The organism is Micromonospora globbae (assembly GCF_003610785.1).
GTDB lineage: Bacteria > Actinomycetota > Actinomycetes > Mycobacteriales > Micromonosporaceae > Micromonospora > Micromonospora globbae.
On record NZ_RAQQ01000008.1, the window covers coordinates 228,788 to 286,458 of the forward strand.

General features: G+C 73.2%; 51 protein-coding genes and 1 riboswitch (2 of these 52 running past the window's edge). Of the genes, 25 read left to right on the plus strand and 26 right to left on the minus strand.

What is annotated here, in order from left to right:
* Positions 1-410, plus strand: partial view of an NAD(+)/NADH kinase gene (locus D7I43_RS13635; RefSeq protein WP_120328843.1) — the 3' end only. It extends 520 nt beyond the left edge of the window; 410 of the gene's 930 nt are visible here — the last part of the coding sequence; its start codon lies off the left edge, out of view; it ends in the stop codon at positions 408-410.
* Between the two features lie 59 nt (positions 411-469).
* Here the strand turns inward: D7I43_RS13635 and D7I43_RS34090 are convergent, their stop codons facing one another.
* The 3 genes from D7I43_RS34090 to glgC all read right to left on the minus strand — a co-directional run bounded on the left by D7I43_RS34090 (position 470) and on the right by glgC (position 4,079).
* Complete coding sequence (locus D7I43_RS34090) at positions 470-979, minus strand: DapH/DapD/GlmU-related protein (protein ID WP_120328844.1); 510 nt, start codon at positions 977-979, stop codon at positions 470-472.
* Positions 980-1,124: 145 nt separating this feature from the next.
* Positions 1,125-2,768 (minus strand): phosphoglucomutase (alpha-D-glucose-1,6-bisphosphate-dependent), encoded by a 1,644-nt coding sequence (gene pgm / locus D7I43_RS13645; RefSeq protein WP_120328845.1) that lies wholly within the window; start codon positions 2,766-2,768, stop codon positions 1,125-1,127.
* 78 nt (positions 2,769-2,846) lie between these two features.
* The gene (gene glgC / locus D7I43_RS13650) at positions 2,847-4,079 is read right to left on the minus strand and encodes a glucose-1-phosphate adenylyltransferase (RefSeq protein ID WP_120328846.1); all 1,233 of its coding nucleotides are present in this window, start codon (positions 4,077-4,079) and stop codon (positions 2,847-2,849) included.
* A gap of 70 nt (positions 4,080-4,149) precedes the next feature.
* On the opposite strand from glgC, the gene glgA reads away from it, so the two are divergent.
* The 3 genes from glgA to glgB all read left to right on the plus strand — a co-directional run bounded on the left by glgA (position 4,150) and on the right by glgB (position 9,770).
* A complete protein-coding gene (gene glgA, locus D7I43_RS13655; RefSeq protein WP_120328847.1) occupies positions 4,150-5,370 on the plus strand; it encodes a glycogen synthase in 1,221 nt (406 codons plus the stop codon).
* A 195-nt stretch (positions 5,371-5,565) separates the two neighbouring features.
* Positions 5,566-7,662 carry an alpha-1,4-glucan--maltose-1-phosphate maltosyltransferase gene (locus tag D7I43_RS13660; RefSeq protein WP_120328848.1) on the plus strand — a complete coding sequence of 699 codons (2,097 nt, stop codon included), beginning with the start codon at positions 5,566-5,568 and terminating at the stop codon, positions 7,660-7,662.
* Positions 7,650-9,770: a 1,4-alpha-glucan branching protein GlgB gene (glgB, locus tag D7I43_RS13665; RefSeq protein ID WP_120328849.1), complete on the plus strand. Its 2,121-nt coding sequence runs from the start codon at positions 7,650-7,652 to the stop codon at positions 9,768-9,770. The genes D7I43_RS13660 and glgB overlap by 13 nt, the downstream gene beginning before the upstream one ends.
* A 58-nt stretch (positions 9,771-9,828) precedes the next feature.
* Here glgB and D7I43_RS13670 read toward each other — a convergent pair whose 3' ends face one another.
* Positions 9,829-10,869: an App1 family protein gene (locus D7I43_RS13670; protein WP_120328908.1), complete on the minus strand. Its 1,041-nt coding sequence runs from the start codon at positions 10,867-10,869 to the stop codon at positions 9,829-9,831.
* A 128-nt stretch (positions 10,870-10,997) separates the two neighbouring features.
* Between D7I43_RS13670 and D7I43_RS13675 the strand changes: the two genes are divergently transcribed.
* From D7I43_RS13675 to D7I43_RS13690, 4 genes are all read left to right on the plus strand, one after another.
* Positions 10,998-12,623 carry a hypothetical protein gene (locus D7I43_RS13675; RefSeq protein WP_420870201.1) on the plus strand — a complete coding sequence of 542 codons (1,626 nt, stop codon included), beginning with the start codon at positions 10,998-11,000 and terminating at the stop codon, positions 12,621-12,623.
* A gap of 9 nt (positions 12,624-12,632) precedes the next feature.
* Entirely contained in the window at positions 12,633-13,430 is a 798-nt protein-coding gene (gene yaaA, locus D7I43_RS13680; protein ID WP_120328851.1) for a peroxide stress protein YaaA, read from the plus strand.
* A 112-nt stretch (positions 13,431-13,542) separates the two neighbouring features.
* Complete coding sequence (locus D7I43_RS13685; protein WP_120328852.1) at positions 13,543-14,223, plus strand: hypothetical protein; 681 nt, start codon at positions 13,543-13,545, stop codon at positions 14,221-14,223.
* An 88-nt stretch (positions 14,224-14,311) separates the two neighbouring features.
* The gene (locus D7I43_RS13690) at positions 14,312-15,262 is read left to right on the plus strand and encodes a TAXI family TRAP transporter solute-binding subunit (protein WP_420870202.1); all 951 of its coding nucleotides are present in this window, start codon (positions 14,312-14,314) and stop codon (positions 15,260-15,262) included.
* A gap of 33 nt (positions 15,263-15,295) precedes the next feature.
* On the opposite strand, the gene D7I43_RS13695 is transcribed toward D7I43_RS13690, so the two are convergent.
* The 3 genes from D7I43_RS13695 to D7I43_RS13705 form a co-directional block, all read right to left on the minus strand.
* Positions 15,296-16,729: a sensor histidine kinase gene (locus D7I43_RS13695; RefSeq protein WP_120328853.1), complete on the minus strand. Its 1,434-nt coding sequence runs from the start codon at positions 16,727-16,729 to the stop codon at positions 15,296-15,298.
* A gap of 9 nt (positions 16,730-16,738) precedes the next feature.
* On the minus strand, positions 16,739-17,395 hold the full coding sequence (locus tag D7I43_RS13700; protein WP_120328854.1) for a response regulator transcription factor: 657 nt from the start codon (positions 17,393-17,395) through the stop codon (positions 16,739-16,741).
* 134 nt (positions 17,396-17,529) lie between these two features.
* Positions 17,530-17,841, minus strand: a complete 312-nt coding sequence (locus D7I43_RS13705) for a hypothetical protein (RefSeq protein ID WP_120328855.1) — start codon at positions 17,839-17,841, stop codon at positions 17,530-17,532.
* 135 nt (positions 17,842-17,976) lie between these two features.
* Here D7I43_RS13705 and D7I43_RS13710 point away from each other — a divergent pair, with 135 nt between their 5' ends.
* Both D7I43_RS13710 and D7I43_RS13715 read left to right on the plus strand, forming a co-directional pair.
* Complete coding sequence (locus D7I43_RS13710; protein ID WP_120328856.1) at positions 17,977-18,315, plus strand: DUF952 domain-containing protein; 339 nt, start codon at positions 17,977-17,979, stop codon at positions 18,313-18,315.
* Positions 18,316-18,367: 52 nt separating this feature from the next.
* A complete protein-coding gene (locus D7I43_RS13715; protein WP_120328857.1) occupies positions 18,368-18,907 on the plus strand; it encodes an acyltransferase in 540 nt (179 codons plus the stop codon).
* Between the two features lie 61 nt (positions 18,908-18,968).
* Here the strand turns inward: D7I43_RS13715 and D7I43_RS13720 are convergent, their stop codons facing one another.
* The 4 genes from D7I43_RS13720 to D7I43_RS13735 all read right to left on the minus strand — a co-directional run bounded on the left by D7I43_RS13720 (position 18,969) and on the right by D7I43_RS13735 (position 25,247).
* Positions 18,969-20,726, minus strand: coding sequence for a CDP-glycerol glycerophosphotransferase family protein (locus tag D7I43_RS13720; RefSeq protein ID WP_192902145.1), 1,758 nt, complete (start codon positions 20,724-20,726; stop codon positions 18,969-18,971).
* Positions 20,727-20,876: 150 nt separating this feature from the next.
* Positions 20,877-22,958 carry a DUF6077 domain-containing protein gene (locus tag D7I43_RS13725; protein ID WP_147427248.1) on the minus strand — a complete coding sequence of 694 codons (2,082 nt, stop codon included), beginning with the start codon at positions 22,956-22,958 and terminating at the stop codon, positions 20,877-20,879.
* Positions 22,959-23,184: 226 nt separating this feature from the next.
* The gene (locus D7I43_RS13730) at positions 23,185-24,150 is read right to left on the minus strand and encodes a Gfo/Idh/MocA family protein (protein WP_120328860.1); all 966 of its coding nucleotides are present in this window, start codon (positions 24,148-24,150) and stop codon (positions 23,185-23,187) included.
* Complete coding sequence (locus D7I43_RS13735) at positions 24,147-25,247, minus strand: DegT/DnrJ/EryC1/StrS family aminotransferase (RefSeq protein WP_120328861.1); 1,101 nt, start codon at positions 25,245-25,247, stop codon at positions 24,147-24,149. Before D7I43_RS13735 ends, D7I43_RS13730 begins: the two co-directional genes overlap by 4 nt.
* Before the next feature lie 231 nt (positions 25,248-25,478).
* On the opposite strand from D7I43_RS13735, the gene D7I43_RS13740 reads away from it, so the two are divergent.
* Positions 25,479-26,621 (plus strand): lysylphosphatidylglycerol synthase domain-containing protein, encoded by a 1,143-nt coding sequence (locus D7I43_RS13740; RefSeq protein WP_240032944.1) that lies wholly within the window; start codon positions 25,479-25,481, stop codon positions 26,619-26,621.
* A 75-nt stretch (positions 26,622-26,696) separates the two neighbouring features.
* On the opposite strand, the gene D7I43_RS13745 is transcribed toward D7I43_RS13740, so the two are convergent.
* From D7I43_RS13745 to D7I43_RS13760, 4 genes are read right to left on the minus strand one after another with little or no spacing between them, the layout of a single operon-like run.
* Positions 26,697-27,881, minus strand: a complete 1,185-nt coding sequence (locus D7I43_RS13745) for a glycosyltransferase family 4 protein (protein ID WP_120328862.1) — start codon at positions 27,879-27,881, stop codon at positions 26,697-26,699.
* A gap of 13 nt (positions 27,882-27,894) precedes the next feature.
* Entirely contained in the window at positions 27,895-28,362 is a 468-nt protein-coding gene (locus D7I43_RS13750) for an acyltransferase (protein ID WP_120328863.1), read from the minus strand.
* On the minus strand, positions 28,359-29,291 hold the full coding sequence (locus tag D7I43_RS13755) for an NAD-dependent epimerase/dehydratase family protein (RefSeq protein WP_120328864.1): 933 nt from the start codon (positions 29,289-29,291) through the stop codon (positions 28,359-28,361). Before D7I43_RS13755 ends, D7I43_RS13750 begins: the two co-directional genes overlap by 4 nt.
* 29 nt (positions 29,292-29,320) lie before the next feature.
* Positions 29,321-30,460, minus strand: coding sequence for a DegT/DnrJ/EryC1/StrS family aminotransferase (locus D7I43_RS13760; RefSeq protein ID WP_120328865.1), 1,140 nt, complete (start codon positions 30,458-30,460; stop codon positions 29,321-29,323).
* Positions 30,461-30,578: 118 nt separating this feature from the next.
* Here D7I43_RS13760 and lhgO point away from each other — a divergent pair, with 118 nt between their 5' ends.
* Positions 30,579-31,775 carry an L-2-hydroxyglutarate oxidase gene (gene lhgO, locus D7I43_RS13765; RefSeq protein ID WP_120328866.1) on the plus strand — a complete coding sequence of 399 codons (1,197 nt, stop codon included), beginning with the start codon at positions 30,579-30,581 and terminating at the stop codon, positions 31,773-31,775.
* A 67-nt stretch (positions 31,776-31,842) separates the two neighbouring features.
* Here the strand turns inward: lhgO and D7I43_RS13770 are convergent, their stop codons facing one another.
* Positions 31,843-32,448, minus strand: coding sequence for a TetR/AcrR family transcriptional regulator (locus D7I43_RS13770; protein WP_120328911.1), 606 nt, complete (start codon positions 32,446-32,448; stop codon positions 31,843-31,845).
* A gap of 217 nt (positions 32,449-32,665) precedes the next feature.
* Between D7I43_RS13770 and D7I43_RS13775 the strand changes: the two genes are divergently transcribed.
* The 4 genes from D7I43_RS13775 to D7I43_RS13790 all read left to right on the plus strand — a co-directional run bounded on the left by D7I43_RS13775 (position 32,666) and on the right by D7I43_RS13790 (position 37,733).
* Positions 32,666-33,562, plus strand: a complete 897-nt coding sequence (locus D7I43_RS13775; RefSeq protein WP_120328867.1) for an ABC transporter permease — start codon at positions 32,666-32,668, stop codon at positions 33,560-33,562.
* Between the two features lie 28 nt (positions 33,563-33,590).
* Positions 33,591-34,373 (plus strand): ABC transporter ATP-binding protein, encoded by a 783-nt coding sequence (locus tag D7I43_RS13780; protein WP_120328912.1) that lies wholly within the window; start codon positions 33,591-33,593, stop codon positions 34,371-34,373.
* A 144-nt stretch (positions 34,374-34,517) separates the two neighbouring features.
* The gene (gene ispD / locus D7I43_RS13785) at positions 34,518-36,029 is read left to right on the plus strand and encodes a 2-C-methyl-D-erythritol 4-phosphate cytidylyltransferase (protein ID WP_120328868.1); all 1,512 of its coding nucleotides are present in this window, start codon (positions 34,518-34,520) and stop codon (positions 36,027-36,029) included.
* Between the two features lie 27 nt (positions 36,030-36,056).
* Positions 36,057-37,733, plus strand: a complete 1,677-nt coding sequence (locus D7I43_RS13790; RefSeq protein WP_120328869.1) for a CDP-glycerol glycerophosphotransferase family protein — start codon at positions 36,057-36,059, stop codon at positions 37,731-37,733.
* On the opposite strand, the gene D7I43_RS13795 is transcribed toward D7I43_RS13790, so the two are convergent.
* The 5 genes from D7I43_RS13795 to D7I43_RS13815 form a co-directional block, all read right to left on the minus strand.
* Positions 37,724-38,458, minus strand: coding sequence for an alpha/beta fold hydrolase (locus D7I43_RS13795; protein WP_120328870.1), 735 nt, complete (start codon positions 38,456-38,458; stop codon positions 37,724-37,726). The two genes, D7I43_RS13790 and D7I43_RS13795, sit on opposite strands and share 10 nt — an antisense overlap.
* A gap of 207 nt (positions 38,459-38,665) precedes the next feature.
* Positions 38,666-39,514, minus strand: a complete 849-nt coding sequence (locus D7I43_RS13800) for a C39 family peptidase (RefSeq protein ID WP_120328871.1) — start codon at positions 39,512-39,514, stop codon at positions 38,666-38,668.
* 229 nt (positions 39,515-39,743) lie between these two features.
* A riboswitch (cyclic di-AMP (ydaO/yuaA leader) is annotated at positions 39,744-39,886 on the minus strand.
* Between the two features lie 567 nt (positions 39,887-40,453).
* Positions 40,454-41,230, minus strand: a complete 777-nt coding sequence (locus D7I43_RS13805; RefSeq protein ID WP_120328872.1) for a hypothetical protein — start codon at positions 41,228-41,230, stop codon at positions 40,454-40,456.
* A gap of 145 nt (positions 41,231-41,375) precedes the next feature.
* Positions 41,376-41,870: a hypothetical protein gene (locus D7I43_RS13810; protein ID WP_120328873.1), complete on the minus strand. Its 495-nt coding sequence runs from the start codon at positions 41,868-41,870 to the stop codon at positions 41,376-41,378.
* A 91-nt stretch (positions 41,871-41,961) separates the two neighbouring features.
* Positions 41,962-43,191 carry an acyltransferase family protein gene (locus tag D7I43_RS13815; RefSeq protein WP_120328874.1) on the minus strand — a complete coding sequence of 410 codons (1,230 nt, stop codon included), beginning with the start codon at positions 43,189-43,191 and terminating at the stop codon, positions 41,962-41,964.
* Positions 43,192-43,496: 305 nt separating this feature from the next.
* On the opposite strand from D7I43_RS13815, the gene D7I43_RS13820 reads away from it, so the two are divergent.
* The 4 genes from D7I43_RS13820 (at position 43,497) to pseI (ending at position 47,606) form a co-directional block, all read left to right on the plus strand.
* Complete coding sequence (locus D7I43_RS13820; RefSeq protein WP_120328875.1) at positions 43,497-44,822, plus strand: polysaccharide pyruvyl transferase family protein; 1,326 nt, start codon at positions 43,497-43,499, stop codon at positions 44,820-44,822.
* Positions 44,823-44,911: 89 nt separating this feature from the next.
* Positions 44,912-46,063 (plus strand): glycosyltransferase family 2 protein, encoded by a 1,152-nt coding sequence (locus D7I43_RS13825; protein WP_120328876.1) that lies wholly within the window; start codon positions 44,912-44,914, stop codon positions 46,061-46,063.
* Positions 46,060-46,563 (plus strand): GNAT family N-acetyltransferase, encoded by a 504-nt coding sequence (locus D7I43_RS13830; RefSeq protein WP_120328913.1) that lies wholly within the window; start codon positions 46,060-46,062, stop codon positions 46,561-46,563. The genes D7I43_RS13825 and D7I43_RS13830 overlap by 4 nt, the downstream gene beginning before the upstream one ends.
* Positions 46,560-47,606 carry a pseudaminic acid synthase gene (gene pseI / locus D7I43_RS13835; RefSeq protein WP_120328877.1) on the plus strand — a complete coding sequence of 349 codons (1,047 nt, stop codon included), beginning with the start codon at positions 46,560-46,562 and terminating at the stop codon, positions 47,604-47,606. The genes D7I43_RS13830 and pseI overlap by 4 nt, the downstream gene beginning before the upstream one ends.
* 129 nt (positions 47,607-47,735) lie before the next feature.
* On the opposite strand, the gene D7I43_RS13840 is transcribed toward pseI, so the two are convergent.
* From D7I43_RS13840 to D7I43_RS13860, 5 genes are read right to left on the minus strand one after another with little or no spacing between them, the layout of a single operon-like run.
* Positions 47,736-48,974 (minus strand): acyl-CoA reductase, encoded by a 1,239-nt coding sequence (locus D7I43_RS13840; RefSeq protein WP_420870203.1) that lies wholly within the window; start codon positions 48,972-48,974, stop codon positions 47,736-47,738.
* An 8-nt stretch (positions 48,975-48,982) separates the two neighbouring features.
* The gene (locus D7I43_RS13845; RefSeq protein ID WP_120328879.1) at positions 48,983-50,032 is read right to left on the minus strand and encodes a LuxE/PaaK family acyltransferase; all 1,050 of its coding nucleotides are present in this window, start codon (positions 50,030-50,032) and stop codon (positions 48,983-48,985) included.
* On the minus strand, positions 50,026-51,420 hold the full coding sequence (locus D7I43_RS13850; protein ID WP_120328880.1) for an AMP-binding protein: 1,395 nt from the start codon (positions 51,418-51,420) through the stop codon (positions 50,026-50,028). Before D7I43_RS13850 ends, D7I43_RS13845 begins: the two co-directional genes overlap by 7 nt.
* Positions 51,417-52,169 (minus strand): SDR family NAD(P)-dependent oxidoreductase, encoded by a 753-nt coding sequence (locus D7I43_RS13855; protein ID WP_120328881.1) that lies wholly within the window; start codon positions 52,167-52,169, stop codon positions 51,417-51,419. Before D7I43_RS13855 ends, D7I43_RS13850 begins: the two co-directional genes overlap by 4 nt.
* Entirely contained in the window at positions 52,150-52,392 is a 243-nt protein-coding gene (locus tag D7I43_RS13860) for an acyl carrier protein (protein WP_120328882.1), read from the minus strand. Before D7I43_RS13860 ends, D7I43_RS13855 begins: the two co-directional genes overlap by 20 nt.
* Positions 52,393-52,636: 244 nt before the next feature.
* Between D7I43_RS13860 and pseB the strand changes: the two genes are divergently transcribed.
* The 5 genes in view from pseB to D7I43_RS13885 are tightly spaced (at most 16 nt apart) and all read left to right on the plus strand, a layout consistent with a single transcriptional unit that may run on beyond the window.
* Positions 52,637-53,617 (plus strand): UDP-N-acetylglucosamine 4,6-dehydratase (inverting), encoded by a 981-nt coding sequence (gene pseB / locus D7I43_RS13865; RefSeq protein WP_120328883.1) that lies wholly within the window; start codon positions 52,637-52,639, stop codon positions 53,615-53,617.
* A 5-nt stretch (positions 53,618-53,622) separates the two neighbouring features.
* Complete coding sequence (locus D7I43_RS13870; protein WP_120328884.1) at positions 53,623-54,771, plus strand: DegT/DnrJ/EryC1/StrS family aminotransferase; 1,149 nt, start codon at positions 53,623-53,625, stop codon at positions 54,769-54,771.
* Positions 54,772-54,781: 10 nt separating this feature from the next.
* On the plus strand, positions 54,782-55,618 hold the full coding sequence (locus D7I43_RS13875) for a hypothetical protein (RefSeq protein ID WP_120328885.1): 837 nt from the start codon (positions 54,782-54,784) through the stop codon (positions 55,616-55,618).
* Positions 55,615-57,441 (plus strand): class I SAM-dependent methyltransferase, encoded by a 1,827-nt coding sequence (locus tag D7I43_RS13880; RefSeq protein WP_120328886.1) that lies wholly within the window; start codon positions 55,615-55,617, stop codon positions 57,439-57,441. Before D7I43_RS13875 ends, D7I43_RS13880 begins: the two co-directional genes overlap by 4 nt.
* Before the next feature lie 16 nt (positions 57,442-57,457).
* Positions 57,458-57,671 carry the beginning of a cytidylyltransferase domain-containing protein gene (locus D7I43_RS13885; protein ID WP_120328914.1) on the plus strand. It continues 518 nt past the right edge of the window, so 214 of the gene's 732 nt are visible here — the first part of the coding sequence; the start codon lies at positions 57,458-57,460; the stop codon falls past the right edge of the window.

Consider the following 57,671-nt stretch of genomic DNA (forward strand, 5'->3'; position numbering starts at 1 on the left):
CCCCGACCGGTTCGACCGCGTACAGCTACGCCGCGGGCGGGCCGCTGATCTCCCCCGCGACGCAGGCGGTGGTCGTCACCCCGTCGGCTCCCATGGCCGGGATCAGCCGCTCGGTGGTGCTCTCCCCCGACGAGACGATCCGGCTGGAGCTGACGCACGACTCCGGGCCCGTGGCGGTCGAGGTGGACGGCCAGGTGATCCGCGAGGCGTCCACCGAGGGCGCGATCGACATCCGCTTCCGCCGGGAGGCGGGGCTCGTGGTCCGGCTCGACCCGCGCCGCTACCAGGAACGCAACCAGCTGAAGCTGAGCCTCATGGACCTGCCGCTGCTGCCTGAGCAGCTCCGCGAACTGCTCCCCCCGACCCTCCGGGAACAGCTCAACCGCCGCGAACTCCCCCCGCCGCGCTGAATGCCGGCCGGGCCGGGCCCGCGCGCCGGCCGCGTGATCCGACGACCCGTTCGCGCCGCTCAGGGCACCGTCACGCCATAGATCTTCTTGATCGCCTCGGCCTTCGCCTGAGCCGGCAGGTGCCCCACGCGCAACGACTTGGCCTGCAACCGTTCCAGGTAGTCGTCCGTGCTGCGGATGGGCCGGGCAGGCACCCCGGCGGCGACGGTGTTGTCCGGGATGTCGCGGGCCACCACCGACCCGGCCCCGATCACGCAGCGGTTCCCGATGGTGACGCCCGGCAGGATGATCGACCGGATCCCGATGTAGACGTCGTCACCGACGACGATCGGCGCCGTCCACTCCAGGTCGGGATGCTCCTTGCGGAGGATCAGGGTCCCGCCGTCGTGCGTCACGAACTGCACCCCGGCGGTGATGTACACGTTGTCACCGAGGGTGATCAGCCAGGGTTCGGAGCCGAACATCCACCGGCTGATGCCGTAGAACCTGACCCGGCCCGTGAGGTTGACACCGATGGACCGCGCGAAGGCCTCGGGGTCGCGGGCACCGACCCACCGGTCACGGATCATGCCGGCGACGGTTCGAAGGCGGCTGGGCACGTGCTCTCCCTGGCGTGCGGTGGTCGGACGGTCGCCGCTCCACCCTGCTCACACTCAGGGTCAATCTGCGGCTACCGTCCGCAACGATCCGTCGTCCCGCCGGTGACGCCCACCGTCAGCCGCCGGCCAGCACTCCGTCGACCAGCGCCTTGGCCTCCTCCTGGATCCGGGCCAGGTGCTCGGGCCCCTGGAACGACTCGGCGTAGATCTTGTAGACGTCCTCGGTCCCCGACGGGCGGGCCGCGAACCAGCCGGACTTGGTGACGACCTTGAGGCCGCCGATCGCCGCGCCGTTGCCGGGTGCCGTGGTCAGTGTCGCGACGATCGGCTCCCCGGCCAGCTCGGTGGCGGTCACCTGCTCCGGCGAGAGCCTGCCGAGCACGGCCTTCTCCTCGCGTGTCGCGGGCGCGTCGATGCGGGCGTACGCGGGGGCGCCGAAGCGCTCGGCCAGCTCCGTCCAGTGCTCGCTCGGGGTCCGGCCCGTCGTCGCGATGATCTCCGAGGCGAGCAGGCAGAGCAGGATGCCGTCCTTGTCGGTGGTCCACGTGCGCCCGTCACGGCGCAGGAACGACGCGCCGGCGCTCTCCTCGCCGCCGAAGCCCACCGCGCCGTCGAGCAGCCCCGGCACGAACCACTTGAAGCCGACCGGCACCTCCAGCAGCGGGCGGCCGAGGTCGGCGGCGACCCGGTCGATCATCGACGAGGAGACGAGGGTCTTGCCGACCGCCGCGGCCGGCCCCCACTGGGAGCGGGTGCGGAACAGGTGACCGATCGCCACGGCCAGGTAGTGGTTGGGGTTCATGAGCCCGCCGTCGGGCGTCACGATGCCGTGCCGGTCGGCGTCGGCGTCGTTGCCGGTGGAGACCTGGTAGTCGGCCCGGGCGGCGATGAGCGACGCCATGGCGTTCGGCGAGGAGCAGTCCATCCGGATCTTGCCGTCGCCGTCGAGGGTCATGAACCGCCACGTCGGGTCGACGGTCGGGTTGATCACCGTGAGGTCGAGGCGGTGCCGCTCGGCGATCTCGCCCCAGTAGGCGACGCTCGCCCCGCCGAGCGGGTCGGCCCCGATGCGCACCCCGGCCGCGCGGATCGCGTCGACGTCGATCGCCGCCGGCAGGTCGTCGACGTAGCGGCCGAGGAAGTCGTACGTCCCGGTGGTGTCGGCGGCGCGGGCCCGCGCGTACGGGACGCGCCGGACCTCGGCGAGCCCTCCGGCGAGGATCGCGTTGGCCCGGTCCTGGATCCACCGGGTGACGTCGGTGTCGGCCGGGCCGCCGTGGGTCGGGTTGTACTTGAACCCGCCGTCGTCGGGCGGGTTGTGCGACGGGGTGATCACGATGCCGTCGGCGAGGCCGCTGGTGCGGCCCCGGTTGTGGGTGAGGATGGCGTGCGAGACCGCCGGCGTGGGCGTGTAGCCGTCCCGGCTGTCCAGCAGCACGGTCACGTCGTTGGCGGCGAGCACCTCGAGCGCGTCGACGGCGGCCGGCGTGGACAGGGCGTGCGTGTCCCGGCCCAGGAAGAGCGGGCCGTCGATCCCGTGCTCCCGGCGGTAGTCGCAGAGCGCCTGGGTGACCGCCACGATGTGGTCGGAGTTGAACGCGCGGCGCAGACTCGACCCCCGGTGGCCGGAGGTGCCGAAGGAGACCTGCTGCGCCGGATCCGCGGGATCGGGGTGCTCGGCGTAGTAGGCGGTCACCAGCCGGGGCACGTCGACCAGGTCGGCGGGCTCGGCCGGCTTTCCGGCACGGGGGTGGGTCACTGCGGCAACCTCCTCGCGGACGGGCGGACGCCGCTTCCTTCCCGGCGGCGCGCGGGGTCATGCGTACGGCGACCGACGTCACGGCTCGACGCGCTGGCCCTTGCCGATCACCACTACCCCATTGTCGGAGACAACATAGCGCTGCCGGTCCTTCTCCAGGTCGACTCCGATCTCGGCGCCCTCGGGGACGTACACGTTCTTGTCGAGGATCGCCCGGCGGACCACCGCGTGCCGGCCGATCTCCACCCCCTCCATGAGCACCGCCCCGTCGACGTGCGCCCACGAGTGCACCTTGACCTTGGGCGAGACGACCGAGTTCTCGACGAGCGAGCCGGAGATCACCGCGCCGGGCGACACCATCGAGCCGACCGCCCGGCCGACCCGCTCGCCCCACTGGTGCACGAACTTCGCCGGCGGGTACGGCGGCTGCTCGGTGTAGATCGGCCACTCGAAGTTGTAGAGGTTGAACACCGGGTGCACGTTGATGAGGTCCATGTGCGCGTCGTAGAACGAGTCGAGCGTCCCCACGTCGCGCCAGTAGCCGCGGTCGCGGTCGGTGCTGCCGGGCACCTCGTTGTCCTTGAAGTCGTAGACGTTGGCGTCGCCGCGCTCGACCAGCATCGGGATGATGCTGCCGCCCATGTCGTGCTTGCTGGACTTGTCCTCCGCGTCGCGCTCCACGGCCTCGCACAGCGCCTTGGTGGTGAAGACGTAGTTGCCCATGGAGGCGTAGATCTGGTCGGGGGCGTCGGGCAGCCCCACCGCGTCGGTGGGCTTCTCGCGGAACGCCCGGATCCGCCGGCCGTCCTCGCCCACCTCGATCACACCGAACTGGTCGGCCGTCGACAGCGGCTGCCGGATCCCGGCGACCGTCACGCCGGCGCCGGAGGCGATGTGCTCCTCCACCATCTGCCGCGGGTCCATCCGGTAGATGTGGTCCGCGCCGAAGACGATCACGTAGTCGGGTTGCTCGTCGTTGATCAGGTTGAAGCTCTGGTAGATGGCGTCGGCCGAGCCGGCGAACCACCACGGGCCGCGACGCTGCTGCGCCGGGACCGGGGTGACGTAGTTGCCGAGCAGCGTGGACATCCGCCAGGTCTTGGTGATGTGCCGGTCCAGCGAGTGGGACTTGTACTGGGTCAGCACCACGATCTTGAGGTAGCCGGCGTTGGCCAGGTTGGAGAGGACGAAATCGACCATGCGGTACATCCCGCCGAACGGGACGGCCGGCTTGGCCCGGTCCGCGGTCAGCGGCATCAGGCGCTTGCCCTCTCCGCCGGCCAGGACGATCGCGAGCACCTTGGCAGCCATGGTCAGACGCTAACCAGCCGCGTACGACTTCACCACTCGTACGGCCCGACTTCTGCACTAGGGTGCGAGGATGACCGACTCCACCCCGGCCGGACAGTCCCTGCGCGTCGATCTGCTGACCCGCGAGTACCCGCCGGAGGTCTACGGTGGCGCGGGCGTGCACGTCGAGTACCTGGCCCGGGAGCTGCGTCACCTCGCCGACGTCCGGGTGCACTGCTTCGGCCTGCCGCGCACCGAGCCGGGCGTCACCGCGTACGCCGAGCCGCCGGGCCTGGCCGGGGCGAACGCCGCGCTGCGCACGATGGGCGTCGACCTGGAGATGGCGGCGGGCTGCGCCGGCACGGACGTGGTGCACAGCCACACCTGGTACGCGAACCTGGCCGGGCACACGGCGAAGCTGCTGCACGGGGTTCCGCACGTGGTGACCGCGCACAGCCTGGAGCCGCTGCGGCCGTGGAAGGCCGAGCAGCTCGGCGGCGGCTACGCGCTCTCCTCCTGGTGCGAGCGGGTCGCCGTGGAGGCGGCCGACGCGGTCATCGCGGTCAGCGAGGGGATGCGGCGCGACGTGTTGACCGCGTACCCGGACGTCGACCCGGACCGCGTGCGGGTGGTCTACAACGGCATCGACACGAAGCAGTACGCCCCGGATCCGGGCACGGACGTGCTCGACCGGCTCGGTGTCGACCCGGCGCTGCCCAGCGTGGTCTACGTCGGCCGGATCACCCGACAGAAGGGGCTGCCGTACCTGCTGCGGGCGGCGCGGGAGCTGCCCGCCGACACCCAGCTCGTGCTGCTCGCCGGCGCGCCGGACACCGCCGAGATCGCCGCCGAGGTCGAGGGGCTGGTCGCCGAGCTGCGCGCGAACCGCTCCGGGGTGGTGTGGGTGGCCGAGATGCTGCCCAAGCACGAGGTGATCCAGGTCCTGACGCACGCCACGCTGTTCGTCTGCCCGTCGGTCTACGAGCCGATGGGCATCGTGAACCTGGAGGCGATGGCGTGCGAGACGGCCGTGGTCGCCACGGCCACCGGCGGGATCCCCGAGGTGGTGGCCGACGGCGAGACGGGGTTGCTGGTCCCCATCGAGCAGGCCGCCGACGGGTCGGGCCGGCCGCTGGACCCGGGGCGCTTCGTGGCCGACCTGGCGGCGCGCATGAACGAGCTGCTGGCCGACCCGGATCGCATCGCGAAGTTCGGCCGGGCGGGCCGGCAGCGGGCCGTCGAGCACTTCTCGTGGGACGCGATCGCGGCGCGGACGCTGGAGGTCTACCGGTCGGTGGGCGCGGCCGGCTGACCGGCCTCAGCTCTCCGGCGTGATCGGCGTCAGCCGGGGAAGTACGTGCGGTAGCGGGAGCCGCCGCGGGTGAGCAACCGGTAGCCACACACGGCCGCGTGGGATCGTGTCAGGCGGCGGCGCCGCTGCCGCAGCGAACGGCTGATCAGACGACTGAGCCGAGCGCGAAGCGATCTCGGGCAGTAGGTTGGCGGGGTGACTGGACGGTTCCCCATCGAAGACGTCTCCCCCGTCGTCTCGTGCGGTCGCTATCCGGCCAAGGCGGTGGTCGGCGAACTGGTGCCGGTGGCGGCCCGCGCCTACCGCGAGGGGCACGACGCGCTGGGCTGCAACGTGGTCTGGCGCGGCCCGGACGGCGCCACGAGGCCCTTCACCCGCATGCGGCCCGGTGAGCCCGGCCAGGACCGGTGGCACGCGACCATCCGGCCGGACGCGGTGGGCACCTGGACCTTCCACGTCGAGGCGTTCGCCGACCCGTACCTCACCTGGCAGAACGCGGTGACCAAGAAGGTCGCCGCCGGGCAGGGCCCGGCGGAGCTGGCCAACGACCTCGCCGAGGGGGCCCGCGTGCTGGACGCCGCGGCCGACGGGGTCCCCGCCGGCGAGCGGGAACGGGTGGTCCGGGCCGCCGCGGCGCTGCGCGACCCGGACCGCGAGCTGTCGCAGCGGGTCGCGCCGGCGCTGGACCTGGCGGACCTGCTCTGGGCGTACCCGGTGCGGGAGCTGGTCACCGTCGGCGACGAGTACCGGCTCTGGGTGGACCGCGAGCGGGCCCTCTTCTCCGCCTGGTACGAGTTCTTCCCGCGCTCGGAGGGCGCGATCCCGGCCACCGTCGACTCCCCCGCCCAGTCCGGCACGTTCGCCACCGCGACGGAACGCCTCCCCGGCGTCGCCGCCATGGGCTTCGACGTGCTCTACCTGCCGCCCATCCACCCGATCGGCCGGGTCAACCGCAAGGGCCGCAACAACGCGCTCACCGCCGGGCCGGACGACGTGGGCTCGCCGTGGGCGATCGGCGCCGCGGAGGGCGGCCACGACGCCATCCACCCCGACCTGGGTACGGCGGAGGACTTCCGGGACTTCGTCGCCGCCGCCGCCGAGCAGGGCCTGGAGGTGGCCATGGACCTGGCGTTGCAGTGCGCGCCGGACCACCCCTGGGTCACCGAGCACCCGGAGTGGTTCACCACCCGCGCCGACGGCACCATCGCGTACGCGGAGAACCCGCCGAAGAAGTACCAGGACATCTACCCGCTGAACTTCGACAACGACCCGGAGGGGATCCGCGCCGAGATCCTGCGGGTGGTGCGGCACTGGGTCGGCGAGGGCATCCGGATCTTCCGGGTGGACAACCCGCACACCAAGCCGTTCGACTTCTGGCACTGGTTGATCTGGGAGGTCAAGCGCGTCGAACCGGACGTGCTGTTCCTCGCCGAGGCGTTCACCCGGCCGGCGATCATGCACGGCCTCGGGAAGATCGGGTTCACCCAGTCGTACACGTACTTCACCTGGCGCACGACGGCCGCCGAGATGCGGGAGTACTGCGAGGAGCTGGTCGCGGCGGCCGACTACATGCGGCCGAACTTCTGGCCGAACACGCCGGACATCCTGCACGAGACGTTGCAGCACGGCGGGCCGCCCATGTTCAAGATCCGTGCGGTGCTCGCCGCGCTCCTCTCCCCCTCCTGGGGCATGTACGCCGGCTACGAGCTGTTCGAGCACGTGGCCCGCCCCGGGGCCGAGGAGTACCTGGACAACGAGAAGTACGAGCTGCGCCCGCGCGACTGGGCCGGCGCGGAGGCCCAGGGCCGCTCGCTGGCCCCCTTCATCGCCACCCTGAACCGGGTACGCCGGGAGAACCCCGCCCTGCGCCGGCTACGCAACCTGCGCTTCCACGACATCGACAACCCGGCCCTGCTGTGCTGGTCCAAACGCGACCCCGACACCGGCAACACGGTCATCGTCATCTGCTCGTTCGACCCGCGCGAGGTGCAGTGGGGCAACACGACGCTGGACATGCCGGCGCTCGGGTTCGACTGGCACGACCGGTTCACCGTCCACGACGAGCTGACCGGCGCCACCTACGACTGGGGGCAGCGCAACGCCGTCCGGCTCGACCCGTACCTGCAGCCCGCGCACGTGCTCACCGTGCGCCGCCCCGTCCCGCCGGACACCCCGGCCGCCACCCCGACCGGCCCGGCCGCGCTCACCACCGAGGCCGTCCCCGACGACCTCTCCGGCGGCACCGCACCGACCACTCCCGCCCAGAAGGACGACCTGGAATGGACGAGCTGATCGCCGGCCACGCCCACGACCCGCACGCCGTGCTCGGCGCGCACCCCGCGCGGGGACGCACCACCATCCGTACGCTGCTCCGGGGCGCCGGCGACGTCGCCGTGCTGGTCGACGGCGACCGGCACCCGATGAAACGGGTGCACGACGCCGGGATCTTCGAGACGAGCGTGCCGGGCACCGTGCTCGACTACCGGGTGGAGGTCGACGGCACCGTCCACGACGACCCGTACCGCTACCCGCCCACCATCGGGGAGCTGGACCTGCACCTGATCGGCGAGGGGCGGCACGAGCGGCTCTGGGAGGCGCTCGGCGCCCGGGTCTTCGACGAGGGCGTGGCGTTCGCCGTGTGGGCGCCGAACGCGCGCGGCGTCCGGGTGGTGGGCGACTTCACCGGCTGGGCGCCGGACGACGGCTGGCCGATGCGCTCGCTCGGTTCCAGCGGCGTGTGGGAGGTCTTCGTGCCGGGTGTGCCGGCCGGCGCGCGGTACAAGTACCGGATCCTCGGCGCGGACGGCAACTGGCGGGACAAGGCGGACCCGCTCGCCGCGTACGCCGAGGTGCCGCCGGCCACCGCGTCGGTGGTGCACCGGTCGACGTACGACTGGGGCGACGCGGCCTGGCTGGAGCGGCGGGCGAGGCGGCAGGCGCACCAGGAGCCGATGAGCGTGTACGAGGTGCACCTCGGCTCGTGGCGGCCCGGGCTCGGCTACCGGGAGCTGGCCGAGGAGCTGACCGCGTACGTCACCGGGCTGGGCTTCACCCACGTGGAGTTCCTGCCGGTGATGGAGCACCCGTTCGGCGGCTCGTGGGGCTACCAGGTCACCGGCTACTACGCCCCCACCTCCCGCTTCGGCGACCCCGACGACTTCCGGCACCTGGTGGACCGGCTGCACCAGGCCGGGATCGGCGTGCTCCTCGACTGGGTGCCGGCGCACTTCCCCCGCGACGAGTGGGCCCTCGCCCGCTTCGACGGCACGCCGCTCTACGAGCACCCCGACCCGCGCCGCGGCGAGCACCCCGACTGGGGCACGTACGTCTTCGACTTCGGCCGCCGCGAGGTGCGCAACTTCCTCGTGGCGAACGCGCTCTACTGGCTGGAGGAGTTCCACGTCGACGGCCTGCGCGTCGACGCGGTGGCCTCGATGCTCTACCTGGACTACTCCCGGGCCGAGGGGCAGTGGGCGCCCAACCAGTACGGCGGCCGGGAGAACCTGGAGGCCATCGCGTTCCTCCAGGAGGTCAACGCCACCGTCTACAAGCACCACCCGGGCGTCGTGATGGTCGCCGAGGAGTCGACGGCCTGGCCGGGGGTGACCCGCCCGACCTCCGCCGGCGGGCTCGGCTTCGGGTTCAAGTGGAACATGGGCTGGATGCACGACACCCTGCTCTACACGTCGAAGGACCCGATCTACCGGCAGCACCATCACCACCAGCTCACCTTCTCCCTCGCGTACGCCTGGAGCGAGAACTACGTGCTGCCGATCAGCCACGACGAGGTGGTGCACGGCAAGGGCTCGCTCGTCGGCAAGATGCCCGGCGACACGTGGCAGAAGCTCGCGAACGTCCGCGCGCTGCTCGCGTACATGTGGGCCCACCCGGGCAAGCAGTTGCTCTTCATGGGCGGCGAGCTGGGCGACGACCGGGAGTGGAGCGAGGAGCGCGGCCTCGACTGGTACCTGCTGCACGACCCGGCGCGGGCCGGCGTGCAGCGCCTCGTCGGCGACCTGAACCGCGTCTACCGGGACACCCCGGCGCTGTGGGCGCAGGACACCGACCCGGCCGGCTTCCGCTGGATCGCCGGCGACGACGTCGCCAACAACACCGTCTCGTTCATCCGGATCGCCCCGGACGGCTCGGTGCTGGTCTGCGTGGCCAACTTCTCCGCCGTGCCGCTGCACGACTACCGGGTCGGCCTGCCGGCCGCCGGAACGTGGCGCGAGGTGCTCAACACCGACGCCGGCGTCTACGGCGGCTCCGGGGTCGGCAACCTGGGCGAGGTGCGCGCCGAGGACGTGCCGTGGCACGGCCTGCCGGCGTCCGCCGCCCTCCAGGTGCCCCCGCTCGGCGTCCTCTGGCTGCGCCCGGACGACCAGGCCCCGCGCGGGTGATCCGAGCCGGGAACGATGCTCTGGGACAAGCACCTGACCGCCGGATCACGCCCGTACGTCAGACCAGGTCCGCCTCGCGGAGCAGCTTCCACAGGCCGGCGCCGTCCGGCGCGGAGAACCACTTCTGCCCCACCGGCCCCTCCACCGAGCGCCCCGGTGGGGCCGGCAGGCCGCCGGCGAGCACCGCCTGCGTGGGCGAGAGGCGGCGGATCGCCACGCCGGCCACGTTCTCGGGGTGCGCCGCGGCGAACTCGCGGTAGATCTCCTGGTCGTGCTGGCCGTCGTCGCCGACGAGCAGCCACCGCACGCCGGGGAACTCCCGGGCCAGCCGGGCCAGCGTGGCCCGCTTGTGCTCCCGCCCGCTGCGGAACCAACGGTCCGCCGTCGGCCCCCAGTCGGTGAGCAGCAGCGGACCGGCCGGGTAGAGGTGCCGGGACAGGAACCGGGTCAGCGTCGGCGCGACGTTCCACGCGCCGGTGGACAGGTAGAAGACGGGTGCACCCGGGTGCGCGGTGACCAGCCGCTCGTAGAGGACCGCCATGCCGGGCACCGCCGCGCGGGCGTGCTCGTCGAGGACGAACGTGTTCCAGGCGGCGAGCAGGGGCCGGGGCAGCGCCGTCACCATCACCGTGTCGTCGATGTCGGAGAGGATGCCGAACCGGACGGCCGGGTCGAGGATGCGGACGGGCGCCTCGACCGGCTCGGCGTCCGGCATGCTCAGCCGCACCGCGCCCCAGCCCGGCGGCAGGTCCGCCTCGACCAGCGTGTCGACGAACCCGCTGCGGTCGGTGCGGGCCTCGTGCCGCACCCCGCCCGCCTCGACGGTCACCGCCACGTGCTTGGCGGGAAGGGTGGTGAAACTGCGCCAGCCGCGCACCTTCTCCAGCCGGGCCCGCTGGCGGGTGTCCGGGCGGCCGAGCAGCACCCGGCACAGCACCCGCACCCAGCCCGGGGCGCCGTAGCCCGTGTAGGCGACGATGTTGGTCCGCCAGCCCGTCCGCCGCAGGCGACGCTCCACGAACTGGTGCACGGCATCCTCGATCCGCGCCGCCCGGTGCAGGCGCGGGACGGCCAGCTGGCCGGCGGGTGTCGGTGGCACGCTGCCACCCTGCCACACCGGCGCGGACTCGGCCACGCGAGACGATCTCCGCCCGCCCGGTCTGGCGCGAACCACCCCCACCCGCCCCCGGGCTCGTGAAACACTCCGGTCGGGACGACGACGGGGGCGTGGTCGTGTCGACACCAGTGCAGCAGCGTGGGCGGTGGCGCCCACGGCTCGACCGGCCGGCGCTGGTCGCGCTGCTGCTCGGGCTGGTCGGGATCGCGTACCGGCTGGTCCTCACGCTGCTCACGGTGCCCGTGTCGAACAGCGACGAGGCGACGTTCGGGCTGGTCTCCCTGCACATCGCGCAGGGCCGGCACCATCCGGTGTTCCTCTACGGGCAGCGCTACATGGGCACGCTCGAGTCGTACCTGGCCGCGCCGCTCGTCGCGCTGGCCGGGCCGAGCTGGCCGGTGCTGCGGCTGCCGATGCTCGTCCTCTACGCGGTCTTCCTCTACCTGATCCACCGGCTCAGCCGCCGGATCGGCTCGCCCTGGTTCGCCACCCTCGTGGTGGGTCTGCTGGCGCTCGGGCCGGAGCGGGTGGTCCGGGACCAGCTCACCGTGGTCGGCGGCCGGCCCGAGGTCAAACCGGCGGTGCTGCTGATGCTGCTGATCGCCGTGGGGCTGGCGGCCGGCACGATCCGCCGTCGCCGGCTGGCCGTCGGGCTGTTCGGGCTGCTCGCCGGGCTGGCGCTCTGGTCGGACTGGCTGATCGTGCCGTACCTCGCGGTGGCCGGGCTGCTCCTGGTCTACGCCGCCCGGAGAGAGCTGCTCGGCTGGGCCGGGGCGCTGCTGCTGGCCGGCTTCGCCGTCGGGGTCGCCCCCATGATCCGGGACAACCTCGTGGCGCCGCCCGGCGAGGACTCGCTGTCGGTGTTCCGGGAGATCAGCACGCGGGCGGGTCCCGCGCCGCCCTGGTCGCAGCGGCTGGACGGCGGGCTGCTGGAGGGGATCCCGCTCGCCGGCGGCCTCTGCCCGATCGGCGGCTGCGCCACCTGGCAACGGTCGTTCGGGGTGATCTACCCGCTCCTGCTGGTGGCCGCGGCGGTGCTCGCGCTGGTCGCGTACCGTCGCGCCGCGGGCCGGCCGCCCGCGGACCGGGTCCGGCCGGTCACGCACCTCGCGCTGGTCGCCGGCGCGGTGCTCACCCTCCTGTCGTACGTCCGCAGTCCGCTCGCCGCCACCGACCCGCTCGGCAACGCGCGGTACCTGTCGGTGCTCCAGATCTCGCTGCCGGCGGCGCTCTGGCCGCTCTGGCTGGCGGCCGTGGCGGGCTGGCGCGGCACGGCGGGGGCGCTCGGCCGGATCGCCGGCGCGGCCGCCGCGGCGCTGCTGGCCGCGCTGGCCGCGGCCAGCCTCGCGATCACCGTGCTCTTCGTCGCCACCGGCGTGCCGGCCTCCCGGATCGAGGAGCGCGAGGCCCGCCGGCTGGCGAGCGCGCTGCGCGCCGACGGGCCCCGCGAGGTGTACGCGGACTACTGGGTGTGCAACCGGCTGATCTTCAACACGGCCGAGGACGTGGTCTGCGGGGTGGTCGACGGCAACCTCATGCCGGGGCAGAACCGGTACCTGCCGTACTGGCGCCAGGTGGGCCGGGCCGCGCGTCCCGGCTACGTGGTGGAGGCCGGTTCGGCGGCCGAGCACCGGCTGCGGTGGCTGCTCGGTGACCGCCTCGGGACGACCCCGGTACGCGACGTCGGGGACTACCGCGTCTACCACCCGGAGGAGCCGGTGCGGCCCTGGCGGTAGATTCCCCCGGTGCTCATCCTGCTGCCGCCCTCCGAGGGGAAGGTCGACGCCGGAACCGGGCGGCGGCTGGACCTGACGCGCCTCTCGCTGCCGGCGCTGAACCCGGCCCGCGAGGAGGTGCTCGCCGCGCTGGTCGCGCTCTGCGGCGGGCCGGACGAGGCCGCGGCCCGGGCCGCGCTCGGGCTCAGCGAGGGCCAGCGCGACGAACTGCGGCGCAACGCGCGCCTGCCCCTGGCCGCCACCGCGCCGGCCGCCCGGGTCTACACCGGCGTGCTCTACGAGGCGCTGGACCTCGCCACCCTCCCGCCGCCGGCGGTGCGGGCCGCCCGCCGGTCGATCCTCGTCAGCTCCGGCCTGTGGGGCGCCGTACGCCTCACCGACCGGATCCCGCCGTACCGCTGCCCCATCGGGGCGAAGCTGCCCGGCCCGGGGGCGCTGGGCGCGTACTGGCGGCGGGTGCTGGGCCCGGTCCTCGCCGCGGAGGCCGGCGAGCGGCCGGTGCTCGACCTGCGCTCCGGCGCGTACGCCGCCACCTGGACGCCCCGTGGTGAGCTGGCGGGCCGGACGGTGACCGTGCGCGTGCTGCACGAACGCGAGGTCGACGGCGCGCCGGTCCGCTCCGTGGTCAGCCACTTCAACAAGGCGACCAAGGGGCGGCTGGTCCGCGACCTGCTGCTCGCGGGCGCCCGCCCGCGGACCGTCGACGAGCTGGTCACCGCGCTGCGCGACCTCGCGTACACGGTGGAGGAGCAGCCGGCGCAGGCCGGACGGCCACGCCAGGTCGACGTCGTGGTCACGCAGCTCTGACTCACCGTCGGACCCGCCGCAAGATTTCCTCAAGGCTGGGCCCGACCGGTTCCGCGTGCCGGGGCGCACCGGTCACGGTAGGAGTACCCCGACCGGCAAGGGAGTATCTCCGTTGGCCCGCGAACCCGCTCTGCTCGACCGACCCGCCCGTCCGTCGACGCCGCCACCGCTGGACTGGCTGACCCTCGCCGACGCGTTCGAGGCGGCCTGCCTGCTGCGGTGCATGCCGACGCCGGCCGGCTCGCGCGCGCCGCGGCCGGCGGGATCGCACCCGGCGACGGTGGTCGAGTTCAACCGGGAGGACGCGGCGCAGCGGATGCGGCAGCTGCTGGAGCGGCTGGACGTCCCGGTCGAGTACGAGATGGCCGTCGGCGGCCTGCGCCGCCACTACGAACTGCACCGGCTCCGGGTGCCGGCCGGGCACCGGCAGCGCTACGCCTGGCTCATCGAGGCCGGTTGGTGGCAGGGACGCCGGGAGCTGCTGTCCGCGCCGGTGCCCGGGGCGTCCACCCCCCGCCGGGTCTGGGTGCCGCGGATGGCCGCGGCGGCGTGGCGTTCCGCGCTGCTCGCGGGTGGGCGGCACGTCCGCCGGCACATCCTCGGCGTACGGCTCACCGACCGCGACCTCGCCGCGGTGCTGATCCGCGGCGCCTCCCTGCTGGGCGTCACGGCCGAGCTGCGGCCGGGCACCGGCTGCTTCCTGGTCTGCGTGGCCGACGGGGAGGACCGCCGCCGCATCCTCCGGCACACCACGCTCACCCCCGCCCCCGCCCCTGCGGCCGATTCGGCCTGACGACCGGCGCGGCGCACCTGGTCCGAACGGGCGGCATCGCCGTCGGGCGGTGGCCGCGGGCTTGCGCGATGGGAATCCCGGGCGCAGAGTGCTGCCCGTGACTCGTACCTGGCCCGGGCGCGCCGCCGCGCTGCTGGCGCTGCTGCTGACCGCGACCGTCGGCCTCGCCGGTTGCCGCGACACGCCCGGCGAACCGGTGACGATCCGGATCGCGACCGGCAGCCCGACGGCCGTCTACCACGCGTTCGGGGAGTCGCTGGCCGCCATCCTGAACCGCGAGCTGCCCGGCGTGCGGGCGAGCGTGGTGGTCACCGCCGCCTCGGCGGAGAACGTCCGGCTCGTCGCCTCCGGCGAGGCCGAGCTCGGCTTCACCCAGGCCGACATCCTGCCGACGGACCCGGGCCCGGATCCCCGGGTGGCCGCGATCGCCCGCGTGTACGACGACCAGCTGCACCTGGTCGCGTCCGGCGGCGGGCCGGTCCGCACGGTGGCCGACCTGCGGGGCCGGCGGGTGTCGGTCGGTGCGGCCGGCTCCGGTACGGAGATCACCGCCAACCGCCTGCTCGACGTGGCCGGGTTGGGCGGCGACGGGGTGCAACGGGCCCGGCTCAACCTCGACGAGTCGGTGGCCGCGCTGCGGTCCGGGCGGATCGACGCCTTCTTCTTCTCCGGCGGGCTGCCGGTGCGGGCCATCGCCGACCTCGCCAGCGGCAGCCCCACCCGGGTCCTCGACCTCGGCGACCTGATCGAGCCGCTGCGGGAACGCTACGGGGAGGTCTACGTCTCCCGGGACATCCCACGGTCGGTGTACGGGGTGGACCCGGTCACCACGGTCGCCGACCCGAACTTCCTCGTCGTCCGCGCGGACCTGCCGGAGCCGCTGGTACGGAACGTGACCCGGCTGCTCATGGAACGCCGGTCCGAACTGGCCGCGGCGCACCCGGCGGCCGGACGGATGAGCCCCCGGTCGGCGATCAACACCTCGCTGCTGCCGCTGCACCCGGGCGCGGTGGCCTGGTACCGCTCCGCGAAACCCTGACCGGCGTGGCCGTCCCGCCCCGCCGCGGGAGCGTCAGCCCGCGGCGGCGGGCAGCCCCTGCGGCGCCGCGTCCGCCGCGGCGCCCTCCGGTGGCCCGCCCTCGGGGCCCGGGAACCAGAGGCCGGCGACCAGACCCCGCGGCTCGCCGGTCCGCATGGTGAGCCGCCCGTCGGACGCGTCGACCAGCACGGCGACGATGGTCAGGCCCAGCCCCGCGCCGTCCATGTTCTGCACGTCCGGCGCCCGCCAGAACCGCTCGGTGGCCTGACCGAGCTGGCTCTCCGTCATCCCCGGACCGGTGTCCCGCACCTCCAGCGCCACTCCCCCGTCGCGGACCGCCACGGTCACCGTCACCTCACCGCCGGCCCCGCTGAACTTCACGGCGTTGTCGATGAGGGCGTCGAGGGCCTGGTCCACGGCGGTCGGCACCGTCCGGGCGTACGCCGGCCCGCCGGGCGCCACCAGACCGAGCGTGATCGACCGGTGCCGGGCCAGCGGCTGCCAGGCAGCCACCCGGGAGGCGGCCACCTCCGCCGCGTCGACGACGACCCGCTCGTTCTCCTGGCGCTCGGCGCGGGCGAGCGTGAGCAGCGCGTCGAGCAGCAACGCCAGCCGGTCGGTCTCCTCCAGCGCCAACCGGTGCTCGGCACGCCCCTCCGGGTCGGTGAGGCTCGGCCCCAGCTCCTCCACCCGCAGCCGCAGGGCGGTCAGCGGGTTGCGCAACTGGTGACTGGCGTGGGCCACGAAGGCGCGCTGGCGGTCCATCACGTCCGACACCGCGTCGGCCATCGTGTTGAAGCTCGCCACCAGCCGGCGCAGCTCCGGCGGGCCGAGATGGTGCTGCACCCGGGCGCTCCGGTCCCCCTCGGTGATCTCGTGGGTGACCGCGTCCAGCTCGAAGACGGGGCGCAGCACCCAGCCGGCCAGCCCGAACGCGGTGAGGACGCAGGCCAGTACGGCGAGCAGGCCGATGCCGGCGAGCAGCAGCCACCACGCGGTGACGGCGCGGCGCACCGAGGCCACGGGGCTGACCGTGACGACGGCCCCGAGCACCTCGCCACCGTCGTTGATCGGTACGGCGACCACCACCGGCCCGTCCACCCAGGGCCAGACCGACTCCGGGCCGCTGACCTGCTGCCCGGCGAGGGCGGCCTCCAACGCCGTGGCGGTGCCGGCGGCGGGCCGCCAGCTCGCCGAGGCCACCACGTCCCCGCGGTCGCGGTCCACCACGGCCGCCCCGATGCGGTACAGCTCGTCGTAGCTGCGCAGCTCACTCTCCAGCGGGCCGGTGCTGCCGCCGCGGAGCGCGGGCCCGGCCAGGGACGCGAACCGGGTGGCGTCGGCGAGCCGGTCGGCGCGTACCCGGTCGGTCTCCCGGGTGGCCAGGGTGATGGCCAGCGGGGTCTCCAGGGCGATGAGGACCAGCACCATCAGCAGCAGGTAGCTGATCACCAGCCGACGACGCACCCAGGCACCTCACTCGCACCGCAGGCGGTAGCCGATCCCGCGTACCGTCTCGACGAGCCGCGCGTCGCCGAGCTTGCCGCGCAGCGACCCCACGTGCACCTCGACGGTGTGCCGGTCCGTCCAGGTGGTGCCCCAGGCGTCGAGCAGGATGCGGTCGCGGGGCACCGCCACGCCGGGCTGGCGGGCCAGCGAGAGCAGGACGTCGAACTCCTTGCGGGTGAGCGTCACCTCCCGGCCGTCGACGGTCACGGTGCGTGCCGCCACGTCGATGCGGACGGCGCCGGCCTCGATGAGGTTCCGCTCGGGCACCGCCTGCGCCGTGCGGCGCAGCACCGCCTCGATCCGGGCCTGCAGCTCCACCATCGAGAACGGCTTCACCACGTAGTCGTCGGCGCCGAGCCGCAGCCCGAGCACCCGATCGCGCTCCTCACCCCGGGCGGTGACCGCGATAATCCCCAGCTGGCTGCTGCGCCGGCGCAGCTCCCGGCACAGGTCGGTGCCGTCGCCGTCGGGCAGGGTGAGATCGAGCAGCACCAGGTCGCACGGCGCGGCGGAGAGCGCGGCGGCGACCGTGGCCGCGTGCTCGACCTCGTATCCGCGTCGGGTGAGCGCGGACGACAGGGCGGCGGCCACCCGACGGTCGTCCTCGACCAGCAGGATGCGCACCGGTGCCCCCCATCCCTCGAACGATCGTCCGGGGGAATCGTGGCAGACGCCGGTCGCGGGCGGGAGAGCCGACCCGGCAGCCCACCTGGACCGCGCGGCCCCCTCCGGCGGGGCGGGCGGCGCCTCGGCCGGGGTCAGAGGCCGAAGACGTCGTCCGAGACGGCGTCGCGCACCCCGTCGACGAAGCCGCGGAAGCCCGGGTCGTGGTGGCTGGCCGGGACACTCGTGACGTTCTCCCCGGTGGCCTGGGTGACCGCGTCGAGCAGGGGCGGGTAGTCCAGCTCCGCGTCGCCGCGCGTGTCGTCGTCCGCCTCGGCCAGGTTGATCACGTACTGCACGTCGTCGGAGGGGGTGTCGGGATCCTCGGCCCACTCGCCGCCGGCCTGGTAGCACTCGTCGTACAGCGCCCGCTGGCTGTCGGTCCAGTCGTCGTCGTAGTCCCGCATCGCCCATCCCTCCGCGACGGCTCCACCCTCCGAGCATGCCGGCCCGGGACGCGGGACCGGGCCGGTACCGGCGAAACCGCGGGGCACCCGCACGGGTGACGCGCTCGCGGGGGCCGGCGCGCGTACGCTGCACAGGTGATCTACAAACTGCTGCCGACGACCGAGTGGGACGACGCCCGGGCCGCCGGGCAGTTCACCGGCACGGCGGTGGACCACCAGGACGGGTTCATCCACTTCTCCGCCACCGACCAGGTGGTGGAGACGGCCCGCCGGCACTTCGCCGGGGCCACCGGGCTCACCCTGCTCACCGTGGATCCGGCCCGCCTCGGTGACCGGCTGCGCTGGGAGCCCTCGCGCGGCGGCGCGCTCTTCCCCCACCTGTACGGCCCGCTGCCGGTGGCCGCCGTGGTGGCGGCGCAGGCGCTGCCCGCGGACGTGCCCGCCCCCGACGCGGTGGCGGCGCTGCTCGGTTGAGGGCTCGCTATGCTACGCCGAGCCCGCGCCCTGCGATCGATGCGAGTTGAGGATGACTGACAACACTTCCCCGTCCCCCAGCGTCTTCGTTCACCCCACGGCGGACGTCGAGGAGGGTGCCCAGGTCGGTGAGGGCACCAAGGTCTGGCACCTGGCCCACGTCCGGTCGTCGGCGCGGGTGGGCGCCGGCTGCGTCATCGGGCGCAACGTGTACGTCGACGCCAACGTGACCGTCGGCGACCGCGTCAAGATCCAGAACAACGTCTCGGTCTACCAGGGCGTGACCCTGGAGGACGAGGTGTTCGTGGGCCCCAGCGCCGTCTTCACCAACGACTTCCGACCGCGGGCGCAGAACCCCGACTGGACGATCACGCCGACCGTGGTGCGGCGCGGCGCCTCGATCGGCGCGAACGCCACCCTGGTCTGCGGGATCGAGGTCGGCGAGTACGCCATGATCGCGGCCGGTTCGGTGGTGACCCGGGACGTGGCGCCGTACCAGCTGGTGGCCGGCAACCCGGCCCGGCCGAAGGGCTGGGTCGACGAGAAGGGCGAGGTCATCTCGCGGGACGTGGCGAACCCGCCGCAGCGGTAGGCCCGCGCGACGACGAACGGCGGTGGACGGATCCCTCCGTCCACCGCCGTCTCGTACGGATTCAGCCGCAGAGCCGGCCGATCTCCTCCTGGAAACGGTCCATCGGGTTCGCGTCGGCCGGGCCCAGCAGGTAGGTCTTCAACTCCCGGCGCGCCTCGGTCATCGGATCGTCGCCGGCGCGGGTCACGGCCACGATCTTCTCGAGCTCGCCGCAGTCCGGAGACAGCAGGTACGCCGCCCGCGAGGTCGGGTACTGCCGGCGGAAGTCGTCCTCCGGCAGGCCACCGGGGTTCGCCACCACGTACGGCCGCTCGCTCTGGACGAAGTCCGAGACCACGCTGGACACGTCGCTGATCAGCAGGTCCGTCTGGTTGAAGCAGTCGAACAGCGCGGGGGTCCGGCCGGTGACCACCAGGTGGTGGGTCCCGTCGAGCGACCTCGCGTCGGTGTCGCCACCGGCCGCCCCGACCATGTCCACCACCCGGTCGTGCGCCGCCTTCGCCTGCTTCGACCGCGAGCCGGTCAACGGGTGCGGCTTGTAGATGAGCCGTACCCCGGGATGGACGGCCAGCAGCCCCTTGACGATTCGCGGGCCCATGAGGACCAGCGAGGTGTGGTAGGGATCGTCGTCCAGCCAACCCTCCCAGGTGGGCGCGTAGAGCACGGTGAACGGCCGGTCGACCGACTCCGCACCGAAGGTGTGCACGCCGGCGAGCTGCGGGCGTCCGATCTCGACGATGTCGGCGTCGAGCACGCCCACACCGGCACGGGCGTACCGCTCCCGGCCGGCGCGACCGGCGACCCACACCTCGTCGTACACCTTGCTGTAGGGGTTGACGCTCGCGGCCTTGTCGCTGTCGCCGTGGCCGACGAAGACGTGCTTCATGCCCGGCTCGCGGAGCATGTGGATGTTCGCGCCGACGTTCGCGGCGTAGAGCGCGGCACGGATGCTGCCGAACTCCAGGTTCATGAAGTCCACACTGGCCGGTACGCAGATCACCGGAAGGCGGGTGTCGGCGAGTTCGAGGAAGGCCTCCCGGCTCCGCATCAGCACCACCGACCGCTGGCGGAGCGCCTCCGTCGGAGCGAGCCACATGTTGGCCTGGTAGACGTCCTTGGCCGGGCCAGCGAAGTAGAGCGCCACCTCGGGGCGGTACGCGTCCAACCAGCGCTGCACAGCGGGCATCAGCGGCCCCGGCCCGCTACCGCGCCCGCGCAGCCAGGTGACGGCGACGATGGCGCCGACCACCGCCGCGACGGCAACCGCCGCGAGACCCGCGACGACGACCGGGGTCGCCGAGTCCAGTGTCGCCGCCACCACCGCGGCGGGCGCCAGCGCGATGTTGACGAGGGCCAGTTGCTCCCCGGCGAGCCACGCCGCCCAGCGCGGCGGGCGGGGAGCGAAGGTGATCGGCCCGAGGTCGATGTTGCGCACCAGCGCCGAGACGGGGTTGCGCCGCTCGATCATGGTGTTGAGTGCTCCGGCGAAGACCGTGATCACCCAGACCGCGCCCGGCAGCAGCAGGATGAGGCTCAGCTCACCCGCGCTCGGCCGGACCGTGGCCACGACCAGCAGGACGGTGGCGAGGTCACGCGCCAACTGCCGGTAGTCGCCACGCAGGCCAACCTTCTTCAAGAGGACGTGCGTGGCGGGCGACCAGCGGGCAATCGCGTACTCGCCGGCGAGCACGGCCACCCCGGCGACGGCGAAGACGGCGGCCCAGCCGAGCGCACCGGCGGCGAGCAGCACCAGGTAGCCCAGCAGCAGCAGCGCGCCACGGGCGGCGACTCCCGCCGGTCCCATCAACTTGCCGAACAAGGAAGACGCTCCCATCGGGTGGGGCCCCGGGCGCAGCCCGGGGTTCTGGGGTCTATCGCACCGCGGCGTCCGGTTTCCGTCAGAACGACCGGCGTCACGGACCTTAACTCCATTCAACACACCCGCGACGGCCGGGTACCGCCGGAGCCGTCAGGCGGCACGGCGGTAGCAGGTCACCGCCCCCGGTGCCTTGCGCGACGCGAACTCCTCCAGGCCCAGCTCAGGGGCCAGGTCGCGGGCCCGCCGGTTGCCGTTGTAGACACAGACGGTGCCGACGTCCAACCGCTGCATCGCCGCGGCCAGCTCCGACACCGGCGCGATCTCGTCGGCGCCGTCGGCGTACGCGGCCAGCTTGAGCCGGTCCTGGGCGAACTGGGAGTTCATGTCGTAGTCGACCAGGTAGCCGTTACGCGCCATGACCACCCGCACCTCGGTCGTGACGATCGGCATGGTGCGCATCAGCGTGGACGGAGCGAGCAGCAGACCCGGTGGACGGTCGTCGAGGTTCCACATCCAGAAGGCAATCTTCTGCCGCTGCTGGGGCAGCTTCCAGGTCGGCCGCTCGTGGACCTCCACGAAGCTGCGCGGGGACCACATCGGCGTCCCGGCTACCGCGAAGACACCCACCAGCACCGCGGCGGTCGCGGCGCCGACCGCCGCGCGCACGCCGGCCACCCGGGTCAGCGGCGGGAGGTCGATCGTGCAGAGCAGGCCGACCAGGGCCGGCAGCGGCAGGAACCAGGGCACCCGCCAGAGCACGGCCGTCAATCCCGACGCCGCACTGAGCGCCTCGAGCACACCCGGGACCAGCAGCACGCTCATCGTGGCGGTCCCGCAGGCCACGAACAGCGCGGGTGTGCCGCGACGGACCAGGAACGGCCCGAACCAGATCGCGAGTCCGCAGATCACCCCGAGGACCCCGATCAGGAGCGTCCGCCGGTAGGTGCCCTCCGCGTCGAAGAACTGGGCGCCGGCGATCACCGAGGTCATCGGGCCCAGGGCGAGCCGGGTGACGATCACCGAACCGATCGGGTACGCCATGACGGCGACACCCGCGACGAGGGCGTCACGCCAGCGGCCGACGAGGAGCATGCCGAGCCCGGCCGCCCCCACCAGGAGCGGCAGGATCATCACCGAGGTCGACGTGAGGCCGGTCGCCACGATCGAGAGCGCGACGATCGCCGCGAGGTCCCGCCGCGAGCGGCTGTCGAACCACCGGGTGAGGTAGACCCACATCAGCGGGACCACCGCCGACACGAACATCCCCTTGCCCTCGTGCAGGCGGGGGAGGTGGAAGGTGCCGAGGGCGGCGTCGTCGCCGCACACGAAGGCGAGGAAGGCGAGCGCGACGACGAACGCCAGCACCGGCCGACGCGGCGCCCAGCGCTGGATGAGCCGCCACAACGACAGCACGGCCAGCACGGCGAGGACCGGAAGCAGCACGTACCAGGTGGCCGAGGCGGCGTGCATGCCGAACACCCGGCCGAGGGCACCGGCCAGCACCTCGATCGACGCGATCGGCGGCTGCGATGACAGCGGCGGGGCGACCTGCTCGGTGAAGAGGAAGTCGCGCAGCGGCACGATGTCCCGCTCGGCCACCCAGACCGACTTGCCCACGTAGAACACGTCGTCCGGAGTGTTGCGGGCGATGAAGAGCGAGGCGACACCGACGAGCCCTGAGACGACCAGGGCGAACGCGGACTGCCAGGTCCCCTGCGCGGGGACGCCGCTGCCGGCGCCCGAGGAGGAGAGCCACGCGCGGCGGGTCAGCAGGACCGCGCCGAGGGCCGCGACCAGCCCGGCGAGCGCCGGAACCCACCAGGAGAGCCCGTCCAGGCCGGCGGTCAGGGCGGCCACCGCACCGGCCGCGACGGTCGGCAGCAGCCAGCGTCGATCCAGCGCCGCCCCTGCCGTGGGGCCGACCGGTCCGTCACCGCCGTCGGCCGACACGGACGCCCGGCGGCGCCGCCAGAGCCGCACCACGACGAGCCCGGCGACGAGCACACAGCAGACCAGCCAGACCAGGAAGGTCACCGACGGCCGGAGATCGAACAGGAATGCCGCGTGGTAGAGCACGGTCCAGAGCGCGAAGGCGTAGACCGCGGCGTCGGTGAGCAGCGCGGGGAGGAGAGCGACGAGCGAGGCGAGCAGCCCCCTCGTCACCCGCTCGCCCTCGCCGGACCGCACCGGCACATCGTTCCGCTCGGGCACGAGGGAATCCACTTTCGGCACGGCACATCCTTGGACTGGGTGACGGACGAGGTGGTGGGACGAGCGCCGGGCGAAGTGCCCCGCGGCTGTCCGGGCGGCAGCCTACCCGACGCTCGGCGTCACCCGTACCGCCGTGGACCGGACGACACCCGACGATCGGCGCCATCGGGCACAGGCGATGCGGGGCGGGCGGAATCGCCCGGCGTCCGGATGTTCCGGACACCAGGCGAAACGCGTCCGTACCCGGTCAGGCGGGCGTGTCCTCGAAGAGCCGGCCGACGGCCCGGTGCGCCGGCAGGATCCGCTGCCGCTCCAGGTCGGCGTCGGCGGTGCCGGCGAGGATGTCGAGGAAGTGGTCGAGCTGGGCGGCCAGCGGCTCGCGGTTCGTGAGCAGCTCCGGCACCTCGATGATGCTCTGCTGCCGGTAGCCGCGGCCGTCCGGCGTGGCGGCGTCCAGGGACACGTGCCGGTAGATGGTCACGTCCTTGCGAATCAGATCGGCCTCGATGAGCCGGTCGACCTCGCTGATCACCAGCGTCCGCACCTTGCGCTGACCGATGCGGCTCGCGGAGACGTTCGCCACGGCGCCGTTGCCGAAGCTCAGCAACGTCTCGGCCACGTCCTCCGCCTCGGCCAACGAGTCCGGGTGGAAGTGGCCGAGCGTCCCCCGCACCGCCGCCGGCTCCTCGCCGCCGAACGCCTGGATCGCCAGGTCGACGTCGTGGATGAGCAGGTCCCACGCGACGCCGGTGCGGATCCGCGGCGCGTACGGCGAGTGCCGGGTGGCGGTCAGGTGCACCGGGCGGTCGATCAGGGCGAGAGCCGTCAGCACGGCCGGGTTGAACCGCTCCAGCAGACCGCAGAGCAGCGGCAGGCCGGCCTTCTCGGCGGTGGCGACGATGTCCTCGGTCTCGGCGAGGCTGCCGCAGACCGGCTTCTCGATGAGCAGCGGCTTGTCGGCGGCGAGGACCTGGTGGGCGAGACCGTGGTGGAACTCGGTGGGCGCCGCGATCACCACGGCGTCGACGTCGGAGAGGTCGTCGACGTTCGGCGCCCAGCTGGCGCCGTACCGCTCCGCCATCTGCTCGCCGACCGGCCGTCGGGGCTCGATCACGCGGGCCAGCTCGGCCCGCTCGGACTGGGCGATCACACGGGCGTGCAGGGAGCCCATCACCCCGGTGCCGACCAGGGCGAAACGCAGCTTCGCGGTCACGCGCCCACCGCCGCGCGGACGGCCTCGACGATCTGGTCGAGCTCGCTGTCGGTCAGGTGGTGGTGCACCGGCAGGGAGACGCACTGCCGCACCACCCGCTCGGTCACCGGAGCCGGGTCGGCCACGACGCGCGGGTGGTCGCGGTAGCAGTCGTAGTCGTAGACCGTCTTCGGGTAGTAGATGCCGCAGCCCACGCCCCGCTCGGTCAGCCGGGCGATCACCTCGTCCCGGGTCACCGGGGCCTCGTCCGTGACGAGCACCGTGTACTGGTGCCAGACGTGCGACCGGCCCGGCAGCTCGGTCGGCAGGCGCAGCCCGGGCACGTCGGCGAGGCCGGCGGAGAGCCGGGCCGCGTTGTCCTTGCGGCGCTTCACGTTCTCGCCGTACGCGGCGATCTGCGGAATGCCGAGCGCGGCCTGCAGGTCGGTGAGGCGATAGTTGTGGCCGGCCACCTCGTACTGGTAGCGCTGGCGCATGCCCTGGTTGCGCAGCACCCGCAGCCGGTCGGCGAGGGTCGCGTCGTTGGTGGTGATCATGCCGCCCTCACCGGTGGTGAGGTTCTTGGTGGCGTACAGCGAGAAGGTGCCGAGGCCGAAGCTGCCGGCGCCGCGCCCGGAGATCGTCGCGCCGAGTGACTGCGCGGTGTCCTCCACGAGGCCGAGCCCGTGCCGCTCGGCGAGGGGGGCGATGCTGTCCATGTCGGCGGGCTGGCCGTACAGGTGGACCGGCATCAGCACCTTGGTACGCGGGCCGATCGCGGCGGCCAGCGCCTCGGGGTCGACGCAGAAGTCGTCCTCGCGGATGTCGGCGAACCGTGCGGTGGCACCCGCCTCGAGGATCGCGTTCAGCGTGGCGACGAAGGTGAACGGGCTGGTCACGACCTCGTCGCCGGGCTGAAGGTCGAGCACCTGGAGGGCGGCCACGAGGGCCGTGGTGCCGTTGTTGACCGCGACCGCGTGCTCGACGCCGACCAGATCGGCGAACTCGCGCTCCAGCCGGGCCACCATCGGCCCCTGCGCGATGACGCCCGAGCGGATCACCTCCACCGCCAGTCTCTCGGCCGCCTCGTCCAGCTTGACGACGGAAATCGGGATCACAACAGCTCTCCTTGGGGTATGGGGCAGCGTGCAGACGGTAGCAGCGCGAGCGACGTCCGGCACACCTGGACCACTCTGCCGGGGGCTCCACCGGCGGCCGGGCCCGGGGCGCCACTGGTGGCCGGCGCGCCGGCCGCCCCGTCTCGTGGCGGGCGCCTCTCTGCGCTACTCTCGGCGAATTGTGCAGGCGACCCCCGGGCGTCTCGGGGCGAGGCAAGGGACAGGACGGCCGTGGCAGAGACCGCGACGCAGGTCGAGACGGTAACCGCATCGCCCACCGGGGCAGGCGCCACGAAGGGTCGCTCCCGATGGCTCTCGCTGGGCGTCCGCGTCGTGGTGGTCGTGGCGATCGCCGCCGGCATGGTCTGGAGCGTGGTCAGCCAGTGGCCGCAGGTACGCGAGACCTGGCTGGGCCTCGCCTGGCCGTCCGTGGTACTGGCCGTGCTCGCCGTGCTCGCCGGCATGTTCGCCAACTCGATGGCCTGGCGGGCCGCGGCGGAGGACCTCGAGCACCGCGTCTCCGTGACGGCCGCCCTGCGGATCTGCATGGTGGGCCAGCTCGGCAAGTACATCCCGGGCAGCGTCTGGGCGTACGTGCTGCAGATGGAGCTGGGCCGGCGGGCCGGCCTGCCGCGGGCCCGGGCGTTCCTGGCCACCCTGGTCGCGCTCGGTCTGGGTGTCGTGGCGGCGCTCGGCGTCGGGCTGCTCAGCCTGCCCTCACTGCTCGACGCCACCGCCGACTCCGGCGCCGAGTACGCCGAGCCGGTCCGGGTCGCGCTCTACATCGTCGCGGTCCTGTTCCCGATCGCGTTGATCTGCGCCGTTCCGCCCGTGCTGACCCGGCTCATCCAGATCGCGCTGAAGGTTCTGCGCCGCGCTCCGCTGCAGCATCAGCTCACCCTCCCCGGCGTGCTGCGGGTGGTGGGCTGGAGCGCGCTCGGCTACGCGCTCTTCGGCGTGCACCTGTGGCTGCTGGCCAACGCCCAGGCCGCACCGGGTTTCGGCGGTCTGCTGCGCAGCATCGGGTCGTTCGCCATCGCGATGACCGTGGGCATGTTCGCGTTCCTCTCCCCCTCCGGTCTCGGCGTCCGCGAGGCGGTGCTGGTGGCGACCATGGCCCCCTTCCTCACCGGGGCCGGCGGGATCGGCGCGGCCACCGGCATCGCGCTCGCCTCGCGACTGATCTTCACGGTGGCCGACCTGCTCGCCGCGGGCATCGCCACGCTGTCCAGTGTGCGGCAGCTGCGCAGGACCACCGGGACACGGGCGGTTCCGGCCGCCGGGGACGAGCCGGGCTCGGCGACGGCCGGTGCGGAGCTTCCGTCGCCGCGGTCGGGTGCCGACGCGCCGGCCGCCCCGCTGTCCGCCCCCTGAGCCGCCTCCGGCACCGAACGTCGAACGGCGCTGCCTCCCGACCCGGGTCGGGAGGCAGCGCCGTCTCGTGTCACGTCAGCGGCGGGACGCCGCCATCTCGGTGAGCACCTCCAGGTGCCGCTGGAGCACCCGGTCCAGGCTGAACCGTTCCCGGATGAGGGCCTGACCGTTGAGGCCGATCTGCTTGGCGAGGCCGGGTTCGGTGAGGGCGGAGATCAGGCGCTTGGCCAACCCCGCGACGTCGCCCGGCTGGCTGAGCAGGACGTTCTCGCCGTCGCGCAGCGCGATCCCGGGGAAGTTGTCGGCTCGCGCCGGCGCGACGACCGGCACGCCGGCGGCCATCGCCTCGAGGGTCGCGGTGCCCAGGCCCAGCCCCTGCTCGTGCGACTCGACGGTGGCGGCGGCGAGGTAGTCCGGAATCTCGCTCTTGGCCACCTTGCCGGCGGCGATGACGGCGTGCTCGACGCCGAGGGACCGCGCCCGCTCGGCGAACAGGTTGTAGTAGACCTGCCCGCAGATCAGGAGCTTGGCGTCGGGCACGGCGGCCAGCACCTCGGGCAGCGCCTCGACGAGGGCGACCCGGTCCCGCAGCGGGATGACGTGTCCCACCGACAGGATCACCGGGGAGTTCCCCAGTTCGTGGCGGTCGCGGATCCGCTGGCCGTCGCCGCCGAGCACCCAGTCGGGGTCCACGCCCACGGGGATCGGCACCAGTCCCGAGTACGCGCCGTGGTACCGGGACTCGATGTACTCCTGCATGAGCACGTCCATGACCACGAGGCGCGGCTTGGACCGCCACATGAACGGCTTGACCATCGCGGCGTCGAGGCCCCGGAACACCTTCGCGTACCGGGCCCTCGGGTTCTCCAGCCGGGTGTGGATGGACAGCAGGACCGGCACCCCGCGCTTGCGCGCGTACAGCGAGGTCGCCCAGGTCAGGTCGAAGAACTGCCCGTGCTGGTGGATGACGTCCGGCCGGAAGTCGTCGAGCAGCCGGCGCACGCGGCGTAGCAGGCTCGGCCGGCTCGTGAACGAGATGTCGAAGCTCACGGCGAGCCGCGTCTGCGGCAGCATGAACGCCGGCAGCCGCACGATCCGCAGCCCGTCGCGCTCCTCGATCTCGGGGGCGTCCTGATAGGCGGCGGTGAGCACCAGCACCTCGTGGCCCTCGGCGGCGTACCCCCGGGCGAGCGACTCGGACAGGTGCGAGCTGCCTCCCGCGCGCGGCGGGAAGAAGTTGTTGACGACTGCGATACGCACGGGAGGGGATCTCCTAGCTCTCCGCTACGGGCACGAACCGGACATCGCTACCGTCCAGCTCTACTGTGGAGACGACCCGGGCCGGGACCCCCGTCACGACCGTCCCGGGCGGCACGTCTCTGGTCACCACGGCGCCCGCGCCGATGACGGCACCGTCACCGATCGTGACGCCCATCATGATGGTCGCGTTCGCCCCGACGAAGACACGGTCGCCGATCACGACCGGCGCCCGGTCCACCGAACCATAGGCGCGCCCGGACACGCAACGCCGCGCGGTCGAGTGCGTGTAGATCTGCGCCCCGCAGCTGATGTCGCAACCCGCGCCGATCGTCAGTCCGCCGGAACCGTCGATGACGGTGAACGCGCCGATCCACGTCCCGGGGCCGATCACCGGCTCGCCGATGATCCAGGCGTGGGGGTTGTAGGGGTTGGCCGGGAGCCCGTGCGACGACGGACTCCCGGCGTCCGACGGCTGGGTCACGCCACCTCGGTCTTGATCAGGTCGGTCATCCCGTCCTCGACGGCGATGGTCGGCTCCCAGCCGAGGACCTCACGGGCCCGGGTGATGTCCGCCGCGCGGCGGCTCACGAGCACCTCGCGCGGGTTGAACTGCGGCTCGACGTCGACGCCGACGGCCTTGATGAGGATCTCGGCCAGGGTGGCGATCGAGGTGTCGATGCCGGTGCCGATGTTGATCGGCACGTTCCCCTGCTCGGCCTCCATCGCCATGACCACGGCACGCGCGATGTCGTGGACGTGGATGAAGTCCATCGACTGCTCGCCCTTGCCGTCGATCACCGGCGGCTCACCGTTCTTCAGCCGCTTCACGAAGTGGTTGATCACGGAGGTGTAGTAGGCGGTCGGCTTCTGGCCCGGGCCGTACACGTTGAAGAAGCGCAGCGCGATCCAGTTCAGGCCCTTGCTGCGCTGGTAGAACCCGAGCAGGTCCTCACCGGCGCGCTTCGAGATGCAGTACGGCGTCAACGGGTCGAGCCGGTCGTCCTCGTGCATCGGCAGCTTCTTCGGGTCGCCGTACACCGAGGCCGACGACGCGAACACCAGTCGCTTGACGCCGTGGTCGGCGGCGGCGGCGAACACGTTGTGGTTGCCGACCATGTTGATGTCGATCGACTCGTACGGGTCCGCCTGGCTCTTGTTGATCGAGACCGCCGCGAGGTGGATGACGTACTCGCAGCCCTTCATGGCCGCGTGGACGGCGCCGCCGTAGCGGACGTCCTGGTCGATCAGTTCCACGTCACCGGTCGCCACGAGCTCGTTGATCCGATCCCGGTCACCGCGGAACATGTTGTCGAAGATGCGGACCTTGTAGCCCTTCTCCAACAGCATCGGCACCACGTGCAGGCCGATGAAGCCGGCACCTCCGGTGATGAAGACGGTCTGCTTCGACATGGCGGGAGCCTGTCCTTCCTGTGGGGGGATCAGCGGCCGGTGGCCGCGGAGTCGACGACGTCGATCAGCGTGCTGGCCACGGTCTCGACCTGCTCGTCGGTGAGGTTGGCGTGCATGGGGATGGCCAGGTGCCGGGCGAACAGGTCCGCCGAGACCGGGCACGGCGTGGTCTGGCCGTAGAGCGGCTGGAGGTGCGAAGCGTACGTGCCGAAGGTGCACTGCACGCCCCGCTGGCGCAGCGCCATGGCGACGGCGCCCCGGTCGAGCGACGGGGCGAGCGTCACGACGTACGACTGCCAGGGGTGCTCGCGGTCGGGCGCCTCGTACGGCGTGGTGATCAGCTCGTGGTCCTTGAGCAGCTCGCCGTAGCGGGCGGCGATACGGCGCTTCGTGGACAGCAGCTCGGGCAGCCGGTCGAGCTGAGCCAGCATGATCGCTGCCGAGATGTCGGAGAGCCGGTAGTTGTAGCCCAGCTCGGTGAAGCTCGGGATCGGCAGGTGCGACAGCTCGGCGCGGGTCAGCGCACCCTCGACGCCGTACGTGTGCAGCTTGCGGGCGTGCGCCGCGAGGTCCTCACGGTCCGTGACGTAGGCCCCACCCTCGCCCGCGGTGATGCCCTTCCGGCCGTGGAAGCTGAACGTCGCGACGTCGGCGAGGCTGCCCGCCGGGCGGCCCTTGTAGGTGGCGCCGGCCGAGCAGGCGGCGTCCTCCACCAGGAAGAGGCCGTGCTTGTCAGCGATCGCCCGCAGCTCGTCGTAGTCGGCGGGCTGCCCGAAGGCGTCCACCGCGATGATGCCGACGGTCCGCGGGGTGATGGCGGCCTCGACGGCCGCCGGGTCGACCGTCCAGGTGTCCGGGCGCACGTCGGCGAAGACCGGCGTCGCGCCGGCCCACATCACCGAGTGGCCGGTGGCCGGGAAGGTGTAGTCGGCGACCACCACCTCGTCCCCGGGCTTGACACCGAGCGTGAGAAGCGCCAGGTGCAGGGCGGAGCCGCAGTTGCTCGTGGCGAGGGCGTGGCGGGTGCCGGTGGCGGCGGCGAAACGCTCCTCGAAACGCCGACAGGTGGGACCGGCACCGGCGAGCCAGCCGGAGGCGAACACCTCGGCGATGGCCGCGAGTTCCGGCTCCCCGACCGTGGGTTGACCGAGCGCGATGACCTCAGACAATGTGACTCCCCGAGAGATGGACCCGGAGCAGTCTAGGGCACCCTCCGCGATGGTGCCTCGGTCGGGCGCGCGGGTGACTTGGCTACGATCGGTCGCGGCGTCGGGCAGGGGAGACGGAATGACCAGGTTTGTGGTGGTCGGCGGGGGTATCGTCGGGCTCGCGGTGGCGCACCGACTGGTCACCGAGCGGCCCGGGGACACGGTGACGGTCCTCGAGAAGGAGGCCGGCTGGGCGGCCCACCAGACCGGCCACAACTCCGGCGTCATCCACGCCGGCGTCTACTACAAGCCGGGCAGTCTGAAGGCCACCCTCTGCAAGGCGGGCAGCGCCTCGATGGTCGAGTTCTGCCGGGAGCACGGGCTGGCGTACGACATCTGCGGCAAGCTGATCGTCGCCACCCACCCCGAGGAACTGCCCCGGCTGCGTGACCTGCACCAGCGCGCCCTGGCCAACGGCTTGCCGGTACGACTGATCGAGGGCGCCGAGGCGGCCGAGTACGAGCCGCACGTCGCCGCCGTCGCCGCGTTGCACGTCGCCTCGACCGGCATCGTGGACTTCGGCGCGGTCTGCCGCAAGCTCGCCGAACTGCTGGCCGCCGCCGGTGCGGACCTGCGCACCGGCACCGCGGTGACCGGGGTGGACACGCGGCCGGAGGGTGTGGTGGTCAGCACGACCGGCGGAGAGGTGGTCGCCGACGTACTGATCAACTGCGCCGGTCTGCACGCCGACCGGATCTCTCGGCTCGCCGGCGTGCCCACGCCGGTGCGGATCGTGCCCTTCCGCGGCGAGTACTACGAGCTGGTCCCCGAGCGGCGCGACCTGGTGCGCGGGCTCATCTACCCGGTGCCGGATCCGCAGTTCCCCTTCCTCGGTGTGCACCTCACCAAGATGATCGACGGCAGCGTGCACGCCGGTCCGAACGCGGTGCTGGCCACCGCCCGGGAGGGTTACTCCTGGGGACGGATCAGCGCACGCGACATCTGGGACGAGCTCACCTACCGGGGGCTGTGGGCGCTGGGCCGGCGGCACTACCGGTACGGCCTCACCGAGGTGGCGCGGTCGCTGTCGAAGAAGCGCTTCGCGGCGAGCCTGGCGCGGCTCGTGCCGGAACTGACCCCGGCGGACATCGTCCGGGCCGGCGCGGGCGTCCGTGCCCAGGCCATCCGGCCCGACGGCGGCCTGGTGGACGACTTCCTGATCGTCGAGGCCGACCGGCAGGTGCACGTGCTCAACGCGCCCTCCCCCGCCGCGACCAGCTCGCTCGAGATCGCGCGCCACATCGTCTCCCGGCTACCGGTCGACGCGCCCCGCTGAGCCACGGGGCTCGGGACCCCCGGCGTGAGCGACCGGGTGGCCGCCGGCGGACCAGCGGGTGTGACGCTCAGTCGTGCCTCGGCCCCGCGCCGTCGCGTGGCCGGGGCACGGCCGGACCGGCGCCGAGCCCGACGGCCACCGACTCGACCAGGGTGTCCAGGTAGGTGTCGGTGAGCGGGCCACGGGCGATGGCGAGGCGCCAGTAGATCGGCCCCACGATGAAATCGATGGCCGCCTCCGGATCGGTGCCGGCCGGCAGCTCGCCCCGCCGTACGGCCCGCTCGATCAGGCGCCCGCCGATCTCGTGCTGCCGCGTGCGCAGCACGCTCTGGAGGGTCTGGTCGATGGTCGGGTTGCGAGCGGCCTCGGCGAGCAGGTCGGGAATGATCTGCGAGGCCAGCGGGTGGCGCAACGCGTGCGCCACCACCTGGAACAGCAGCGCGAGGTCGCCCCGGAGCGTCCCGGTGTCCAGCGCCGGAAGCTTGCCGTGCGCGGCCGCCACGACGATCTCCAGCACCAGGTCGAGCTTGGAACTCCAGCGGCGGTATATCGCGGTCTTGCTGACTCCCGCACGGCGGGCCACCGCCTCGATGGACAGCCGGCCGTACCCGACCGCGGCGAGTTCCTGCATCAGGGCGCGGCGGATGGCCGCCGTGATGTCGTCCCGCAGCACCGCCGCTCCGGCCGGCGCCCGCCGTTTCCCGGTCGTCACCTGGCACTCTTTCCGCATGTCACGGCCACCACACTAGCGCAACGACGGTACGGTTGCGTCCCGACGTGTTTCGGACTAGTGTCCACGCAGCGACGAGGCGGCGCTCCCCCGCACTGGCCACGTCTGAGACCATTCGAGCGCGCATCACCTCCACCGGATAGATCGGAGCGCCACGCCCATGGCCAACACCGCGCTGGCCGACCCCGACGCCGGCCTCACCCAGGCGCAGCTGGCCGCCCGGTACGGGCTCCGGGTCGCCGGCGAGCGACCGCCCCTGGCCGAGTACACCCGGCGGCTCTGGCACTACCGGCACTTCGTCGCCGCCTACGCCAACGCCAAGCTGGTCGCGTCGTTCAGCAACGCCCGCCTCGGTCAGCTCTGGCAGGTGCTCACCCCGCTGACCAACGCGGCCGTCTACTACCTGATCTTCGGCCTGGTGCTCGAACAGAAGAGCATCCCGAACTTCATCGCATACCTCTGCACAGGCCTGTTCATCTTCAACTTCACCCAGACGTCCGTGCAGAACGGCACCCGGGCGATCAGCGGCAACCTGGGACTGATCCGGGCGCTGCACTTCCCCCGGGCCTGCCTGCCCCTCGCCATCACGGTCACCCAGTTCCAGCAGTTGCTCGGCTCGCTGGTGGTGCTCGTCGCGATCGTCCTCGTGACCGGCGAACCGATCACGCTGGCCTGGCTCGTGCTGGTGCCCGCGGTCCTGCTCCAGACGGTCTTCAACGCCGGGCTCACCATGGTCGTGGCCCGGATGGGCGCGAAGCTCGCCGACCTGAAGCAGGTCATGCCGTTCCTCCTGCGCGCCTGGATGTACGGCTCCGGTGTGCTCTACAGCGTCACCCTCTTCGAGGAGAACCTGCCCGGCTGGGCCACCCGGCTGGTCGAGGTGAACCCGATCCTGGTCTACATCGAGCTGGCCCGGGTCGCGCTGCTGGAGGACGCGCCGGTGCTCAACTCCTCCCTGCCCCGGCTCTGGCTGGTCGCCGCCGGCTGGGCGATCGTGATGGGCATCGGGGGTTTCCTCTACTTCTGGCGCGGTGAACAGGAGTACGGCCGTGGCTGACCAGTACGAGACGTCGAACGCCGTGACGATGCCCCTCCCGCGGGTGCAGGAGCGCATCCCCACGGTGGTCGTGGACGACGCGCACGTGATCTACCGGGTGCACAAGGGCGCGAGCGGCGGCACCAGCCCGGTGGCCGCGCTGCGCCGGATGGTCACCCGCACCACCGCTCCGAACATCCGCGAGGTGCACGCGGTCAAGGGAGTCACCTTCACCGCGTACCGGGGCGAGGCGATCGGCCTCATCGGGAGCAACGGGTCCGGCAAGTCGACCCTGTTGCGGGCCATCGCCGGCCTCCTGCCGGTGAACCGCGGCGCCGTCTACACCCAGGGGCAGCCCTCGCTGCTCGGGGTGAACGCGGCGCTGCTCAACGACCTCTCCGGCGAGCGGAACGTGGTGCTGGGCTGCCTCGCGATGGGAATGACGCCGGCCGAGGTGCAGCGGCAGACACCGGAGATCATCGAGTTCTCCGGCATCAACCAGCGCGGCGACTTCGCCTCGCTGCCGATGCGCACCTACTCCTCCGGCATGGCAGCCCGCCTGCGCTTCTCCATCGCCGCGGCGAAGAAGCACGACGTGCTGTTGATCGACGAGGCGCTCGCCACCGGCGACAAGGGCTTCCGCAAGCGCAGCGAGCAGCGGGTCCGGGAGCTGCGGGAGAGCGCCGGCACGGTCTTCCTCGTCAGCCACCAGCTCTCCTCGATCCGGGACACGTGCGAACGGACGATCTGGCTGGAATCGGGCGTGCTCCGCATGGACGGCCCCACCGACGAGGTGGTGCGGGCGTACGAGGAGTTCGCCAACGGCAAGTGACCTGACGGCGGATTCAGAAGCAACTGAGCGGCGGTTACGGCCACGCCGCCACAATTGGGTGACCGCCGATGACGGGATAAGGTTCATCCGGTCGCCGCCTGGGCGGAATCTCTCCTTAACCAAGCCTGGAAGTGAGGATCGGCAATGACGCAGGACCACCCCACTGGCCCGACCGCCGCACCGGAGAGTCCGGCACCCTGGCGGCCGTCGCGGACAGTGGCCGTGATCCTCGCCGGAGGCACCGGGACCCGCCTCGGGCTCGGCATCCCCAAGCAGCTCTTGAAGATCGCCGGCAAGCCGATCATCGAGCACACCCTCGCCGTCTTCGAGTCCGCTCCGGAGATCGACGAGATCATCGTCCTGATGGCGCCCGGTCACGTCGCCGAGGCCCAGCGGCTCGTCGAGAAGGCGGGCTTCCGCAAGGTCACCACCGTGATCGAGGGCGGCGACACCCGCAACGCCACCACCCGCATCGCCCTGGACGCCATCGGCGACGAGGACTGCAACGTCCTCTTCCACGACGCGGTGCGGCCCCTGGTCAGCCACCGGATCGTCCGGGAGTGCGTGAACGCGCTCTGGACCTACTCCGCGGTCGACGTGGCCATCCCGTCGGCGGACACCATCATCCAGGTGGACGGGGACGACTGCATCACCGACATCCCGGTGCGCTCGTCCCTGCGCCGCGGCCAGACCCCGCAGGCGTTCCGCTCCGGCACCATCCGGGAGGCGTACCGGCGGGCCGAGGGCGACCCGAACTTCGCCGCCACCGACGACTGCGGCGTGGTGCTGCGCTACCTGCCCGGCACGCCGATCAAGGTGATCGACGGCTCGGACGAGAACATCAAGGTCACCCACCCGGTCGACGTGCACCTGGCGGACAAGCTCTTCCAGCTCGCGGCCGCCCGGGTGCCCCGCCTCGCCGACGAGCGCAGCTACCGGGAGGAGCTGACCGGCCGGACCATGGTGGTCTTCGGCGGCAGCTACGGCATCGGCCACGACCTCACCGAGCTGGCCCGCCGGCACGGCGCCCAGGTCTTCCCGTTCAGCCGCAGCACCACGGGCACCCACGTCGAGCGGCCCGCCGACGTCGAGGCGGCGCTGCGCACGGCGTTCGAGGCGACCGGCCGGATCGACCACGTGGTGGTCACCGCGGGCATCCTCGAGAAGGGCAACCTCGCCGAGATGGACGAGGAGACGATCGACCGGGTCCTCCAGGTCAACTTCGTGGGGCCGGTGACGGCGGCCCGCCTGGCGCTGCCGTACCTCCAGCAGACCAAGGGCCAGCTGCTGCTCTACACCTCCAGCTCGTACACGCGGGGCCGGGCGCGCTACGCGCTCTACTCGGCCACGAAGGCCGCCCTGGTCAACCTCACCCAGGCGCTCGCCGACGAGTGGGCGGAGTTCGGCGTACGGGTCAACTGCGTCAACCCGGAGCGGACGGCGACCCCGATGCGGACGCGGGCGTTCGGCGCGGAGCCGGAGCACACGCTGCTCTCGGCCGAGGCGGTGGCGCAGGCCTCGCTGGACGTGCTCATCTCGGAGCTGACCGGGCAGGTCATCGACGTACGCCGGGATCCGGGCGAGGCGCCGCAGGTGGTGCCGGCGCAGACGGCACGGCCCTCCTCCGGCGCCGCCGCCGAGATGAGCGCCGGCTGACGGCGAACGGCGGGTGGACGGAGCGACATGCGCGGTGACCTGTTCCGCAAGCTGATCGCCCGGTGTGTGAGCATCGGGCTGGCCGTGCTGGCCTTCCTCGTCTCCGCGCTGACGAACGCGACCGGCTGGGGACTGGCGCTCGTGCTGGCCGCCCTCGCGGCGGCTGCCCTGGAGCGGCGGGTCCGCCCCGGCGCGGACACCGTCGCCGAGACGGCGCTGATCGCCGCCGGGGTCCTGGTCGCGTACCTCCGGCGGCTGGACGCCGGCTTCGACCCGGCCCTCGCCGCCACCGCGCTGGTCCTGCTGGGGCTGGTGCTGCTGGAGGGCCCCCTGCGGCAGGCCGGTGACCTGGAGATCCGCACCGCCAACCTGCCGGTGCGGTCGTGGACGCCGCTGGCCTCCGCACACCTCGGCGACGCGCTGCTCGGGCTGCTGGCCGTGGTGGCGCTCGCCGCCGCGGCCGCCGCGCCGGCGCTGCTCGCACTGGCCGTGACCGTGCTGGTCGCCGCCGGCGCCGCGGCCGCCGGGCTCGACCTCGCCCGCCGGCGGTTCCGGCCACCCGCCAGTGGCGGGGCCGTGCGCCGGGCGGTACGGGCGCACCAGCCGGAGTTCCTCCTCTACTTCTCGGCGCCGCCCGGATCCCAGTACCAGGTCACCATGTGGCTGCCGTACCTGGAGCGGATCGGCCGCCCGTTCCTCGTGGTCCTGCGCGAGCCGGAGTTCCTGGCCCCGGTCGCCGCGGCCACCACCGCCCCGGTGGTCTACTGCCCCACCCTGCGGTCGATCGACGAGGTGCTCGTACCGAGCCTGAAGGTGGCGTTCTACGTCAACCACGGCGCCAAGAACAGCCACTGCATCCGGTTCACCCAGCTGACCCACATCCAGCTGCACCACGGCGACAGCGACAAGGCGCCGAGCGCCAACCCCGTGTCCGCCCTCTTCGACCGGATCTTCGTGGCCGGTCAGGCCGCCATCGAACGGTACGCCCGCGCCGGGATCGACATCCCCGCGGAGAAGTTCGTGATCGTCGGCCGACCGCAGGTCGAGTCCATCGCCGTACGCCGGGAGCCGCTGCCGGTCGACGCCCCGCGGACCGTGCTCTACACCCCCACCTGGACCGGCCACCACGCGGACGCCGACTACTGCTCCCTGTCCGTGGCCGAGCCGCTGCTGCGCCGGCTGCTGGACCGGGGCGTGACGGTGATCCTGCGCGCCCACCCGTACACCGGCCAGAACCCGGCCTCGGCACGGCAGCTGGGCCGGCTGACGGAGCTTCTGGCGGCCGACCGCGCGGCGACCGGCCGGCAGCACCTCTGGGGCACGGCGGCCGGCCGGGAGCTGAGCCTGGTGGAGTGCGTGAACCGGTCCGACGCGCTGATCTCCGACGTCTCGGGCGTGATCTCGGACTACCTCTACTCGGGCAAGCCGTTCGCCGTGACCGACATGACCGGCGACGGCGACGCGTTCACCGAGCGGTTCCCCCTGGCCGCGGCGGGCTACGTCCTGCGCCGGGACATGGCGAACGTGGACGAGGTGCTGGACCGGCTCCTCGGCGCGGACCCGCTCGCGCCGGATCGCTGGCTGACCCGGCGGCGCTACCTGGGCGACTTCCCGGCCGAGTCGTACGCGGACGCGTTCCTGGAGGCGGCGCGGCGGGAGCTGGACCCGGCCGTGCGGGAGGCCCGGGTTCCCGCTCAGCGGTAGGCGTCGGCCAGCGCCAGCACCGCCTCCGGGTCCTCGACGTGGGCGTTGTGCCCGAGCCCAGGCAGCGTGACTACCGGCACCCCCAGCCGCTGGAGCTGGGCGTCGGTGACCATCGGGTCGTGCTCGCCGCGGGCCAGCACGACCGGGACGTCGGTGGCCGCCAGCAGTGCGGGCAGGTCCGGCTCCCCCACCGCGAAGGCGGCCGGGTCCATGGCCAGCCGCCACCGCCCGTCGACCTGGCGCAGCCCGGCGTCCACGACCGGATCGTCGGGGGCCAGCAGACCGGCCAGACCGGATACCCGCAGGTAACGTTCGGCGGCCTCGTCCCGGCCGGCGAACCAGGTGATCGGACGGGCGGCCAGCTCGCGCGTCCGGGCCAGTTCGGCCGGGGACCAGACCGCCTTGATGCCGACGCCCACGACGGCGGCCACGGGCAGCGCGGAGCCCCGGGCCGCCAGCGCCAGCCCCACCACGCCGCCGAGCGAGTGACCGAGCACGACCACGCGGTCCGCGGGGGCCAGGGCGGCGGCCACGCGCTCGGCGAGCCCCGCGAACGAGTACGCCGGCAGGGGCGGCGCCGCGCCGTGCCCGGCGAGATCCGGCGCGAGCCAGCGCCCGGCCCAGCGCCGCTCCAGCACGGCGGTCGCGGGCGACCACACGTCGCCGGTGGCGCCCATCCCGTGCAGCAGCAACAGGGTGGGCTCGCGGCGGGACTCGTCGACCATGGACGGCAGTCTGCCATCGGGCCGCCCGCCGGGCGAGTCCCTGTCGGCCGCCGACGGCGGACCGGACGGCCGTCGCCAGGGACGAGCGTCAGCCGGACAGCGGGTCCGGCCCGACAGCGGGGTCCAGCCCGACGGCGGGTGCAGCCGGGACGGCGACGGGCGCCGGCCCCCTCGCGGGGTGCCGACGCCCGAGGTGCGCGGAGGATGTCAGGCGGAGTATCCGCGGGTGGTCATCCAGTTCGCCAGGTCGATGGTGGTGATCCAGTACGACGGGATCGCCGGGTTCGCCGAGTCGGCGATCTTGACGACGCGGCCCTCGTCCCGGTAGCCGACCACGGCGATGTAGTGCCCGCCCGGGAAGGAGTGCCAGCCGCCGTCGACGTCGGTGGCGTCGCCCACGATGTTCGCGACCACACCGCGCCCGTCGGTGATGGCCCGCACGACGTCCGCCTGGAGCTGGTCCATCTGCGCCGGGCTGGGCGCGTTCGGGAACATGCGGGTCCGGTACGGGTTGCCCTTGACCACCGCGTTCAGCACGCGGGTGGTGTCCTCGGCGGAGTTGGTGCCCATCTCCGTCGTGCCGAGCTGGACGGCCAGGTCGTCCTGGCTGCGCTCGATGCCGGCGGCGCTCAGGGCGTTACGCGTGGCGGCCGGGCCGCAGTAGTAGTAGGTGGTCTGCGCCTGGTAGTCGTAGTCGAGGACCTTGCTCGCCGGCGGCTTCGGCTTCCGGCTCACGTCCGGGTTCGCGGCCTTGGCGGCCTTGGTGGCCTCGGCGGTCTTCGTGGCAGAGGGCGACGCGCTCGGCGACGACGGTGCCGTGGTCTCGGGCGCGCTGGTCGCCGGGGACCGGTCGTCGCCCCGGGAGGCGATCCCGGTGTCGCTGCGCAGTTCGGCCACCGACGCCGAGGCCGGCTGCGTGGCCGGGGTGTCGTCGGCGGCGTCGACCAGCGCGCCGGTGGTGGACGCCAGCACCACGGCCACGGCGGAGGCCGCCGCGATCTGGAACGGACGCTCGGTTGCCAGCTGGCGCAGCCGGCGCTTCAGGGTGTGCTTCACAGTTCCTCCACGGGCTCAGGGGGAGAGCGGCGTGCCGGGATTCGGGCATGCGTGACCGCGCGGACGGCGTCCGCGGGTGGTGGACCGCTCAGGGGAGACGCCCGGTGAGCCGGGCGGAAGGACGCGGGGCCAGGATCAGCGCGCCGCTACGAGGCGGGCGGGCTCGGGCACCGCGGTGCCGTGGAGAGGTGGAGACGACCGAGGGGTGGGTACGAACAGCACGAGGTGGAACTCCTTCCGGCACCGCCTACCGGGTTAGCTGACGGGTTCGGGCGGGAAGTTCGCCCTACCGCGGGCCGTGGCCCGCGGATTCACCCCGGACGTGCGGGTGGGTCCCCGGCTCGTGAGAGCACGATTAGGCGGGTCGGCACGGCGTCGCCTTGTGCGATCGGTTACCGCGCCGGACGGGCCGACACTACTAACCGGTACCGGGCCTGCCAACCCCGTCCCACCTGCTTAAACCTGGTTCCGGGCACAAATTTTCCGGGCGTACGGACGCTCTCGTGACGGGGTGGGACGAGCGTTTCCAGGGGCGCCGGCGGCACGCAACGGGACAGGCTGGTGACAACGTCGCCGGATGACGGGGAGAATTGGGCACCCCTGGTTCCCGCTGACCGTTTCCCGGACGGTGTGAGCGGGCTCACGCAATTAAAGCCGGACGTATCACGCAAAGCGGATGAGGCGGGCAGGCAGCGGGCCCGGCCGGTTGACGACTCCGGGGTGTCAGCGGGTCCCTGCCAGGTGATCATCCCGACGGCGGTGTCACCGATCTCACCGGCCCTGCCCGCCCTCGTCAACCCCGCGCACGGCCGGGCCGCCGTCGTGCTCGCGCGCCCGGCCACCGGGGTGTTCGACGGGCCAGGGCCCGCGGGGTGTTCGACGGGCCAGGGCCCGCTGGGGTGCTCGGCCGGCCGGGCCTGTGGGATGGGCGCCGACGGGTCAGCCGGCCCGGGCCGGGCGCCAGCGGGCCGTGGCGGGCCGGGCGGTGGCCGTCGTGACCGCCCGGGCCGCCGGCACGCGGGCGGTCCGGAGTCGGGCCGCCGCCGCGTACGCCTCGGCGGCCAGGGCGCGGGCGGCCTCGGCGGCCAGTTCGGCGTCCCGCCACGCGGAGCGTTCCCGCTCCCCGGCGGCCCGGTAGTCGGCCAGCCGCTCGTCGCGGACGAACCGGGCCAGCCGCACCTCCTGCTCGACCGGATGCCGGCGGGGGTCCCAGCCGTTGCGGTGGCCGAACACGTCGCCGAGCTGCGCCAGGGTCAGGTCACCGCGCCAGTGCGCCGCCGTGGCGGCACGGTGCAGGTACCGCTCGCGGGCGGCGTACTCGGCCGGCGTACGCGGCGTCCGGGGCGTGGGCAGCGCCCCCGCGCCCGCGAACCGGCGGGCGGCCGTCTCCGCCGCGTCGTACGCGGCCCAGGCCCGTTCCAGGTCGGTGTGGGCGGCCACCCACTCGGCGCGCCGCCGGCGGGCGGTCTCCGCGGCGCGGGTGGCGGCGACCGCCACCTCCTCGGCGTACCGGCGCAGGTCGGCCGCCTCGGCCGCGGCGAGGTCCCGCTCGCTCGGGCGGGTCGGGTCGCCACCGGGGTCGTCCTCCGGCCGGTCGCGCTCCGGTCGGGCGACCAGCACGGTGAGCACGGTCATGGCCAGCACCAGCAGCCCGGACCAGATGGCGGCGGCCTGGGGAACCTCGGTGAGGAACTGGTAGAGGACGGTCTTCTCCATGTCGGCACCTCACGGACAGCGGATGCGATGGGGGACGCCGCACGACCGCCGGGACACGCGTGCCTGGTCGGGCAGGGTCAGCGGGCGGTGCGTACGGGTGAAGGACGGGTGGGCGCGGGTGGCGGGACGGGTGCCCGCCGCGGAGTCAGGCGCCCGGCGGGGCCCGGGACGCCCGGGCCGGGGTGGCGGCCGAGCGTGGCATCCGGGCGTCGGCGGCCGCGGCGGCGCCCGCCGGCGCGACCGGCCCCGGCGCCACGCTGTCGACCGGGCGCGCGGCGAGGTACGACCAGTGGTCGGTGCCCACACCCGCGGTGGCCCCCGGCACGACGGGGGGCGCGCCCTCCACGTCCGGTGCGGATACCGCGCCGACGGCCGCGGCGGGCAGCCCGTGCAGGGTGGTCGGCACCGGTGCGTCGACGCCCGGCCCGCGCAGGGCGACGGTGACCGCCCCGTCGGCCACCGACACGCGCACCGACTCGGACGACGCCGGAAGCCCGGACGGGCGCGGCGGCTCGGACGCGGCCGCGGCCGGCGCCACGGCGCCGAGGGTCAGCGCCCCGGCGACCGCCAGGCTGGCCAGCAGCCGGGAAGCCCATCGCGCGACCCACCACAGGGGACAGGCGAACGCGACGGGAAGCACGTGACAACGCTACCGCCCCGTCCCGCCGAACGCATCGACGGCGGGCGTGTCGTCCCCGCCACGCCGCGCGGTCCCACCAGCGTGGACGGTGTCAGCGCGTGTCGGCGTACACCGGACGGTCGTCGGTGGGGGTGGCGCCCGGCCGCGGCCCGGGGACACCCGGCGCACCAGGGGTCGCGTCCCGGCGGGCGCCGGCGGCGACGGCGCGGCCGGCGCTGTCGGCCCGGCCCGTCCGACGCGGGCCGAGCAGGCGCATCATCGGCGTCTCGACGTACCGGTGCAGCAACGCGGCCAGCCCGAGGTTCACCAGGAGGAAGCCGAGCACCGCCACCGGCCCCCACCAGCCCGGCAGCCCGACGCCCCAGTCGCCTGTCAGCCGCAGCACGGTGGTGATGACGAGAACGTGGACCAGATAGAACGCGAACGAGACCTCACCGAGCCAGACCAGCGGGCGGGACCGCCACGGCGAGCGCAGCCCGCGTACGTCGGCGTCCGCCGCCGCCGTGATGACCAGGAGGTACGCGGCCGACAGCAGCGCGGCCCACAGTTCGGCGCGGATCCACCCCGCGGCGGCCACCCAGGTGAGGACGAACAGGACGGTCGCCAGCGGCAGCCGCGGCCCGCGCCACCGGCCGCGGCGCATCAGTTCCGCGGCGGCCACACCCATCCAGAACTCGACCGACCGCACCAGCGGGAAGACCTGGGTGAACCACCAGCGGTGCTCCTCCGGCACCAGCGCCTGACCGGGCCACAGCGCCAGGATCACCAGCGGCACGGCGACGACGACGGCCCAGAGCAGCCAGGGCCGCGCCCGCCGCACGAACGGAAGCGCGAACGGCAGGCAGAGGTAGAAGAAGAACTCGCAGGAGAGCGACCAGCTCACCGTGTTGATGCTGTAGAAGTGGCCGGAGCGGGGGTCCCACGCCTGGAGCAGGAGAAGGTTCTCGACCGCCACGCCGATCGGCACCGGGTCGGCGAGCCACAGCGCCGCCAGCACCGCCAGCGCCCAGAGGACCAGGTGGTTCGGGTAGATCTTGGCGAACCGGCGCCGCCAGAAGGCCCGCCGCGACTGCCCGGGCCGGGCGGACCAGACCAGCACGAAGCCGCTGAGGATGAAGAAGAACTGCACCCCGGACAGGCCGAGGGCGAAGACCTTGCCCACGGCGCCCTGGACGTCGGGCTCCGCGATGATCCGCATGGTCGCGGCGTGGAAACCGAAGACCAGCAGCGCCGCCACCCAGCGCAGCCCGGTGAGCGACGGCAGCCGGCCGACGGATGCGTACCGCCCCGAGGTTCCGGCGCCCGTCGATGCGCCCGTCACGTCCGCTCTCCCGGCGTCGCCCGCACGCGCCTCTCCTCCCGACGTCCCATCGGGCGCGAGGCGCGACGCACGGCGTCCGCCCGGCGGCCTGCCGGCGGACCGGCCGCTGCCCGTTCGGGCACCATACCCCGACCATTCGGCGAGCCACGACCACTGGTCGGACGACGGTGACGTGCGGATGTCCCGTCGATGTCCGTGGCCTAATATCGCGGAACCTGGGCGTGATGGCGGCAAGGTCTTCCACGAGCCCTGAACCGACGGCTCGACGTCGGGCTGTTCGAGGACGACGAGAGGTTGGGCGACGCATGCACCAGCGGATCCTGCTACGGGCCAAGAAGGGCCCCTTCGACGTCTACTCGCCGGAGGAGACCTTCGAGCGCAACTGGATCGGTGAGAACGCCGGCAACCTCGTCTTCAGCCACGCGGCCCACAAGCTGTTGCGCGCCGCCGGCACCCAGATCGACTCCACCGAGTTCCGGGTGGACCTCCGGGAGGCCGACCTCATCAACGAGCGGTACGACGTGTTCGTCATACCGCTGGCCAACGCCTTCCGGCGCAGCTACGTCGAGCGACTCGCGACCATGACGCGGCTCATCCGCAAGCTGACGATCCCCGTCGTGGTGCTCGGCGTCGGCGTGCAGACCAACGTCAAGGGGGATCGCGAGTACCTGCGCCCCATCGACGACGCGGTGAAGGGCTTCGTGAAGGCGGTGCTCGACCGGTCGCACAGCATCGGCGTCCGCGGCGAGATCACGGCGGACTACCTCCGCACGCTCGGCTTCTCGGCGGTCGACGTGATCGGCTGCCCGTCGATGTTCCTGCACGGCGACAACCTCCGGGTGGAGAAGCGCAAGGCCGTGCTGGAGCCGGACGACCGGGTCGCCATGACGATCTCCCCGTACGTCAAGTCGATGGCCAAGGTGGTCACCGCCCACCACCGGAAGTACCCGAACCTGCGCTACCTGCCGCAGGACCTCAAGACCCTGGGCACCCTGCTCTACGGCGACGGCCCCGACGGACGGGGCAAGACCAGCGCGATCCCGGTGCACACGTCGCACCCCCTCTTCGTCGAGGACAAGGTGCGGATGTTCGTCGACCCCTGGACGTGGATGGACTACCTGTCCGGCTTCGACTTCGCCTTCGGCACCCGCATCCACGGCACCATCACCGCCCTGATCGCCGGCACGCCCGGTTACCTGTTCGCGCACGACTCCCGGACGCTGGAACTGGCCCGGTACTTCGAGATCCCGCACCGGGTGATGAAGGACGTGCCGGCCGACGTCGACGCCGCCGACCTGTACGCGGAGGCGGACTACACCGCCATGAACAACGGGCACAAGGCCCGGTTCGAGACGATGCTCGCGTTCCTCGCCAAGCACGACCTGCCCAACGCGTTCGCAGACGGGGACAGCGCGACCCGCTTCGACGAGCAGGTCCGCGCGACCACGTTCCCGCCGGCCGTGCGGCCGGTGGCCGCCACCGACCGGGACGTCCTGCTGACGCGGCTGCAGTGGCTGCGCGACCAGGCGGACGAACTGCGCACCGAGGTCGAGACCCTCCAGCGGATGAGGCTGCACGCTCGGGTGCGGGCCGCGGTCGGACGGCGTGTGCGGGGGATCCTCCACCGCTAACCTTCCGGTCAGCGGGTGTTCAGAGCGCCCACCACCGTCGGCCATGTGAGGTTTCGGGCCCGGCCACCCGCAGGGTCGATGGTGGCGGCGTGGTCAATGAGCCGACGCACGCACCACTGCTGAGCCTCGTCGTGCCCGTCCACGGCGTCGAGGCGTACCTGTACCAGTGCCTGGAGTCCATCCGGGCCGACATCCCCGCGGACGAGACCGACGCGGTCGAGCTGATCGCCGTCGACGACGCCTCGCCGGACCGCTGCGGCGAGATGCTGCGGTCGTACGCGGCCGGACGCCCTGGGATCCGCCTCGTGCACCTGACCCGCAACGTGGGTCTCGGTCCGGCGCGCAACGCCGGCCTCGACGTGGCCACCGGCCGGTACGTCTGGTTCGTCGACAGCGACGACTGGTTGCCGCCGGGGACGGTCCCCGCCGTGCTGGACCGCCTGCGGCGGCACGAGCCGGACGTGCTGCTGCTGGATCACCTGCGCGTGCACGAGGACGGTCGGCGGGAGGTCGACGCCAGCAGTCCCCTGCTGCGCGGCGTGTCCGGCGTGGTCCGCCTGGCCGACCGGCCGCAGCTGCTGCGGGTGCAGCACACCGCCTGGAACAAGGTGGTGCGCCGGGGCTTCCTCGACGAGCTGGGGCTGCGGTTCCACCCGGGCTGGTACGAGGACATCCCGTTCAGCCATCCGCTGTTGATCGGCGCCGAGAGGATCTCGGTGCTGGACCGGGTCTGCTACCTCTACCGTCGGGGCCGGCTCGGCGCCATCACCTCGACCCGCAGCGACCGGCATTTCGAGGCGTTCGACCAGTACGAGCGGCTGATGGACTGGGTGGCGAGGCGGAACCCGGACGACGCGCTGCGGGCCGAGCTGTTCGAGTTGATGGTGAGCCACTACCTCGTGGTGGTGGGCAACGACGACCGGCTGCACCCGCATCTGCGGCGGGCCTTCTTCCGGCGGATCACCGAGCACTTCCGCCGGTACCTGCCGCCCGGGGGCTATCCGGTGCCGCCCGGCGTCAACGGGCTCAAGCACCGGCTCGTCGGGCGCGGCGACTACCTGGCGTACGCGGCGCTGCGACGGGCGCACCGGGTGGCCGGGCGGCTGCGCGGCGACCGCGACACCACCCCGGCTCGCGACGCCACCCCGGCCCGCGCCGCCGGCCCGGACCCGGTGGCCGTCCCGGTGACCGGGGAGCCGGCGCCCGCGGAGCGGTCCGGCGCCCTGACGGAGCCGGTGTGAGCGGGCCGTTGCGTCCCGCGGACGACACCGACCTGGACCGGATGCGGCTCTGGCGCAACCATCCGCAGGTCCGGGCCGTGAGCCTGACCCGCCACGAGATAGGCCCGGACGAGCACGCGGCGTGGTGGGCGCGGGTACGCCTCGACCCCGACCGCCGAGTGCTGGTGCACCTGCACGGGGGCGCACCCTCCGGCGTGGTCACCTTCTCCGGCGTCACCTCGCCGCAGCGGGCCGTCACCTGGGGGTTCTACCTCGACGTCGCCGGCCTCGACGCCCGTGGCGAACTGCTGCCGGCGTGGCTGTCGCTGGAACGGGCCGCGATCGCGTACGCCTTCGAGACGCTCGGGGCGCGGGCCCTCGGCGGTGAGACGTTGACGAGCAACGAGCCGGTGCTCGCGCTGCACCGGCGGTTCGGGTTCCGGGTCGTGCGGCGGTACGAGCGGGAAATCGACGGCAGGCCACACGAGGTGGTCTGGACGGAAATGAGCAGAGGAACATGACAGTCGAAATCGGGCCGCACCGGATCGGCCCCGGGCACCGGCCGCTCGTGGTCGCCGAGATGTCCGGCAACCACAACGGCAGCCTCGACCGGGCACTGGCCATCGTGGACGCGGTGGCGGCGAGCGGGGCGCACGCGCTCAAGCTGCAGACGTACCGCCCGGACACCATCACCATCGACGTGGACGCGTCCGCGTTCCGCATCTCGGACGGGCACGACCTGTGGGGTGGCGAGCGCCTCTACCAGCTCTTCGAACGCGCCCACACGCCGTACGAGTGGCACGAGCCGATCTTCGAGCGGGCCCGCCGGCACGGGCTCACGGTCTTCTCGTCACCGTTCGACCGCACGGCCGTGGAGCTGCTGGAGAAGCTGGACGCGCCGGCGTACAAGATCGCCTCGTCGGAGCTGGTCGACCTGCCGCTCATCCGGCTCGTGGCCAGCACCGGCAAGCCCGTCGTGATCTCCACCGGGATGGCCACGGTCGGCGAGATCGACGCCGCGGTGCGGGCCGCCCGGGAAGCAGGTGCCGGCGGCATCGTGCTGCTCGCCTGCACCGCGTCCTACCCCGCGCCGCCGCAGGACAGCAACCTGCGCCGGCTGCCGGTGCTGGCCGACACGTTCGGCGTGCCCGTGGGACTCTCCGACCACACGCCGGGGATCGGGGTGCCGGTCGCGTCGGTCGCGCTCGGCGCCTGCCTGATCGAGAAGCACGTGACGCTGCGGCGGGCCGACGGCGGCGTCGACTCCGACTTCTCGCTGGAGCCGGAGGAGCTGGCCGCCCTCACCGTCGAGTCGGAGCGGGCCTGGGCGGCGCTGGGCGGCACCACGATCGGCCCCACCCCCACCGAACGCGAGGGACTGCGGTTCCGGCGCTCGCTCTTCGTGGTCTCCGACGTGCGGGCCGGCGACCCGGTGACCGCCGCGAACGTCCGCTCGATCCGGCCCGCCGGGGGTCTGCCCCCCGCCGACCTGGACCGGGTGCTGGGGCGGACCTTCACCCGGGACGTGCCGCGCGGGACACCGCTCTCCTGGGACCTGATCTGACCCGTGCCGGTGGCGGGCCGGTCGCCCGGTACCGGCCCGGGGCGACCGGCCCGGACCGGCCCGCCCGATCCTCGTGACGACACGGCCCGGTCCGCGCGGACCGGGCCGGTCATACGGGCACGGTGCGGGTCAGGCGTCGACCGTGACCAGCCGGACGAACTCGCGGAACAGGTCGTAGCCGTCCCAGACGGGAGCGAACCGCAACGCCGCGCCGAAGGGCACGATCCGGTCGATGCCCCGACCGGCGAGCTGCCGTGCGAACTCGCGCAGTTCGTCGGCCTCGAAGCCGAAGTGGGTGAGCGTCTGGTCCCGCCGACGGACGAACGGCACCAGCTCGGCGAGGTCCGGCACGGTGACGAAGCCGAACGTGCCCGTGCCCAGCCAGTGCCGAGGGGCGGCGGCCGGCGTCCGCAGGTCGAGGGCCGCCACCAGGTTGTCGGGGAACGCCATCGCGGCGACGCCACCGTCGGCGGCCAGCCCGTACGCCCCGACCCGCTTCTCCACGGCCATCGCCGCGTCGACCTCCCAGCCCCGCTCCCGGGCCGCCACGCCGAGCAGACCGACGAACTCGGCGCGGACCGCCTCGGCGCGGTCGGCGTCGCCGACCAGGAAGACGGCACGGGGCGAGGAACAGGCCGCCTGGTCGAACCAGTACGCGTCGTTGACGAAGCCGAGCACCGCGTCGCGGCGGGCGGCCGGCGTCGCGACCTCCCAGCCGGCCACCGACAGGGCCGCGAACGAGGAGCGGTCTGGGAACGTGAGGTCGCGGGCCGCCGGTGCCAGCGGGTGGCGGCGGACCGCGTTCACCGCCCCGTCGCCGCCCCAGACCACCCGCACGTCGCACCGGGCGCTGAAGTGCGCGGTCACCGCGTCGTCGTGGCCGTACGTGACCATCCGCTGCGTACGGGCGACGACCGGGTCGGCCTCGGTGAGGCTCTCGTTGAGCACCTCGAGGATCGTGTCGGCGGCCGCCGCGGACCGCGGCGAGATCCGCACGACGTTGGTGTTGCCGGCCAGCGCCGCGAGCGCCCACGAGTAGACGAAGACGGTGTCCACGTTGGCCGGTGGGATGTGGAAGACCACTCCCCTCGGGAAGGCCAGCGTCTGCGGGTCGAGCGCGGCGCGCAGCCGCTCGACGGCACGCAGCAGTTCCCGGCGGCGCAGGAAGAAACCGAGCGAGCCGAGCTCGGGGTGACGCCGGGCCAGGGCCGGGGCGAGCAGCCGCCGGGACACGCGGGTCAGGAAGTCCACGATCCGCTCGTCGCCGACCGCGAGCGGCGACCCGTCCCGGACCGACCCGGGATCGCCCTGCGCCGTCGCCGGCAGCACCTCGTCGACCGGCAGCTCCGGACCCGTCGGAAACCGCATCCGTACCGTCATGACCGACCTCCGGCGTAGGTGTCGCTGCAGCCCCGGGCCTCGGCCCGGGGCAACCGGCCGACGACGCTGAACCGCTTGCCCGGCCAGTGCCCGTCGTCCACCCCGTGCACCACCCCGACGTCCTCGGTGAGCAGCACGTTGCCGGGGTACGAGGTGGGCAGGGTGCTGAGCACCTCGACGAGCCCCGGGGTGCCGACCGGCGCCTCGCGCCAGGTCTCCGGGTCACGGATGATGACGTCGGCGAAGTCCGGGCAGTAGAGCGCGCCGCCCTCCGGTCCTTCGAGGAAGACCGTGCCGATCTGCTCGACCATGCCGTAGAAGTTGTGGATCCTCGTCAGGCCGCTGTCCGCCGCGAACCGGCGGCGGAACTCGGCGTTGTCCACCGCCTGGTCCGCCAACTTCTTCCATCCGCCGGAGTGCACGAGGATCCCCTGGGACAGGTCGAGGCCGTGGTCCCGCGCCACCTCGTAGAGGTAGCGCCAGACCATGAACGTGAAGCCGAAGATCAGGAATGGCGCGTCGCCGTGCCGGGCGAGGAAGTCCTTGAGCGCCGCGACGTCCGGACGGTCGTCGGCGTCGAGCAGCCAGAGGTGGTCCCGACCGAAGTTGACCATGCCGAGCGCGCCCGCCCCGCGGGCCGAGTAGGAACGGCGGTCGCCGACCACACCGGACCGGTCCACCACGATCATGGGCAGCCGCCGCGGGCCGAGCACGGCGCCGAGGGTGCGGGCCAGCATCCGGGACTGCGTGGCGGCGGCCTCCCGGTCCAGGTGGATCCGGCTCACCTGGCCGGTGGTGCCGCTGGAGGTGAGCACACGGATCACCTCGTCGTCCGGCACGCTGGCCAGCTTGCGGGTCTTGAACAGCCGCACCGGAAGCCAGGGCAGGTCGGCCAGCGTCGCCGGCTCGGTCTCCGCGCCGAGGGCGGCCAGGATCCGGTCGTACGGCGGGCAGTTGCGCCGGTGGTGTGCCATCAGCCCGATCAGCTCGCCGCGCAGCCGCTCCTCCTTCTCGGCCTGCGCAAGGGTGAACACGTCGGTCAGCACTGCTCCTCCAGCACGCGGTAGTCGGGCTTGCCGGTGGGGGTCAGCGGCAGGGCGTCGACACCGCGCACCTGGACCCCGGACGAATGGGTGCCGAGCGCCGCGGCCACCTCGGCCCGGATCCCGGCGAGCCGGTCGGGGTCGGCGCCCTCGACCACCACCACGAGCCGGTCCGCACCGGCCACCGCGGCCACCGGCCCGTGGTGGCCCAGTGACCGCTCCACGTCGTCCAGGTTGACGCGTACGCCGAACACCTTGGCGATCCGCTTGATCCGGCCGGTGACGAAGAGGAACCCGTCGGCGTCCAGCCGGCCGAGGTCGCCCGTGGCGAGCACGCCGCCCAGCTCGTCGGGCCGGGCGAGGTCGGCGGCGGTCTCCGCGTAGCCCATCATCACGTTGGCGCCCCGGTAGACGATCTCGCCCACCCGGTCCGGTTCGGTGGTCTCCGTACCGTCGTCGGCGCGGATCGACACCGTCCCGCCCGGCACCGGCAGCCCCACCGAGCCGAGCTTGCCGGGCAGCCGGTCGGGCGGCAGGACGGTCATCCGGGCGGTGGCCTCGGTCTGCCCGTACATCACGAAGAGCCGGCCCCCCACCGCGGCCATCCGCTCGTGGAAGTCGGCGACCAGCTCCGGGTGCAGGCGTCCCCCGGCCTGCGTGAGCGTCCGCAGCCGCGGGTGCCGGGCGGGGGCGAAGCGCAGGCGGCGGAGCATCTCGTACTGGTAGGGCACGCCCGCCAGCGAGGTGGCGCCGTGCCGGTCGACGGCGGTCCAGAAGTCCCGGGACGTGAGGCCCGTGCGCGCCAGCAGCACCGTGGCCCCGGCGTGCAGGTGGCTGGTCAGCACGGAGAGGCCGTACGTGTAGTGCAGCGGCAGCGTGGTGGGCGCGACCTCGTCACCGTCCAGACCGAGAGCCGTCGCGATCGCGGACGCGTTGGCCTGCACGGCGGTCCGGGACAGCCGGACCAGCTTCGGGTTGCCGGTGGAACCGGAGGTGGTGAGCAGCAGCGCCAGGTCGGGATGGGGCCGCTCCCCGGCGGGCCCGGTGCGCCGCCACGCGGGACCGAGGCCGGCGGCGGCCGGCTGGAACCCGTCGCCGGGCGCCGGCGCGCCCAGCAGCACGGCCGGGCGGAAGCGCCCTACCAGGTCGCGCAGCGCGGCCGGGGTGATCTGCGGGTCGAGCAACGCCACCGGGCGACCCGCCTCCCAGGCGGCGAGGATGCGCAGCACCGCGTCGATGTCGGCGGCGGCGGTGGCGAAGACGACACCGGGCGGTTCGTCGTCCAGCAACGCCGCGAGGTCGGCGACACGGTCGGCGAGGTCGGCGCCGCCGAGGCGGCGTCCGGTGGCGGCGTCGACCAGGCGGGCGTCGGCGTGCAGCAGGGAGGTCACAGGGTCAGCCCGCCGTCCACGCCGACGACCTGACCGGTGACGAAACTCGCCGCCGGGGAGAGCAGGAACGCGACCACGTCGGCCACCTCCCGTGGCTCGCCGAGCCGGCGCAGCGGGGTGGCGTCGGCGCGGGCCTGCCGGCCGGCCTCGTCCAGGTCGGCCAGCAGGTCGGTACGGATGAAGCCGGGCGCGACCGCGTTGACGCGGATGCCCGCGGGTCCCAGTTCCTTCGCGGCGGCCCGGGTCAGCCCTTCGACGGCCGCCTTGCTCGCCGCGTAGACCGTCTGCCCGGCGGCCCCGGCGGAGCCCACCAGGGAGGCGGTGAGCACCACGGCGGGGCGGTCGCCCCGCCGCAGCAGGCGGGCACCCTGCTGGAGGGTGTGGGCGGCACCGGCCGCGTTGACCGCGAAGAGCCGGGACACGGTCTCGTCCGGTACGGAGCCCAGCAGTCCCGCGGCGTGCACGCCCGCGTTGACGACGAGCGCGTCCAGCGCCCGCCACCGGTCGAACAGCACGCGGGTCAACGCCCGGACCTGCTCCGGATCGGCGACGTCGCCGTGCACCGCCTGGTGCGGGCCGCCGGGCAGACCGGCCGCGACCTCCTCGGCGGGTCCGGGCCGCCGGCCGTGCACGGCGACACACCAGCCCCGCGCGGCGAGACGGTCGGCGACGGCCCGTCCGATGCCCCGGGTCGAGCCGGTCACCAGGACGCGGCGTCCGGCCGGCCACTCAGTCGGAGAGGACGACACCGTGCTTCTCCAGGATCTGCCGTGCGCGGTCGAAGGAACTCAGGTCGATCACCTCGTCCGTGTCCAGCATGACGCCGAACTCGTCCTCGATCGACGCGACCAGGGACATGTGCGCGAGCGAGTCCCACTTTTCTATTCCGCGGTATTCCAGGTTGTCCACCTCGACGTCGTCCGGCAGTTCCAGGGCGGCGCGGAAAACATTCCTCAGTCGCTGCAGTTCCACTGCTTTTCCTCCGTGACGGGTACGCGCGACGGCGCGTGCCGGCCGAGTGTAGCCGAGGTTCCGGACGCCACCACACGGCCAGGAGCAGGCAAGAAGTGTTTGCCTGTAAGGCATTCCGCATTCATTTCACTCACCGCATCAGTTCACCGACCGGCGTCGGTTCGTTAACCAAGCCGGTCTAGCGTCTCGATCCGTTCCGTCGGCCCACGGTCGACCGAAACCACCGCGACCACGGGAGAAGCAATTGAATGCGTTGGATGGGTCTTCCATTCTTGTCACCGGAGCGACGGGCTCCTTCGGCAAGGCCTTCCTCCAGCACGTCCTCTCCGAGCGTGACCCCGCCCGGGTGGTCGTCTTCTCCCGTGACGAGCTCAAGCAGTACGAGCTGCGCCAGCAGCTCGGCGACGACCCGCGCCTGCGGTGGTTCATCGGCGACATCCGCGACCGGCACCGGCTGACCCGGGCCATGCACGGCGTGGACCACGTCGTGCACGCCGCGGCGCTCAAGCAGGTGGACACGGCCGAGTACAACCCGTCCGAGTTCATCGCCACCAACATCACCGGTTGCCAGCACGTGGTCGACGCGGCCATCGAGGCCGGCGTGAGGAAGGTCATCGCCCTCTCCACCGACAAGGCGTCCAGCCCCATCAACCTCTACGGGGCCACGAAGCTGGTGGGCGACAAGCTGTTCATCTCGGCGAACCACTACGCCGCCCACCACCCGACCCGCTTCGCCGTGGTGCGCTACGGCAACGTCGTGGGCAGCCGCGGCTCCGTCGTCCCGCTGTTCCGTCGGCTCGCCGCCGAGGGCAGCAGCCTGCCGATCACGGACAAGCGGATGACCCGCTTCTGGATCACGCTGGACCAGGCCGTCCGGTTCGTCGTGGACTCGTTCGACCAGATGCAGGGCGGCGAGCTGTTCGTGCCGCGGATCCCCAGCATGCGCATCCTCGACCTCGTCGAGGCGATCGCCCCGGACGCCACCACCCACGAGATCGGCATCCGCCCGGGCGAGAAGCTGCACGAGGAGATGATCGCGCCGGACGACAGTCGCCGGACCCTGCGCACCGCCGACCGGTTCATCGTCCAACCGACGATCGCCACCTGGGGCTACCAGCCGCCGGCCGACTGCGAGCCGGTGCCGGACGGCTTCGCGTACCGCTCCGACAGCAACGACGACTGGCTCAGCGTGGAACAGCTGCGCAGCGTCCTCGGCGCAGCGTGATGGGAATGCTCCCGTACGGACGGCAGTCCGTGACGGACGACGACGTCGACGCCGTGGTCGCGGCCCTGCGCAGCGACTGGCTCACCACCGGCCCCCAGGTCGAGGCGTTCGAGGCCGACCTGGCGACGTGGACCGGCGGCGTCGACTGCGCGGTCGTCTCCAACGGCACCGCGGCGCTGCACGTGGCGTACGCGGCGGCCGGCATCCGCCCCGGAGACGAGGTGATCGTCCCACCCATGACGTTCGTGGCGACCGCCAGCAGCGCGGTCGCGCTCGGCGCGAGGATCGTCTTCGCCGACGTCGAGGAGGAGACGTTCACGCTCGACCCGGCCGCGGTCGCGGCCGCCACCACGTCCCGGACCCGGGTGGTCGCGGCGGTCGACTACGCCGGCCACCCCGCCGACTACGACGCCCTGCGGGGGGCGATGGGCGGCTCGGGCGCCCTGCTGCTGGCCGACGCCGCACACTCGATCGGCGCCACCTACCGCGGACGGCCCGTCGGCTCGCTCGCCGACCTCACGACGTTCTCCTTCTTCCCCACCAAGAACCTCACCACGGCCGAGGGCGGCGCGGTCGCCGCCCTCGACCGGGATCTGCTCAAGCGGGCGCGGCGGTTCCGCAACATCGGACTCGTCCGGGACCGCGACGAGCAGCGCTGGCCCGACGAGGGCGGCTGGCACCAGGAGGTGCACGAGTTCGGGCTCAACTACCGGCTGCCGGACGTGCTGTGCGCGCTCGGCCGCAGCCAGCTGCGCCGGCTCGACGCGTTCCTCGCCCGGCGGGCCGAGCTGGTGGCCCGCTACGACGAGGCCCTCGCCGACCTGCCCGGTGTGCTCACCCCCGGCCGGCGGTCGTGGGCGCGACCGGCCTGGCACCTCTACCCCGTGCGCATCCTCGACGGACGACGGCGCGAGGTGTACGACCGGATGCGGGCGGCCGGGATCGGGGTGCAGGTGAACTACATCCCGGTGCACTGGCACCCGGCCTTCGCCGACCTCGGCTACCGGCGCGGCTCCTGTCCCGTGGCCGAGTCGTTCTACGCCCAGCAACTGTCGCTGCCGCTCTACCCGACGCTGCGCGACGCCGACCAGGAGCGGGTCGTCGACGCGCTCGCCGCGGCGCTGCGGGCCGCCACGGCCCGGCACGCCGCCTGAACGGAACGTCATGCACCACGCCAACCACTTCTACGGACACGCCCACGTGCTGGCCCGGTACGCCGGACTCGGCGACGGGCACCCCCCGCGGATCAACGGCTACGTCCAGCACGGCTGGAACATCGGCGACGGCCTGGCTCCCGGGCACCCGTACGTCGAGCGCACGCCGAGCCTGCTCTGGTCGGAGCAGACCCGGCGGCGCGCCTGGTCGGTGGGGCGCCGCAACCTCGTCGTCATCGGTGCGCCCTTCGTGTACCTGCTCGCGATGCGCGCCGCCGATCCGCCGCCGGAACGGCGGGAGGGCACCATCTGGTACCCGTTCCACGGGTGGGAGGGCCAGCACGTCCGGGGCGACCACCGGGAGCTGATCGCCCGCATCCGGGACACCGAGCCGGGCCCGGTGACCGTCTGCCTCTACTGGCACGAGTACGGCATGCGCCGGGTCCGCCGGCTCTACGAGGACGCCGGCTTCCGAGTGATCTGCCACGGCTACCGCGGGCACTGGTGGCGGGACACCGACCCGTACTTCCTCGACAAGCAACTCGGTGAGCTGCGCCGGCACCGCCGGGTGGCGTCGAACAGGCTCACCAGCGCGATCTTCTACGGCATCGCGGCGGGCTGCGAGCCGGCCGTGTACGGCGATCCGATGGTGCTCGCCGACGAGGATCCCACCTTCGGTGGCACCGCCCGGATCCGTCGCCAGTGGCCGGAACTGCACGGCGAGGTGGTCGACCTGCCGACCGCCGTGGCCATCGCCCGCGACGAGTTGGGCACCGACCACCGCTGCACGCCGGCCGCGCTGCGCGAGCTGCTCGGCTGGGCGAACCTTCAGGAGGGAACGAGTTGACCACTCAGACGTCGCCCGCCGACCGGATCGTGCTTCCCGGCGGGGAGATGCTGGCCTGGTCGGACCTGCCGGAGGGCCACTCGCCCGCGGCCGAGCCCCTGGCGGCGTTGGCGGCCCTCGTCGTCCCGGCCGGGGCCCGGGTGCTCGTCGCCGGCCCGCACGACCCCGCCCTGCTCGACCGGCTCGCGCACGCCGAGGTGACCTGCCTGCTGCGCAGCTACCCGGACGGGGTGGCGCTGGCGGCGCGCGCCGCCCGCGTGGTGGTGGGCGGTCCGGCGGGGCTCGCCGACGACGAGCGGTTCGACGTGGTGATCGCAGGTTCGGGGCTCGACGCGGTGGAGTCGGTGGAGGGTGCCCGGCTGGGCTGGGGCGGCGTGCTCGCCCGGCTCGCCGGCGCGCTGCGTCCCGGCGGGACGCTGCTGCTGCGGGTGGACAACCCGGTGGGGCTGCGCCGCCTGGTCGACGCCGACCCCTGGTACGCCCGCCGGGACGACCACGCCTGGACGATCGCCGGGGTGCTGGACACCGACCACCCCGCCAACCGGGAGCAGGTCCGCGACCGGCTGGCCCAGGTCGGCCTGCACACGCGCGCCTGCTTCGCCGCGTACCCCGACCCCGAGGCTCCGCGGGCCCTCATCGACGCCGACCGACTGGCCCGGCACACGACGTCAGGGCTCTTCGACGCGCTGTTGCACGAGGCCTGTGTCGACGGCCTCGCCACGGCCACCGTGCTGCAGGATCCGGCCCGGCTCGCGGCCGACGCACTGCACGCCGGACTGGGCGCGGTGCTCGCCCCGGGCTGGGTGGTGGTGGCCAGCCGGCAGCCGGCACCCGACACCGCCGACGGGCCGTACGCCGCGCCCGTCCCGCTGCCGGTGGCGCTGTCCCGCTCCGGGCCGGACGGCGAGGTGCTGGAGGTGGTCGACGACCCGCGCGGCTGGCGCTGGCGGCTCCGGTCGGCCGACCGGAGGGCGGAGCCGGCCGCGCCGTTCGCGACCCGGGAGGCCGTGCACCGCGACACGGCGACGCTCGACGGCGAGCCGGTACCCGAGGGGAGGCTGCTGCGCACCCTGCTGCTCGACGCCGCGCTCCGTCGCGACCTGCACACGCTGCGCCGTCTGCTGCACGGATACGCGGCGTGGCTGATGGGCCAGGCCGGACCGGACGGCACGCTCGGGGACGCGGCCGCGCTGGCCACCGTCGACACGGTGCTCGTCGACGAGGAGCGCTACACCCTGCTCGACCCGAGCTGGCGCGCCACCGTTCCGGTCGCGGCGGAGGTGGTGCTCGCCCGCGGTCTCCGGCGGTTCGCCACCACGCTGGTCACCGGGGGCTACGCCCACCCGTGGACGTCGACGCTGGACGTCGCGGGCCTCACCGTGGTGCTCGCCGGAGTCGCCGGTCACGACCTGGACCGGGCGACCGTGGCGGCGGCCGTCGACATCGAGGCCGCGGTCACCGCGGCGGTGCGCGGACTGGGCACCGAGGGCCGCGCCGTGCTCCTCAGCGAGCTGCGGTCCGTCGAGCCGACCGATCCCCCGGCCGGGCCGCGGAGCTACCAGCAGCTCCGCGAGGCATGGCTGCGTCAACGCGAGGAGCTGAAGCGGGTCACCGCCCTGCTGAAGTGGACCGAGGACCTGCTGACCTCGCGCGAGCGGGCGCTGCGCCGGGCCGAGGTGACCATCAACCTCCTCAGCGGCTCGATGAGCTACCGGGTCGGACGGCTGGCCATCACCCCGGCCCGGTTGGCCCGGCGCGGGGCGCGCGCGGCCCGCCGCCGGCTCCGCGACGCGATGGCAACCAAGCCGAAGGAGCAGCAGTGACCGGGGGCGGGTGCCGCTGATGCGGATCGTGGGGATCGTCCAGGCCCGAATGGGCTCCTCCCGGCTGCCCGGGAAGGTACTGCGCCCGCTCGCCGGCAGGAGCGTGCTCGGCCGGGTGATCCGGGCCGCCCAGGACAGCGGCGTGCTCGCCGATCTCGTGGTGGCCACCAGCACCGAGACCGCGGACGACGCGGTGGCCGCCGAGTGCGAGCGGCTCGCGGTGCCGTGCC

Excerpts from the sequence above, each read along its gene's own strand:
- D7I43_RS34090 (WP_120328844.1), bottom strand. The coding sequence starts at position 979 with ATGATCCGTGACCGGTGGGTCGGTGCCCGCGACCCCGAGGCCTTCGCG.
- glgC (WP_120328846.1), bottom strand. The coding sequence starts at position 4,079 with ATGGCTGCCAAGGTGCTCGCGATCGTCCTGGCCGGCGGAGAGGGCAAG.
- glgA (WP_120328847.1), top strand. The coding sequence starts at position 4,150 with ATGACCGACTCCACCCCGGCCGGACAGTCCCTGCGCGTCGATCTGCTG.
- glgB (WP_120328849.1), top strand. The coding sequence starts at position 7,650 with ATGGACGAGCTGATCGCCGGCCACGCCCACGACCCGCACGCCGTGCTC.
- D7I43_RS13705 (WP_120328855.1), bottom strand. The coding sequence starts at position 17,841 with ATGCGGGACTACGACGACGACTGGACCGACAGCCAGCGGGCGCTGTAC.
- D7I43_RS13715 (WP_120328857.1), top strand. The coding sequence starts at position 18,368 with ATGACTGACAACACTTCCCCGTCCCCCAGCGTCTTCGTTCACCCCACG.
- D7I43_RS13755 (WP_120328864.1), bottom strand. The coding sequence starts at position 29,291 with ATGTCGAAGCAGACCGTCTTCATCACCGGAGGTGCCGGCTTCATCGGC.
- lhgO (WP_120328866.1), top strand. The coding sequence starts at position 30,579 with ATGACCAGGTTTGTGGTGGTCGGCGGGGGTATCGTCGGGCTCGCGGTG.
- D7I43_RS13775 (WP_120328867.1), top strand. The coding sequence starts at position 32,666 with ATGGCCAACACCGCGCTGGCCGACCCCGACGCCGGCCTCACCCAGGCG.
- D7I43_RS13780 (WP_120328912.1), top strand. The coding sequence starts at position 33,591 with ATGCCCCTCCCGCGGGTGCAGGAGCGCATCCCCACGGTGGTCGTGGAC.
- ispD (WP_120328868.1), top strand. The coding sequence starts at position 34,518 with ATGACGCAGGACCACCCCACTGGCCCGACCGCCGCACCGGAGAGTCCG.
- D7I43_RS13790 (WP_120328869.1), top strand. The coding sequence starts at position 36,057 with ATGCGCGGTGACCTGTTCCGCAAGCTGATCGCCCGGTGTGTGAGCATC.
- D7I43_RS13795 (WP_120328870.1), bottom strand. The coding sequence starts at position 38,458 with ATGGTCGACGAGTCCCGCCGCGAGCCCACCCTGTTGCTGCTGCACGGG.
- D7I43_RS13805 (WP_120328872.1), bottom strand. The coding sequence starts at position 41,230 with ATGGAGAAGACCGTCCTCTACCAGTTCCTCACCGAGGTTCCCCAGGCC.
- D7I43_RS13820 (WP_120328875.1), top strand. The coding sequence starts at position 43,497 with ATGCACCAGCGGATCCTGCTACGGGCCAAGAAGGGCCCCTTCGACGTC.
- pseI (WP_120328877.1), top strand. The coding sequence starts at position 46,560 with ATGACAGTCGAAATCGGGCCGCACCGGATCGGCCCCGGGCACCGGCCG.
- D7I43_RS13840 (WP_420870203.1), bottom strand. The coding sequence starts at position 48,974 with ATGCGGTTTCCGACGGGTCCGGAGCTGCCGGTCGACGAGGTGCTGCCG.
- D7I43_RS13870 (WP_120328884.1), top strand. The coding sequence starts at position 53,623 with ATGCTCCCGTACGGACGGCAGTCCGTGACGGACGACGACGTCGACGCC.
- D7I43_RS13875 (WP_120328885.1), top strand. The coding sequence starts at position 54,782 with ATGCACCACGCCAACCACTTCTACGGACACGCCCACGTGCTGGCCCGG.